38 protein-coding genes and 1 pseudogene are annotated in these 46,197 nt (G+C 39.8%); 18 read left to right on the top strand and 21 right to left on the bottom strand.

Features of this window, described 5'->3' with window-relative positions; genetic code table 11:
• Positions 1–478 precede the first annotated feature (478 nt).
• Positions 479–2,020, top strand: a complete 1,542-nt coding sequence (locus NCWK1_RS25710; protein ID WP_103126662.1) for a hypothetical protein — start codon at positions 479–481, stop codon at positions 2,018–2,020.
• Between the two features lie 127 nt (positions 2,021–2,147).
• On the opposite strand, the gene NCWK1_RS25715 is transcribed toward NCWK1_RS25710, so the two are convergent.
• On the bottom strand, positions 2,148–3,128 hold the full coding sequence (locus NCWK1_RS25715; RefSeq protein WP_103126663.1) for a PRC-barrel domain-containing protein: 981 nt from the start codon (positions 3,126–3,128) through the stop codon (positions 2,148–2,150).
• 58 nt (positions 3,129–3,186) lie between these two features.
• Positions 3,187–3,495: pseudogene (locus NCWK1_RS25720) on the bottom strand (hypothetical protein); the annotation flags it as partial.
• 188 nt (positions 3,496–3,683) lie between these two features.
• On the opposite strand from NCWK1_RS25720, the gene NCWK1_RS25725 reads away from it, so the two are divergent.
• Complete coding sequence (locus NCWK1_RS25725; protein WP_103126664.1) at positions 3,684–4,865, top strand: acyltransferase family protein; 1,182 nt, start codon at positions 3,684–3,686, stop codon at positions 4,863–4,865.
• Positions 4,866–4,912: 47 nt separating this feature from the next.
• Here NCWK1_RS25725 and smc read toward each other — a convergent pair whose 3' ends face one another.
• From smc to NCWK1_RS25740, 3 genes are all read right to left on the bottom strand, one after another.
• Complete coding sequence (gene smc, locus NCWK1_RS25730) at positions 4,913–8,551, bottom strand: chromosome segregation protein SMC (protein ID WP_103126665.1); 3,639 nt, start codon at positions 8,549–8,551, stop codon at positions 4,913–4,915.
• 190 nt (positions 8,552–8,741) lie between these two features.
• Entirely contained in the window at positions 8,742–9,569 is an 828-nt protein-coding gene (locus NCWK1_RS25735; RefSeq protein ID WP_103126666.1) for a HEAT repeat domain-containing protein, read from the bottom strand.
• 33 nt (positions 9,570–9,602) lie between these two features.
• On the bottom strand, positions 9,603–11,096 hold the full coding sequence (locus NCWK1_RS25740) for a protein kinase domain-containing protein (RefSeq protein WP_103126667.1): 1,494 nt from the start codon (positions 11,094–11,096) through the stop codon (positions 9,603–9,605).
• Between the two features lie 391 nt (positions 11,097–11,487).
• On the opposite strand from NCWK1_RS25740, the gene NCWK1_RS25745 reads away from it, so the two are divergent.
• On the top strand, positions 11,488–12,348 hold the full coding sequence (locus tag NCWK1_RS25745) for a hypothetical protein (RefSeq protein ID WP_103126668.1): 861 nt from the start codon (positions 11,488–11,490) through the stop codon (positions 12,346–12,348).
• A gap of 44 nt (positions 12,349–12,392) precedes the next feature.
• On the opposite strand, the gene NCWK1_RS25750 is transcribed toward NCWK1_RS25745, so the two are convergent.
• Positions 12,393–14,258, bottom strand: a complete 1,866-nt coding sequence (locus NCWK1_RS25750) for an aspartate kinase (protein WP_103126669.1) — start codon at positions 14,256–14,258, stop codon at positions 12,393–12,395.
• 190 nt (positions 14,259–14,448) lie between these two features.
• Positions 14,449–15,078, bottom strand: a complete 630-nt coding sequence (locus NCWK1_RS25755) for a DedA family protein (RefSeq protein WP_096582944.1) — start codon at positions 15,076–15,078, stop codon at positions 14,449–14,451.
• 580 nt (positions 15,079–15,658) lie between these two features.
• Here NCWK1_RS25755 and NCWK1_RS25760 point away from each other — a divergent pair.
• Positions 15,659–16,012, top strand: coding sequence for an STAS domain-containing protein (locus tag NCWK1_RS25760; protein ID WP_096582946.1), 354 nt, complete (start codon positions 15,659–15,661; stop codon positions 16,010–16,012).
• Between the two features lie 176 nt (positions 16,013–16,188).
• Here NCWK1_RS25760 and NCWK1_RS25765 read toward each other — a convergent pair whose 3' ends face one another.
• Entirely contained in the window at positions 16,189–16,749 is a 561-nt protein-coding gene (locus tag NCWK1_RS25765; protein ID WP_096582948.1) for an Npun_F5560 family protein, read from the bottom strand.
• Positions 16,750–16,957: 208 nt separating this feature from the next.
• Positions 16,958–17,290 carry a 30S ribosomal protein S6 gene (gene rpsF, locus NCWK1_RS25770; RefSeq protein WP_096582950.1) on the bottom strand — a complete coding sequence of 111 codons (333 nt, stop codon included), beginning with the start codon at positions 17,288–17,290 and terminating at the stop codon, positions 16,958–16,960.
• A gap of 359 nt (positions 17,291–17,649) precedes the next feature.
• Between rpsF and NCWK1_RS25775 the strand changes: the two genes are divergently transcribed.
• The gene (locus NCWK1_RS25775) at positions 17,650–18,423 is read left to right on the top strand and encodes a fumarylacetoacetate hydrolase family protein (protein WP_096585579.1); all 774 of its coding nucleotides are present in this window, start codon (positions 17,650–17,652) and stop codon (positions 18,421–18,423) included.
• A gap of 64 nt (positions 18,424–18,487) precedes the next feature.
• On the opposite strand, the gene NCWK1_RS25780 is transcribed toward NCWK1_RS25775, so the two are convergent.
• Both NCWK1_RS25780 and NCWK1_RS25785 read right to left on the bottom strand, forming a co-directional pair.
• The gene (locus NCWK1_RS25780) at positions 18,488–18,964 is read right to left on the bottom strand and encodes a Tic20 family protein (RefSeq protein WP_096582952.1); all 477 of its coding nucleotides are present in this window, start codon (positions 18,962–18,964) and stop codon (positions 18,488–18,490) included.
• A gap of 80 nt (positions 18,965–19,044) precedes the next feature.
• Positions 19,045–19,242 (bottom strand): hypothetical protein, encoded by a 198-nt coding sequence (locus NCWK1_RS25785; protein ID WP_096582954.1) that lies wholly within the window; start codon positions 19,240–19,242, stop codon positions 19,045–19,047.
• A 642-nt stretch (positions 19,243–19,884) separates the two neighbouring features.
• On the opposite strand from NCWK1_RS25785, the gene glyA reads away from it, so the two are divergent.
• The 4 genes from glyA to NCWK1_RS25805 all read left to right on the top strand — a co-directional run bounded on the left by glyA (position 19,885) and on the right by NCWK1_RS25805 (position 24,699).
• Positions 19,885–21,168, top strand: a complete 1,284-nt coding sequence (gene glyA, locus NCWK1_RS25790) for a serine hydroxymethyltransferase (RefSeq protein WP_103126687.1) — start codon at positions 19,885–19,887, stop codon at positions 21,166–21,168.
• Positions 21,169–21,335: 167 nt separating this feature from the next.
• Positions 21,336–22,382 (top strand): glycosyltransferase family 4 protein, encoded by a 1,047-nt coding sequence (locus NCWK1_RS25795; protein WP_096582956.1) that lies wholly within the window; start codon positions 21,336–21,338, stop codon positions 22,380–22,382.
• A 65-nt stretch (positions 22,383–22,447) separates the two neighbouring features.
• On the top strand, positions 22,448–23,698 hold the full coding sequence (locus tag NCWK1_RS25800) for a competence/damage-inducible protein A (RefSeq protein ID WP_103126670.1): 1,251 nt from the start codon (positions 22,448–22,450) through the stop codon (positions 23,696–23,698).
• Positions 23,699–23,898: 200 nt separating this feature from the next.
• Positions 23,899–24,699 carry an LmeA family phospholipid-binding protein gene (locus tag NCWK1_RS25805; RefSeq protein WP_187308251.1) on the top strand — a complete coding sequence of 267 codons (801 nt, stop codon included), beginning with the start codon at positions 23,899–23,901 and terminating at the stop codon, positions 24,697–24,699.
• A 296-nt stretch (positions 24,700–24,995) separates the two neighbouring features.
• On the opposite strand, the gene NCWK1_RS25810 is transcribed toward NCWK1_RS25805, so the two are convergent.
• The 5 genes from NCWK1_RS25810 to NCWK1_RS25830 all read right to left on the bottom strand — a co-directional run bounded on the left by NCWK1_RS25810 (position 24,996) and on the right by NCWK1_RS25830 (position 30,323).
• A complete protein-coding gene (locus NCWK1_RS25810; RefSeq protein WP_103126671.1) occupies positions 24,996–26,444 on the bottom strand; it encodes a sensor histidine kinase in 1,449 nt (482 codons plus the stop codon).
• A gap of 291 nt (positions 26,445–26,735) precedes the next feature.
• A complete protein-coding gene (gene hpsU, locus NCWK1_RS25815; RefSeq protein ID WP_096582964.1) occupies positions 26,736–27,332 on the bottom strand; it encodes a hormogonium polysaccharide biosynthesis acetyltransferase HpsU in 597 nt (198 codons plus the stop codon).
• Between the two features lie 172 nt (positions 27,333–27,504).
• A complete protein-coding gene (locus NCWK1_RS25820) occupies positions 27,505–28,446 on the bottom strand; it encodes a glycosyltransferase family 2 protein (RefSeq protein ID WP_103126672.1) in 942 nt (313 codons plus the stop codon).
• Between the two features lie 15 nt (positions 28,447–28,461).
• Positions 28,462–29,394 (bottom strand): glycosyltransferase family 2 protein, encoded by a 933-nt coding sequence (locus tag NCWK1_RS25825; protein WP_103126673.1) that lies wholly within the window; start codon positions 29,392–29,394, stop codon positions 28,462–28,464.
• A 134-nt stretch (positions 29,395–29,528) separates the two neighbouring features.
• Entirely contained in the window at positions 29,529–30,323 is a 795-nt protein-coding gene (locus NCWK1_RS25830) for a hypothetical protein (RefSeq protein WP_103126674.1), read from the bottom strand.
• Between the two features lie 178 nt (positions 30,324–30,501).
• Here NCWK1_RS25830 and cobU point away from each other — a divergent pair, with 178 nt between their 5' ends.
• The 3 genes from cobU (at position 30,502) to NCWK1_RS25845 (ending at position 32,783) form a co-directional block, all read left to right on the top strand.
• The gene (gene cobU / locus NCWK1_RS25835) at positions 30,502–31,059 is read left to right on the top strand and encodes a bifunctional adenosylcobinamide kinase/adenosylcobinamide-phosphate guanylyltransferase (protein ID WP_103126675.1); all 558 of its coding nucleotides are present in this window, start codon (positions 30,502–30,504) and stop codon (positions 31,057–31,059) included.
• Positions 31,060–31,188: 129 nt separating this feature from the next.
• Positions 31,189–31,620, top strand: coding sequence for a hypothetical protein (locus NCWK1_RS25840; RefSeq protein ID WP_103126676.1), 432 nt, complete (start codon positions 31,189–31,191; stop codon positions 31,618–31,620).
• A gap of 200 nt (positions 31,621–31,820) precedes the next feature.
• Entirely contained in the window at positions 31,821–32,783 is a 963-nt protein-coding gene (locus tag NCWK1_RS25845) for a ribonuclease Z (RefSeq protein ID WP_096582976.1), read from the top strand.
• A gap of 375 nt (positions 32,784–33,158) precedes the next feature.
• On the opposite strand, the gene NCWK1_RS25850 is transcribed toward NCWK1_RS25845, so the two are convergent.
• Positions 33,159–33,983: an RICIN domain-containing protein gene (locus NCWK1_RS25850; protein WP_096582978.1), complete on the bottom strand. Its 825-nt coding sequence runs from the start codon at positions 33,981–33,983 to the stop codon at positions 33,159–33,161.
• Positions 33,984–34,874: 891 nt separating this feature from the next.
• Entirely contained in the window at positions 34,875–35,585 is a 711-nt protein-coding gene (locus NCWK1_RS25855) for a P-loop NTPase family protein (protein WP_096582981.1), read from the bottom strand.
• An 846-nt stretch (positions 35,586–36,431) separates the two neighbouring features.
• On the opposite strand from NCWK1_RS25855, the gene NCWK1_RS25860 reads away from it, so the two are divergent.
• Together NCWK1_RS25860 and NCWK1_RS25865 are read left to right on the top strand one after the other, a co-directional pair.
• Positions 36,432–37,799, top strand: a complete 1,368-nt coding sequence (locus tag NCWK1_RS25860; protein ID WP_103126677.1) for an NAD-dependent succinate-semialdehyde dehydrogenase — start codon at positions 36,432–36,434, stop codon at positions 37,797–37,799.
• An 85-nt stretch (positions 37,800–37,884) separates the two neighbouring features.
• Positions 37,885–39,528, top strand: a complete 1,644-nt coding sequence (locus tag NCWK1_RS25865; protein WP_103126678.1) for an acetolactate synthase large subunit — start codon at positions 37,885–37,887, stop codon at positions 39,526–39,528.
• A gap of 216 nt (positions 39,529–39,744) precedes the next feature.
• On the opposite strand, the gene NCWK1_RS25870 is transcribed toward NCWK1_RS25865, so the two are convergent.
• Entirely contained in the window at positions 39,745–40,071 is a 327-nt protein-coding gene (locus tag NCWK1_RS25870) for a hypothetical protein (RefSeq protein WP_096582987.1), read from the bottom strand.
• Positions 40,072–40,399: 328 nt separating this feature from the next.
• Here NCWK1_RS25870 and NCWK1_RS25875 point away from each other — a divergent pair, with 328 nt between their 5' ends.
• Together NCWK1_RS25875 and NCWK1_RS25880 are read left to right on the top strand one after the other, a co-directional pair.
• Entirely contained in the window at positions 40,400–40,804 is a 405-nt protein-coding gene (locus NCWK1_RS25875) for a DUF4112 domain-containing protein (protein ID WP_096582989.1), read from the top strand.
• An 87-nt stretch (positions 40,805–40,891) separates the two neighbouring features.
• Positions 40,892–41,125, top strand: coding sequence for a Nif11-like leader peptide family natural product precursor (locus NCWK1_RS25880; RefSeq protein ID WP_096582991.1), 234 nt, complete (start codon positions 40,892–40,894; stop codon positions 41,123–41,125).
• Positions 41,126–41,192: 67 nt separating this feature from the next.
• On the opposite strand, the gene NCWK1_RS25885 is transcribed toward NCWK1_RS25880, so the two are convergent.
• Complete coding sequence (locus tag NCWK1_RS25885) at positions 41,193–41,420, bottom strand: hypothetical protein (protein WP_422730892.1); 228 nt, start codon at positions 41,418–41,420, stop codon at positions 41,193–41,195.
• Between the two features lie 352 nt (positions 41,421–41,772).
• Here NCWK1_RS25885 and NCWK1_RS25890 point away from each other — a divergent pair, with 352 nt between their 5' ends.
• Positions 41,773–42,915 (top strand): saccharopine dehydrogenase family protein, encoded by a 1,143-nt coding sequence (locus tag NCWK1_RS25890; RefSeq protein WP_103126689.1) that lies wholly within the window; start codon positions 41,773–41,775, stop codon positions 42,913–42,915.
• A gap of 385 nt (positions 42,916–43,300) precedes the next feature.
• Here the strand turns inward: NCWK1_RS25890 and NCWK1_RS25895 are convergent, their stop codons facing one another.
• Positions 43,301–44,599 carry a cation:proton antiporter gene (locus tag NCWK1_RS25895; RefSeq protein ID WP_103126680.1) on the bottom strand — a complete coding sequence of 433 codons (1,299 nt, stop codon included), beginning with the start codon at positions 44,597–44,599 and terminating at the stop codon, positions 43,301–43,303.
• 152 nt (positions 44,600–44,751) lie between these two features.
• Here NCWK1_RS25895 and NCWK1_RS25900 point away from each other — a divergent pair, with 152 nt between their 5' ends.
• A complete protein-coding gene (locus NCWK1_RS25900; protein ID WP_103126681.1) occupies positions 44,752–46,092 on the top strand; it encodes a cytochrome P450 in 1,341 nt (446 codons plus the stop codon).
• Positions 46,093–46,197 lie beyond the last annotated feature (105 nt).

Raw genomic sequence — 46,197 nt, forward strand, 5'->3', positions numbered from 1 at the left:
GTACCAAACCGTTAGACAAAGTGCTGTAACTAACAACAAATATTGCAATAATAAACAAAATGTCAACTTTAGTAAACTAGCGCTTACTGATTCCTAACTCAGTGTTAAATTAAATAGCAAGACATCAAACTAAGAAAAACCAAACCCAAAGGGCAAACGACTATGATGTCTCCCGTCAGTAGCCCAAGCAAATGTTCAGCATAACTCTAATTAAAAGTGGTCAAAGCCTAATAATATAAATAAAAGGCGAAGCCAAATCCCAAAGCGGAAAAACAAAGATTGCTGAAGTTGCTAGTTATTAAGTCCACCTTAGTTGTTTACTCCTTCAATTATTTAGCTAAGTTTAAAAAATTTGAAACCTGTGAATTCCCAAGAACCTGGTCATCGTTGACCAGGTTTTGATGTTTTTATCTATTGCTATAAATTAAATTTTTATACAAGGATTTGATTATAATTTAACAAATACCTTGCAATATAAATGTTAGCGAAAAAAGCAATTAATCGGATTTCAACCTTATTTTCCCATTATCCTTGGTTGATTGTAATTATCTTTTCAATTCTCGGTTTGATAGGTATTCTTAACCATTCAATGTGGCGAGATGAACTCAATCCTTGGTTGATTGTAAGAGATAGCCAATCTTTTACCGATTTAATTGCAAATATTAAATATGAAGGGCATCCGGTTTTGTGGTATTTTTCTCTAGCATGTTTGAGAAAAATTGCTGACAATCCCTTAATCATGCAAATTTTTCATTTATCTATTACCATTACTGCGATCGCAATTTTTTATTTATATAGTCCTTTTAAATCTCAACAAAAATTACTGTTTATATTTGGCTATTTTCCCTTATATGAATATTTTTTAATTTCTCGGAATTATGCCTTTAGTCTGCTGTTTATATTTGCTTTTTGTGCAGTATTTCCATCTAGAAAAAAAACTTATTTATATTTGGCTATTTTATTAGGTTTACTAGCCAATAGTAGCGCTTATGCTTTACTAGTATCATTTTCGTTATCATTGACTTTGCTAGTTGAATTTTGTTTTGATAAGGAACATAGACAGCAGTATTTTAATCAAAGCAAAAAATATGATTTATTTTTAAGTATTGCAATTATTATATTCTTTTTAATATTGTCAGCTTATATTATTACTCCTCCTGGAGATAGCTATCTTCATGGAGGTTTAAATAATGGCTGGTCGATTCAACTTGATATCCGCCAATTATTCAAAAGTATAAATAGATTATTTGCTAGTTACTTTTTAATCATCCCGCAAAAAAGATGGCTGGATTCAATTTTTTGTGCTTTCATCACTTTATTTATATTTTGTTTGACTTTAATTAAACTTTCTAAAAAACCAATACCTCTCTTTTTCTACATTATAGGTAATGGTGTAATACTCGCATTTACATATTTAAGATTTGCTGGAAACCCTCGCCATTTTGGGCATTTTTATTTAGTTTTTATAGCAGCATTATGGCTAGAGAGCCACTATCAAGACTCTAAATTTTTATTCAACAAATTTTCTCTGTCGCCAAAATTACTGAAATTATCTCAGCAATGGCATTATATTGCTTTTACATTAATTCTCTACGCTCAGTTATTTGGAGGTATTTATGGCTTTAGTAGAGATTTAATTATCCCCTTTTCCGCCAGCCGGGAAACAGCGCATTACATTCAGCAAAATCGCTTAGAGAATGAATTTATTGTAGCCAGCCGTGATGCTAATATGGCTGCATTAGCAGGTTATCTAAATCGGAAGTTATACTATCCTGAACTCCAAAGAATGGGAAGCTTTACCTTATTTAAACAAGGTCGTCAAGATGTTGACCAACCTGAGATATTAAGACAAGCTAGTTCTTTGTTGCAGAGTCAAGAAGCTAAAAACAAAATTTTATTGGTTTTAAATAAACAACTGGATTCCAATAGAAATGATTTAAAGATTATTCCTATCAAAAATTTTCAGAGGGCTTGGGTAGATAGTGAACGATATTATCTTTATTGGGTAGATAAAGTATGAGACAGAAATAAAATACTGTTGCTAATATTCACATTCTCCAAATGTCTCATGGTGTGTTGTACTGTACGACAACACATCCCATAAAATTAACCCCTCCTCGTAACTGAGGAGGGGTTAAAACTTAAGATTAATATCCGCCTTCTTCTTCGTATTCCGGCTGTCTCTCTTTAACTTTCTTAGGAATGTTCACTGGTTTTGGTGCATCTTCCCAAGCATCACTTTCTACATCATCGTCGTAATCGTCGTAATCGTCAGTGTAGGCTTTAGTCTCATACTTGGGTGGTTGTTGATATCTATCTCGCCCTGTGGCTTCACTCCAGTTATCTTCTTCGTCCTCTTCCTCGTAGCGAATAGATTCATACTGTTGCGCTCTCATAACTTCGCGCCGTGGTCTTTCTTCTTCTACGTAATCTTCATTCCATTCTTCTTCTCGCGCTATGGGTTCTGGGGCGCGAACTTTTGGCTTGGGTGGCTGTAATGGGACACCGCTAGGTAGCTGATTTGCTGGTGAAACTGTGCGCGGTGCAGAATAACCGTATTCTTCTTCTGCATCTCGTTCCCACGGTGGTTTCCCGATACCTAAACGTTCTAAAACGCCTACTGTTAATTGCGTTGTACGTTCTTCGGCTCCTTCAAATACAATTAATCTGCTGGGGCCAGTGCTAACAATTTCCTCTATTGAAATCTCGTAAGTACTAAGAAATTGGTCGGGAATTTGCGGCACTCCCAAAGAAGCAATAATTATAGAGTGCAGCTTACCTGATATACCATCAAACTTAAAGCCTCGGACTCTGCCTAAGACTTCACCTGTTTCTGTAATTACTTCCCAGTTAATCAGATTACTGAAAGCTTCAATTTCAATATCTTCTATGACATCTTCGTTATCAACCAAAATTGCATCACCAATTTGGTTGATACTGCTGAGGTACATATAGCGTGGGAGTCCAGAGATAGAGATCAGGCTGTCTCGTAAACCAAGAGCCACAACCTCCCTTTGATCAATATCAACCCAGATTTGATTCACAATCCCTAGCCGCTTGGCGTTGTCGCGGGTAATCACCTGAGTATTTAATAAGTCGGAACGCCTAATTATCTGTTCAGAGGTCATTCTATACCGAGTCCTGATCTCGAATCCGGTTTATCTATACACTATTATTAACAAAGATTCAAGCAGATGTATTCGAGGATGATAACTTAATTCCCAAAACTTGGGTATAAGCGCCTCGTGCTTGAGTAACGCCAATGGTGCGTTCGGCTGATTCTATCATCGGACGACGCAAACTCACAACTATAAACTGTGCTAGTTGTGCCTGTTGTTTGATCATTTTAGCTAATCGTTCTACGTTTGCCCCATCCAAAAACATATCTACTTCGTCAAAGGTATACAAATATGACGGACTGTAGCATTTCAGAGCGAAAATAAAGCTGATAGAAGCAAGACCTTGTAAAGGTTTTCTTTTGTGATTTACTACTAGTTTTCAACTACTTTTAAAAAAAGCGTTCAGGTTATTAAGTTGCAAACTAAGTGTTTTTACATAATTTTATAGGTTTGACTTCCCATAAAACAGATGTTCGTTTACAATGAATTACTTTCTTTAGTTATGAAAGTTTAAGTATATTATAGGGCTTTTTTTCATAACTATTCCTATTTATTTTTTTGACAATGAGCGAAAAGATTAAAGATCGATTTTTAGAACTTGATGTTCTACGGGGTATTGCAGCTTTTAGCGTCGTTTTATTTCACTACACTAGTCAATATTCTACCCTCTTTAAGCATTCACCTGATTTACACTTTCATTTTGGATACGGTCGACATGGAGTGGAATTATTTTTTATTATTAGTGGTTTCGTAATTTTGATGACGTTAGAAAACGCTAAAAGAGGCCGTGATTTTATTGTTGGACGTTTATCTCGTCTTTATCCTGCTTACTGGGTTGCTATTATTATTACTTTTTCAGTTATTCAAGTTAGTAAACTTCCAGTCAAAGATGTTAGTTTTTTTGAAGCTTTGTTTAATTTAACAATGCTACAGGGCTTTTTCAATATCCCGAATGTAGATGGTGTTTATTGGACATTAAAAGTTGAACTTTGCTTTTATCTATTGATGTTTATAATTTACAAATTAGGTCAATTAAAGAATATAAGTTTAATTACTTTTGGCTGGCTATCACTCACAAGCCTCTATGCTATTAAAATATATATAGCTCGTTGGTTTTCTTTTGCAGGGTTAAATGTTAATATAAACTCTTTGATTGATGAAAGCCATAATCTCAGCACATTATTTCCTAAACATCAATTAATGGTTATAAATTTAGTAGGAAATCTTTCACAGTTTGGAGTTAATATAAATACAATAAAGGATATCTGGCGTGATATCTTTATTCTCGGTTATGCTCATTTATTTATTTTAGGAATTACTTTATTTTTAATAAAACAAAAGGGATTGTCTTTTGGGCGATGTATGATGTTACTGGTTTGTATATTAACTCAAAGAGTGGCGTATCCTTGGGAAAATTCATGGAATACAACAATTTTTGTGGCTGCTTTTGTTGGAATCTTCTATTTAGCAATTCAAGGATATCTTAGATGTATAAGAATCAAACCTCTGATTTTTCTTGGCAATATATCTTATAGTCTCTATCTTATTCATCAATATATAGGTTACGCAATTATTAGAAATTTGTACAGTTATAAACTAAATCCTAATATAAGTATCATAATAACAATCATATGTTCTATAGCTTTGGCAACCCTAATTTCTAAATTTATTGAATATCCTGCTATGATTTTTATTAGGAACAAATATAAAAATAAAATTTTGCCGAAATTAGCTAATGGGAATTAAATTAAGGTTAATTCTCCTCCTAACTTTCTCTGGCAGCCACCTTTCACCTAACTAGATGATTTTAATTTAATGCCTAATACTTGGGTATAAGCGCCTCGTGCTTGAGTAACGCCAATGGTGCGTTCGGCTGACTCTATCATCGGACGACGCAAACTCACAACTATAAACTGTGCTAGTTGTGCCTGTTGTTTGATCATTCTAGATAATCGTTCTACGTTTGCTCCGTCTAAGAACATATCTACTTCATCAAAGGCGTAAAACGGTGATGGACGGTAGCGTTGTAGGGCAAAAATAAAGCTTAAGGCTGTGAGGGATTTTTCTCCCCCAGACATAGAAGCTAGTCTTTGTACAGGTTTACCTTTGGGGTGAGCAACTAAATTTAAGCCGCTGCTAAAGGGATCTTCAGGATCATCAAGTTGCAGGTAGCCGTCGCCTTCGGAGAGGGTAGCGAAAATCGATTGGAAGTTTTCGTTAACAGCATCAAAGGCTTCTTTAAAAGCGTGTTGGCGTAATGTGGTAAAGTTTTCAATTCTTAATAGTAATTCTGTGCGTTCTGCTTCTAATGTCTGCAACTTATCTGTGAGTTCTTGCAGGCGGTTTTGGGTACGTTCATATTCTTCCAACGCCAGCATATTAACCGGTTCCATTGCTTGCAAGCGTTTAGCAAGCGATCGCAATTCTTTCTGCAATTCTTCTAAATCTACTTGATCGGGTACTTCTGGTAAAGGACTGGGCAATTCTGGAAGTATTTCTCGTAATTGATTTTGCAACGTTTCTAGTTCTTCGCGCCGCTTCAACTGGGTTTCTTGGAGTTTTTCTAATTCCCACTCTAATTGTTGCTGACGTAGAAGATGCGATCGCACTTCTTGTTCTATCGCGTCACGTTTTTGCTTTTCTTCGCCTAAATTTTTCTCCATTTCGCCCAGTTTGGCGCGGGTTTCAGCGATTTGAGTGCTGAGTGCTGAGTGCTGAGTGCTGAGTGTTTGCAGCTTGTGGCGATAACTTTCTTGTTCTTGATGATATTGGGTAATGCGTTGTTCAGCTTCTTGGATGCGCTCTTGTAAACGCTGCTGCTGATTTTCGAGGTTTTTTAACCGTTGTTCGGCTTCTCGCAAGTTAGCTTCCCGTTGCTGTAATTGTTGCTCTTGCGTTTTAATTACCGCTTGAATTTGTTGCCATTCACTAGGCGTTTGGGATGCTTCTAACTCTGCTAAAACGTGACGCAGTTGTTGTAATTGCGCTTCTTGTCCTGGTAAATCTTTGTCTAAAATTTCTAGGCGCGATTGGGCGACGGAGAATTTTTCGGTATTTTGGGCAAGTTGCGATCGCGTTGCTTCTAATTGCGTCGTCAAAGCCTTAATATCTTTTTGCAACTGTTCTAATTGCAATTGCTGTTCGCGCCTTGCTTGACGTGCTTCGGTGAGTTCTTGGGATAGTTGTTTAGTTTTGCTGGATAAAGATGCGATCGCATCGATACAACGATCTAAAATCCGTTCTATATCTGTCAAGCGACTTTTTAAAGCAATCGCTTCATCTGATTCCGCTGCTTCCCCCGTACCAAATCGCAACGATGAACGTTGATTGACGCTTCCCCCAGTCATTGCGCCACTGGTTTCGAGCAATTCCCCATCTAGGGTGACGATGCGATATAAACCGAGGTTTTTCCGCGCCTGTTCTAAGCTGGCGAAGACGACAGTGTTACCAAAAACATAGTTAAACACATCTTTATAACGGCGATCGCATTCAACTAAGTTCACAGCATAACTGACAAAGCCGTTTGCTAACCGCAAAGTTGCATCCTGGGTAATTCTGGGAGCTTGAATTTTATTTAAAGGTAAAAATGTTGCTCTCCCGGCGCGTTTTTGTTTGAGTAATTCAATTCCGGCGGAGGCGATACCGTCATCATCTACCACAATATGTCCCAACCTAGCACCCGCAGCAATTTCCAACGCCAACTGATAACGAGGTTCTACCCGTCCCAAATGTACCACCAAACCACAAACCCCAGGCATTCCCGATTGGATAATTACCTTACTAGCTTGAGTTCCTTGGACTTCCTGTTGTGCTTGGGTTTGGGCCTCAATTTTATCTAACTGGCGTTGTTTTTCCCGTTGTTCATTAGAAAGCCGTTTTTGTGTATCTTGCTGAATTTGTAATTCTTGTTCTGTCGCCGCCAGATTTTGCGCTAAGTTTTGGATGGGTTCGCTGGAGGCGTTAAATTCCGTCTCAACTCGCACACACTCAGCTTGTTTTTCTGCCAATTGCGGTTCTAAAGTGGCAATTAACTGAGTTTGTTCGTGAATTAATTCTTGTAACTGACTATTGCGTTCTTTTAGCTGTGCTTGCTCTGTGCGTTGGGGTTCCAGAGTTTGCAGTACAGTTTCAATTTGGCGGTTCAGTGCAGTTTGTTGCTGTACCCAAGCTTCCGACGCAGAGGCGATTTCCGCAGCGGCTTCGCGGGATTTTTGCACTGCTTGTTGTGTCTCATCCCGTTGCTGTTGACAGTAGACAATCGATTGACGTTCGACATCTTGAGTTTGGGCGATTTCTGCCAAAGCTTGCTGCTGCTGTTGAATGTCTTGCTGAGTTTGTGCTAACCGCTTGGTTGTTTCTTGGGAAGTTGTTTCTAATTCTGTTTGCTGACGCTGGAGTTGCTTGCGTTCTGCTTCTTGAGTAGCAAGGCTAGATTGTACCGCTAATAATTCATCTTCACCCAAAGCTTTGACATGAGCATTGAGTTGTTCTAATTCAGCAGTTTTCTGAGTAATGCCGACATTCAGCGTTTCTAATTGTAGTGTTAAATCATGATGAGAGCGATCGCCATTTTGAATTTCCGTCGCTAACTTTTCTTGCTGTGCTTGCAGAGAACGCCACGATAACACCGCTTCCCAAGATTGCTTGTGCAGATACTCCGTCCGCAACTTTTGATATTTCTCCGCTTTCGCCCTATCTTGAGAAAGGCGATCGCGCTGTGCAGTTAACTCAGTTTCAATAATCCGACAGCTATCTTCCTTCTCTTTCACCTCATCTAACGTACCCTTGGCTTGGTTAATTTTGCGATCAAATGCCGCCACCCCTGCCAACTCATCAATAATTTCCCGTCTTTCCCTAGCATTCATCGAGATAATGCTAGTAACGTCCCCCTGCAATACGACGTTATAGCCTTCAGGATAAATCCGCAGACTCTCCAACTCCTCATGCAACTCCGTCAGCGTACAGGCAACACCATTGATATAGTAATTTGACGTGTACGTTCCCTGATGAGTTACCCGCAATCTTCTTGTGACACTCCATTCAGTGCTGAGTGCTGAGTGCTGAGTGCTGAGTGCTGAGTCTGTATTCTCATTTTCTCTATCTACTTCTTCAGCGCCTTCCTCACTTTGCGCCTTTGCGTCTTTGCGTGAGACAATTTCTTCCCCTGACAAATCAAACGTTACCGTGACACTAGCCTCCACAGATGCGCGTCCTTTAGCCGTTTGAGTATTATTTACCAAATCCGGCAGGCGATCGGCCCGCATTCCCTTAGAACTGGCGAGTCCCAAACAAAACAACAGCGCATCCAAAATATTCGACTTACCGGAACCATTCGGCCCAGATATGACAGTAAACCCCGGCAGCAAAGGGACTGAGGTAGTACCGCCGAAGGATTTGAAATTGGTAAGTTCCACGCGCTTGACGTACACCATAGTAGGCGCTGGTTCACTGGGCTAATGGCTAATGAAGAACAAGTGTATCAATTAATGAAAATTTAGCAATAGGTTGTATGAATAAGTTATCGAACCGCCAAGGCGCAGAGAACGCAGAGGAGGGGAAGCATGACTAAAATATCAAAAGTAATTTTAACGAACTTTCGGAAAAATAGTATTATTGTCGGAATTATAATTGTTTAGTTTTGTTATCGATAAATGTTTCTAACTCTTGCATAGTATATGTATAAAGATTATTAGTAACCATATAACGAGAGAATTGTAGCGATACTCTGAAAAATGTCAAACATGGTTCTAACTTTTTCAAATCTTTTCTCTGTTTTTTATAATCTGATTTAGACATATTTTCTTGCAGTTTCCGATGATTTAATGCTAATAATTGATATTCATACTCCGCCTCTACTTTTATAAGTGGATGTGAATCATTCCGCAATTTTTCAGAAAAATTGTATTTCATAGAAAAAGTTGCATCCTGTTCACTTGGTGAGTGGTAGATAAATTCTCCTAGTAAATTTATAACAGCCCAGCGAGTTGTGTAATATTGGCTGTTTACCATGCTTTCAAGTAAATCCCACGAATTTTCTACCCCCAGCCAGAATAATTCTCCTATAAGTCTTGGTAATAAAATTGGGTCACTTTCACGATATTCATAGAACGCTTGCAGTAAAATAGGGACACTATCATAGCTGCATATTTTTCCTAGTGTATAAATTACTTGTTTGCGGATGAAGTGATTATCTGTAAATATCAGACGTTCTAACTCAGGAATAATCACAGGTTTTAATTGTGTTTTCCAAGATATTTTACAAGTCTCATTACGAGAGCAACTTAAGACAAAATCTCTAATAAAAAGACACGCATAACTCATAATCTCATCATCATCATATTGAAGGATTTTTATAAGAGTCTCAGCCGCGCCAGGAGTTATTACCACCGCAGCCATATAGTCTGAGTCTTCTAAATGGGAGAGATAGTTAATAATTTTAGTTTCTAGCATTTTTAATGAGTATATTCTGTCAAGCAAAAATAACTATTTCTGCAAGGCTTTGATTTCTTGGCTTATCTTGTGATAACCTGATTTGTCACCTTGTTCTTGAAATAATTTTTCAGCTTTTTTAAAATCTCTCAGTGCTGCTTTTTTCTTACTTAGTTGGGCGTAGATTAAGCCCCGATGATAATAGGCTAAAGCATAGTTAGAATTAAATGCGATCGCTTGGCTAAAATCCTTCATCGCCCCTTGATCATCTTTAACTTTCACACGCGCTAAACCCCTGCCATAGTAAGCATAATGGTTTTGAGAGTTAAGTTTAATCGCTTGTGTGTAGTCGGCGATCGCTTCTTTGTATTTACCCAATCCAAACCAAGCAAATCCCCTATCATAGTAAGCATTAGCATTTTGAGGATTCAATGCAATTGCTCTACTAGAATTTGCTTGTACTTTTTCGTAGTTTCCTAAACGATAAAAAGTATTATCTTGATGGTTATAAGCCACAGAATTCTGCGGATTTATTTTAATAGGTTGCGTAAAATTATTTACAGATTCTTGATAGTTTCCTTGATCATATTCACTGATACCTTCTTGATAAAGTATTTGCTCATTATTTATAGGTTTTAACCATTGACTAAAACATCCTATAATCAGAGCGACAAGTAAACTAGTAATTCCTATAAATATCAGTCTAAATCTTGGAAACTGGAGTTTTTGTGGTTGGTATTGGTAATTTTTTAATTGCTGGAGGTCATTGATAACTTCAGTGACAGACTGGTAACGTTTATGGTAGTCAAATCGTACCATTTTATTAATAATTTTGGTTAATTCTCGGCTAACTTTAATTGTTCTATCACGCCAGATAATTTCACCGGTAAGTAAATTTTTTTGACTTTGTAATCTTGATATTTCATTTTGAGATAACCCCATAATTGCTGCGATCGCAATTATTCCTAACGCATAAATATCACTATTGTATTGGGGCTGCCCTTGCAATTGTTCTAGAGGTATATATTCTAAATTACCGACTATAGTTGTTACCATTTCTTGTACGGAACCAAAATCAACTAATACCAGTCGATTATCTGAATATCTGCGAATCACACTTGCTGGTTGAATATCTTGGTGAATGACATTACGATAATGTATAAATAATAAAATATCTAATATTTCTAATAATAAGTTAATTACTTGGTCTTCTCGTAAAGGGAATCCTACTAAAATCTCTTCAGCTAATTCATGACCATCAATTAATTCTTGAACCAGATAAAATTCTTCATCTGCTTCAAAATAAGCAACTATTTTCTGAATTCTATCGTTTTCTCGTCCAAGTTGTTGCAAAACCTTAGCTTCTTTAAAAAAGCTCTGTCGCACCCAAGCTAAATTTTGAGGATTGTTAGTTTCTGTCCGTAGTTGCTTAATTATAAATTGCTGCTCAGGAATTGTAATATCTTCGACTAGATAAGTTTTTACGGACTCCTCCGTATATAATAATTCTATGATGCGGTAACGTGTAACCAAAATTTGATCATCCATATAGATAAGCTTTTATACGAAGTTACCTGATTATATATTAGTATTCTTACGAGTATAATTTTTGTGGGGATCAACCTTAGTTACAAAAAATATACAAAGACTAAAGAAATTGTAATTCATCTGATTAATTTTTATAAATGGTACAAAGAATCAGAAACAAAACAGGAAACAATTCTGTAAGAAAATGCTGTTTTTACTGATGTGACTCTGCCATAGTTTACTTCTTATACAACAAGTGCTTAATTTCCATCTCTTGATTTTGAGGCGGAGTATTACTGAGTAATTACTCAATAATTGACTAATCCAATTATTGCCGTGGGATCACTCATGACATGTTATTGCTCGGTACGGTAAAAGAGTTGTAATCGAATTGCTATAAACGCTAAATAGCTTGAAAATCAACTTATTTAAACGCAACAAAAATCAAGTAACGGCGACCAAGCGTCAACTGATCGAGGCGCTGCGTCGGCGTGATACTGCGGCTATTCACAACTTGACGATGCGATCGCAAAATATTATCGGCGAAGAAAAATTAACTGAGATAGTCAACGAAGTATTATGTGAATGCGATGCTGAAAGCTACAGCTGGTTTTTTGCCAGTTTTGTAGGGCAATTTAGATATCAACAGATGCAGCAAGCAGCCCAAAATAATGTCTTTCATATATTAGTGAATGCAGGTTTAGAACCAGGAAAAGACTTTAGTTTAGGACTAGATGGTGAGATGATTGTGAGCGATCGCGCCAAGCAAATTTTACTTAATCATCTGCCCCAAGAGCAACGAAGATTTTTTGAAGCTCAATTGCAAGTTTCTCAAGTTGCAGATCCTATTGTGGCAATTGAAAAGCAGTTGGGTTGCCCATTTTATACAAATTTAACGGAAATAGCGGCTTTTCAAGTGCAGGAACTGAATAATCCGCAAGCTGCCGCTTATTTAGGCGTATTATTAGCTGGTTTAGTCAAAAGGCATCCAGCCCTCCAAGATGTGGACTTTCCAACAAAGTTTATTGTGAATACGCTGCAAGGCTTACCTCAACAGCGAGTCACAGCAATATTAAATGATCCAGAAACAGATCCTCAATTTGATGAAGTAATTATCTTTCAGGATTTATTAGCCGCAATGGCAGAACCTGAAATGAGTGAAACAGAGGATTGTAACAGCCTAGAACAACTCAAAAAGCTAGATACAGTTTGGTGTGGTGAATATCGGCTGGCAGAAATAGTCGCCAGCCTAGAAGAATTATCGAGGGAGTAAAAAACCCCTAGATGAAATTGCGTCAACCTTGGTGTTGATTTAGTTTATGCTGGCACTACAAATTTTTCGCTCCCAGCGAGATCAAAGGCAGCATGAATCACTTGTAAAGCTTTCACGCCTTGTTCTTGAGCGACGACACAACTAATTTTAATTTCTGAGGTGGCAATCATTTGAATATTGATTTGGTGTTGTGCCAACGCTTCAAACATTTTGGATGCAATACCTGGTTGTCCTACCATCCCTGCACCGACAATACTAACTTTTGCGATCGCACTATCTAATACAACTTCACCCCAGCCTAATTCGGCTGCAACTTGGGTAAGTAGTTTTTGGGCAGTTTCCCCATCCATACGTGGAACTGTAAAAGCAATATCCCGTTTAGGAACACCATTAATTAATCGGCAGCGTTGAGATTGAATAATCATATCAACACTGATGTTGTGCTGTGCCAATATGCCAAATAACTTCGCCGCCATCCCCGCTTTATCTGGAACCTGACGAATCGCCAGACGTGCTTGGTTCATATCTAAGGCGACACCGCAAACCGGGCGGGAGTGGGGAGTGCTGAGTGCTGAGTGCTGAGTATTAAATATTTGTTCTGCGCCTCTGCTCCTCTGCGCCTCTGCGCCTCTGCTCCCCTGCTCCCCTGCGGCAACTTCAAAAGCCTTACTCAGTGCAGTCACGGCGCGATCGCAGTCTGCGGCATCAACTACGCAGCTAACTTTGACTTCACTAGTAGAAATCATTTGAATGTTCACCCCTGCTGCGGCGAGGGTGGCAAACATTTTCGCCGCCACTCCCGGACGACCAATCATCCCTGCACCAGAAATACTGACTTTAGCAATGTCTTGTTCGATCATTACTTCGGCTTCGTCTGATTTGGGGTTAGATGGGTTTCGGAGTGCAGGTGCGATCGCTGATGCTACTGCTTCTGCCCGTTTTAATATCGGTGTGGTGACGGTAAAGGCAATATCGTTGCTATTACCTTCATGAATTGATTGAATAATTAAGTCTACATCAACATTTTGACGGGCAATTTCCCCAAATAATTTAGCCGCTACCCCTGGCTTATCGGGTACACGCAATAAAGCTACTTTTGCTTGATTGGTGTCAAATTCTACCGCATCCACAGGACGAGCAATTTCTAAATTTACTAGCGATCGCTCTTGGGGTTTGCGCGACGTTACCCAAGTCCCTGGGTCTTCTGTCCAGCTAGAACGTACTACCAAAGGGACACCATAGTTGCGGGCAATTTCCACTGAACGGGGATGCAATACTTTTGCTCCCAAGCTGGCCAGTTCTAGCATTTCATTACAGGTAATTGCATCCATTAACTGGGCTTCAGGAACTAAGCGCGGATCTGTAGTTAAAATTCCCGGCACATCTGTATAAATTTCACAAAAATCTGCTTGAATAGCTGCTGCTAAAGCGACCGCAGAAGTATCCGAACCACCACGCCCCAAGGTAGTAATTTCTAATTCTCCGGTGCTGGATATTCCCTGAAAACCAGCTACCACAACTACTTTGCCTTGATTAATATGACGCAGCAATCGGTCAGTTTCTATATGCAGAATCCTGGCGCGAGTGTGTTCTGCTTCAGTAACAATTCCTACTTGTGCGCCAGTCATAGAGATAGCTGGCTGGCCAAGTTCTTGCAATGCCATACTCAGGAGAGCGATCGTTACCTGCTCCCCAGTAGAAAGCAGCATATCCATTTCCCGGCGGTTAGGATTTTGAGAAATTTGGCTGGCTAGTTTGACAAGTCCATCTGTGGTTTTTCCCATTGCCGAAACTACTACAACCAAAGAGTTTCCTGCTTGCACCGTTTTACAGACACGCTGTGCAACAGCTTGGATACGTTCGACTGAACCGACAGATGTACCACCGAATTTCTGAACTATAAGCGCCATATCTTTGTCTTGAATGAAGTTTGCCTACTTTCATCAAGGCTCCTACCGGGTTAGGAAGCTTTGAAGGCATTAGCAGTAGTTATTTAGTTTACAGAAAATAGTGAGAAGTTTGAAATTTTCATTAAAGTAAAAAAAGGCAAAAGCCAAAATTATTTCTTTTGACTTTTGCCTTTTTATTTTTTACTTATATTTATTCGCCTGCTGCACGCTTAACTTGGCGGGACTCCAACCACAAGGGAATGGCAATTACAGCTACTAAAATGAGTAGGGCTGCGATCGCAAATTGACTTACCCAAGTAACCAATTGTTCTAAAGAAATTACTCTGCCAGCAAAAAAAGCTAATGTCACCATCACAGCAGCCCAGGTGGTCGCTCCTGCTAGGTTATATAAGAAGAATTTTAGGAACGGTATTTCTGCTATTCCCGCTAGTGGGGCTGCAAAAATTCGCAAAAGCGCGAAGAACCGTCCAAAAAATATGGCTTTGGCAGCATTTTGACTAAACTGATCTTTAATATTCAGTAATTTTTCTTCAGAAATCCTAAATATTTTACCTATTTGCAGCAGGAAAGGCCAGCCACCGAGTTTCCCAACCCAATAGCCGCAAGCACTACCAAGTACAGCACCTGCAACAGCATCACCTAGAACTAACCAGTAACTCAGTTCATCACTACCAGCTAGAAACCCACCTACAAGAGTTATGGTTTCACCGGGAAGAGGAATGCCCAAGTTTTCTAGTAAAATGCCCAAAAAAATTGCCCAGTAACCATACTGGTGGGCAAATTCCTGGATGTTTTCTAGTGAAATAAATTCAAGAGACATCCCGCACCGCCGCCTTTACAATTTTTTACCTTTACTCTATCTTGGCGCGTTTGTGGCTGGAGTGTCAATCAAAGTAATGTTTTGCCAAACTTAATTCATTCTCAAAGACGGACTCAGTGATGGAAAAAATCAAAGGGTGTAGGGTTATGGGAGTGTCTGGATGTATATGAGCAAAACTCTTAGCCAAACCTTTATACGTAATTTCTATCCCAGTTAATCGCTAACAATTGATAAAATCTATAAATTATTCAGTATTGACTATTATGCGTTTAGGCGGTATTAACACAGGTGCATAGTAGCTAAAACAAATCAATAAATTTTTTATAAAAAATTCATAAAAATCTCGTTAAATTATGAAAATCTCGTAAAAGCTATTATTGATACTGAATTTACTAAGCCTTTGTGCCTATATTTAGGAAAGTTAACATAAATTATACGGCATGAATACGTAAACGTATAGTATCGACTCACAACTGTGAGTTCACAATATCTGTGAATCAGCAGTTTTTAACCGTTGAAACCGTGCAGTATTGATGTCAATTTTCATCTTTTTCAGTAGTTCACCTACCCAGATAAATACATGACTATCGCACAAGAATTGCAAGTGGTTTTATTCAAACCCCAAGGTAGCATAGACTTGGAGGGCGGTATTGCTCTCAGCCAAACTATGGCAGAAGTAGTACCCCAACCTGATCAACTTTGGGTCATTGACCTGGCAGAAGTAGATTTCATGGATAGTTCTGGTTTGGTTCCGTTAGTCAAAGCACTGACAACTGCCCGTCAAAGTGGTTGCCGTTTAGTTATTTGTAATGTCAAAGCTCCTGTAAGGTTAATTTTAGAACTGACTCAGTTGGATTCAGTTTTTGAAATTTTTAACACTTACGAAGACATAACCAATATTGTCAGCACACAACCTTTGACACTAGCAAACTAATCTCTAATTATATTACTAAAAATTGTTAGTGTTGGCCAAAAGCAATTATCTTTTTTACCATTAATAATTGATTTTCGTGATGCTAAGACTCAGTACTTTTGCAACTTTGGTACATTACAAATCTGACTGAGAAAAAGCTAAAACATTGAGAGCCTGTAATTGCAGGCTTTATTTTTTTAAGCATTCTGCACAGCAGAAACATTGCCTTGTCCAGTGACGGGGCGAGGAAAGTTAGGTAAGTCAATACCGCTGTGACTGGAGGTGCGAGTTTTGAGGGCTAAACGGTAACTTACGCTTTGTAGTTCAGCTTGCAGTTTGCGATTTTCTCGTTGCAAGATTGCTACTTTCTCTCTAATTGGAGCCATCCGTTCCTCAAATTTACGACGATAAATTTGCGGTAATTCTTGTACTACCTGCTCCAACATCCGACTGCGATCAGTTAACTCTTGCACAGACTGACGCAGTTGATAAATTTCTGCATCACGAGTAGCAATTTGCTCTTGATAAAATGTTACCTGTTGCTCAACAGCTTGTAATTGTTCTCGTAACGCCTGCAACTGACTGAAGTCGCGTTCAGTTTCAGAACGTTGGGGCATAAAATTAGCATTGCCCTTAACCAGCCGAAAGAGTTCTTGAGATAACTGTTGTACTAATTGATCTCGCAGTTGCAACTCTTGGCGTAATTGCGCGGCTTCTGTAGAGAGAGCTTGGATGTTGGGTATGTCAGTTTGGCTCACAGTGGCTTGCAGCTCCCATTGACGAATCTTTTCTCATCTTAGGTATAACGGCGATCGTACTGCCTTTGGCAAGTACTTGTTAATTTAGCATTCCCAACCGAAGCAGAAAAAAGTCAAAGGTAAAAAAAAATTTTTGTTTTGCTGTAGTTAGTACTGAGTTTTGAAGTACAATTACTCATCACTCAGTACTATGTAATCAACAATGTCCCTAGGCAGTTACGGCAACTTTCTCTTCTGCTGCTTCTGCTCCTGAAACTTCTTGCTTAATGGTTAAGTAGCGAATCACCTCTTCACTTAATCGCATAGCACGTTCTAAGGGAGCAATAATATTTCCCGGCCCAGTGTAGTTCATTTGGATGTAGATTCCATCCCGTTGCTTTTTAATTTCATAAGCAAGACGACGCTTACCCCGATTTTGAATTTCAATATTCTCGGCACCTTGGTCTTGAATCAAGGTTTGGTATTTAGCTACCGCTTGATCTACCTGTTCGTCAGTAAGGTCAGGACGCAGGATATACATTGTTTCGTAAACTGTGGACATGAGTTGAAAATCTCCTTTTGGACAAGGTGGCTGCCAGAGTGAAATTATACAAAGATTCCTAGAGAAGATCCGTACATTTAAACATCTGAAGCAACAAGGAACTATAATCTTACCAGTTTTTTATATGAATCATCAGCAAAATCTGCCAAAATGCGGACTTTAACTAAAAGTTACTTTATAGGTAAATATTGTGCGATCGGGAATTCAGCCTTTGGTAAACAACAGCAAATTAATTGAACTATTGGCTGAACCAACAGGTATGCTTCCCAAAGGGAGTTGATAAACTCCTGATTCTCATTGCTGAAGATTCTCCGCACTCACGGCTCTTAATTGCAGACAATAAGGATATTATCAAGGTTATGGCACAGCGCTATGTGCGAGTTCAAAATCCAGAAGGCAAAGTTTATTATGGTTTGCTACAGCTATCTCTAAATGTGCAGGTGCTGGATGCGCCACCTTGGTTACAAGGACAACCGACAGATTTAGTTTTAGCACCAGATAGTTACCAAATTCTTTCCCCTTGCGCTCCCTCAAAAATTGTGGCAGTAGGTAAGAATTATGCAGACCACGCAGCGGAGATGGGAACACCCGTACCAAGTGAGCCATTAATTTTTCTCAAGCCGCCAACATCAATTATTGCCACTGAGACCGAAATCAAGTATCCACATCAGTCTCATAGAGTTGATTATGAAGGTGAATTAGCTCTAGTGATTGGCGATCGCGCTTGTGACTGTACTCCAGAAGAAGCCCAAACCAAAATTTGGGGTTATACAATTGCTAATGATGTCACAGCGCGAGACTTACAACAAAAAGATGGTCAATGGACTAGAGCTAAGGGGTTTGATACCTTCTGCCCCTTAGGCCCTTGGATCGTCCGGGAATTGAATCCAGGTGCAAGATTGCAGACTTTTATCAATGATGAGGCAAATCCTGTACAATCTGCTGGGATTGATCAAATGGTCTTTTCTCCTGATGTTTTGGTATCTTACATCAGTAAAGTTATGACTCTGATCCCAGGAGATGTGGTACTCACGGGTACACCCTTGGGGATTGGCCCCTTGCACATAGGCGATCGCATTCGGGTGGAAATTGAAGGCATTGGTCGTCTAGAAAATAGCATAGTAGGCCGTTAAGCAGTGCTGAGTGCTGAGTCACAAAACTAGTCTCTAGCCTCTGTCCCCTAGTTCATGCGTCCAGTTACCGAACCTGCATATAAACAGCATCGGAAATTGCGGGAATTTCTGCATAACGTCCCAAAAGAGACTGGACGACTGAATATGCTACTGCTGCTACGATACCGATAAAAATAGTGCTATACAGAGTTTCGATCGCAAAGCCACTACTAGGAATTTGCCCCAAAATCCCAGTCAAGATACTACACAAAAAGATAACAATGTCTAAAAGAATTGCTTGCATGGTGTTAAAACGAATAAAATGGGAAATTTTTTCGTTTCTGACGACTAGTAACCATAAAGCAAAGAAAATAATCAGTCCGGCAAAACTAATACTGTAATAAAGACTGATTAACGGCATCAAAGGTAAAAACAGTAGTTGCAACACAGGAAATTGTGTTAGCAAAAATTTACTAAATATAAAAACCTCAATCAGAGGTAGCAAATAAGGTAAACAAGCAAAAATGCGATCAGAAACGTTTGTAGAACCACGCCAAGCCATTTTCCGTTCTCCTGTGGCAGAATTTTCAGAGTTACTTGAGCCTAGGATAACGCAGTTGTTTAGTTTCCCAGAAGCAGCAATTATCGGATATCAGCAATCCGAAAGCCCATAATACACTCATACTGCTCTGGCTGTTGTTCGGTAAGTTTGCGAATAGCTTGACCACAATGCAGTTGACCGCCACGCCAACGAGGTTGACCACTCCTGTCAGCAAGTAAACAAGACTGGCAAACCTGCTCAGGAGCAAGGATTTGATCATCCATTAAAATGACTAACATCCAAAGACCTCCTGTAAATCCTCAAAACAATTCGGATGTGTTCAGGGGAGAAATTCATTTTTGGTATCTAAGAGCAGCTAGTGGCAGAATTAACATCTGCTATACATCACAGCAATTTTGCTCTTTATTAGCTACGAAATGAGCTTGTGCATCTGCTCTAACGTACTTTTTGACCAAAATGGCACTAGTAAGCAAAAATTTCCCAGTGAACTTTAAATTTATTGTATGTTGAGTCTCTTGGAGATAGAGTTATGGAGTAATAACTCATACATAAATTTTTACACCTAGTCGAAAAAGTCTGAAGTGTAAAGTCTCAAGTATGAAATGAAAAAAACAGTTTCATCAGCTTTTTGGCGATTTTGGATTGTCACTCTCTTTACACTGTGGCTTACTAGATTGATTCGGGTTGGCGTTCTCTTGACAAGTATTAAGTTCAGGTTCCCGAAAGAGCTTTATAATAATTAACACATTAATGGGACTTAATCGGGCTGGGATCTAAAGTAATACATTTGAGTTACTACCAATATTGAATAGTCAGCAGTCAAAAAATCTGGCAATGTAAACATTTGACTGCAAATTATTACTTTGAAACTAGGTTCCAAAAAAACACCATTGTGCAAATTTCCACTAAGGATAGTGAAAGTGACTAGGACTAATTCAGATTTTCTTGCTGCTGCTGATCCCGCGATCGCTGGATTAATTAACGAAGAACTCCAGCGTCAACGCGACCACTTAGAGTTAATTGCGAGTGAAAACTTTACATCTGCGGCTGTACTCGCAGCTCAAGGTTCAGTTTTAACTAATAAATACGCCGAAGGTTTGCCTGGTAAACGTTACTATGGCGGTTGTGAATTTGTCGATAAAGTCGAGCAAATCGCCATTGACCGAGCTAAACAAATGTTTGGTGCGGCTCATGCTAACGTCCAACCCCATTCCGGCGCGCAAGCTAACTTTGCAGTTTTCCTGACTCTACTAGAACCAGGGGACAAAATCATGGGGATGGATTTGTCTCATGGTGGACACCTGACTCACGGTTCGCCTGTCAACGTTTCAGGTAAATGGTTCCAAGTTAGTCACTACGGTGTAAGTAAAGAAACAGAACAACTCGACTACGACCAAATTCGAGAGCTGGCGTTAAGGGAGCGTCCCAAGCTTTTGATTTGTGGTTACTCTGCTTATCCTCGCATCATTGACTTTGCCAAATTCCGCAGCATTGCTGATGAAGTTGGTGCTTACTTACTAGCTGATATTGCTCACATCGCTGGTTTAGTGGCTTCTGGCTTACATCCCGACCCCATTCCTTACTGTGACGTTGTAACTACAACCACTCACAAAACTCTTCGCGGCCCTAGAGGTGGATTAATTTTAACTAAAGATGCAGAACTGGGTAAAAAGCTGGATAAATCAGTTTTTCCAGGAACCCAAGGTGGGCCTTTAGAACACGTAATTGCAGCTAAAGCCGTGGCTTTTGGTGAAGTTTTAAAGCCGGAGTTTAAAACATATTCTGCACAGGTAATTGAAAATGCCCGTGCTTTAGCAACTCAACTGCAAAACCGAGGCTTAAAGTTAGTCTCAGATGGTACTGATAACCATTTGATGCTTGTAGATTTACGTTCAATTGGTTTGACAGGTAAACAAGCAGATCAACTGGTTAGCGGTGTCAATATTACGGCTAACAAAAATACTGTACCTTTTGATCCCCAATCGCCATTTGTTACAAGTGGTTTGAGATTAGGTTCTCCAGCAATGACAACTAGAGGGTTAGGAGTTGCGGAGTTTACCGAAATTGGTAATATTATTGCCGATCGCCTCACAAATCCCGAATCAGAAACAGTCGCAGCTGATTGTAAACGCCGAGTAGCTGCACTGTGCGATCGCTTCCCCTTATACTCACATTTGCAAATTCCTGTACCAGCACTAGCATAAAGTCAAAAGAAAAGTTAAAAGGCAAAAGAATGATTGGTTTTTACTTTTGCCTTTTACCTTTTGACTTAAAAATCTTCTGCTGATAAAAGCCGAAAATGTAGTAGATATTAGGTAGAACCCTCCCTCGGCAGAGTTTTGTCTTAACCACTACTTAATTTAAAATACAGATGCCTGCTCAGATTTATCATCTGATCGCCTTTCTTGTGGCCGCCGTAGTCGTTCTCTGGACTACACCTGATGTTAAAAATATTGGTATAAAAAGTGGAACTGTAGATAAACCTGGTGGTCGAAAAGTCCATGAACGCCCAATGGTACGTCTGGGAGGAGTGTCTATCTTCGCAGGTACTTTCGCTTCTTTGCTAATTGTCTGGTGGTTAGGTGGATTTGGCAATTTGCCCCCTGACAAAGAATGGCAAATTTGGGGTGTCGCCATCGGGGGTCTGGGCTTTTTTCTCATTGGTTTAGCAGATGATTTATTAAATCTTTCTCCCTTGGGACGGCTGCTATTACAAATTATCGTTGCCGCTGGTGCTTGGAAAGTCGGTGTAAGTATAGACTTCATTACGATTCCCACAATTGGCATAGTTGACCTGAACTGGTTCAGTTTGCCGATTACAGTGATTTGGCTGGTGGGTATGGTCAATGCTATCAACTGGATTGATGGTTTAGATGGTTTAGCGGCTGGTGTGTCGGGAATTGCTGCTGTAGTTATGCTGTTGGTGTCTTTGTTTATGAATCAACCAGCCGCAGCCCTAATAGCCGCAGCCTTAGCTGGTGCAGCACTGGGATTTCTCCGATATAACTTCAACCCCGCACAAATCTTTATGGGAGATGGCGGGTCTTATTTTATGGGATTCACCTTAGCCGCTGTAGGTGTAATTGGACTGGTGAAAATTCCCGCTTTCACAGCTGTAATTTTGCCTTATTTAATTTTGGCAGTTCCTATTTTGGATATGTCAGCAGTCATTTTGACACGGATTCGCCGTGGTAAATTGCCTTGGGTGGCAGATAGATGTCACTTGCACCATCGATTGTTACAAGCTGGTTTGTCCCATCGCTGGACGGTTTTATTTATTTATACACTCACACTCTGGGTTGGCAGTTTGGCGTTAGCTATAGCGGGTATCCCCAGTGGTATTGCTTACGCTTTTGGTACAACTTCGCTGTTAACTTACACTAGCTGGCGAGTTTGGAAACACTCTCAGCAAAAGTAAAAACTAGCAAGGTAAAAGAAATACAGTAGTATTAGTATTTTTCTTTTACCTTTTGCTTTAATTACATGAGTGCAGAAATTATTTGTGTTGGTACTGAATTGCTGCTAGGAGATATCCTTAACAGTAATTCTCAATTTCTTGCCCAACAATTAGCGAAACTAGGGATTCCTCATTATTATCAAACAGTGGTCGGAGATAATCCCGAAAGATTAAAGCAAGTTATAGAAATTGCTATTTCCAGAGCAAATATTTTAATTTTTACTGGTGGTCTAGGCCCCACACCAGATGATCTGACTTGTGAAACTATTGCTGATTTTTTTGGCGCACCGTTAATAGAACGTTCAGAAATTATTGAAGATATTACTCAGAAATTTGCCCAACGCGGCCGGGTCATGAGTCCCACCAACCGCAAGCAAGCTTTAATTCCCCAAGGCGCTGAAGTGTTACCTAATCCTACAGGTACAGCACCAGGAATTATTTGGCAACCCCGTCCTGATATTACTATTTTTACATTTCCCGGTATTCCCAGCGAAATGTACCGGATGTGGCAAGAAACAGCAGTACCATTTCTGCAAAGCCAAGGCTGGGGTAAAGAAATTATTTATAGCCGGAGTTTAAGGTTTTGGGGGATTGGTGAATCTGCTTTAGCAGAAAAAGTCTCTTCTTATTTCAACTTACCCAACCCGACAGTTGCACCTTACGCGGGTAAAGGAGAGGTAAGACTACGAATTTCTGCCAAAGCAAATTCCGCAGCCGCCGCCGAGGAATTGATTGCACCAGTTGAGAAGCAACTCAAAGAAATTGCTGGGTTGGATTGTTATGGTGCTGATAATGATACTTTAGCTTCGGTAGTTGGTGAATTGTTGCGATCGCAAGAGGAAACAGTATCAGTGGCAGAATCTTGCACTGGCGGTGGATTGGGGCAAATGTTCACTGAGATTGCTGGTAGTTCTGATTATTTTTGGGGCGGAGTAATTTCTTATGACAACTCAGCAAAGATTCGACTATTAGGGGTGAACCCGAAAGATTTAGATAAATTTGGGGCTGTTAGCGCTACGGTTGCTGAACAAATGGCGCTTGGGGTGAAAAGCCGCCTGGAAACTACTTGGGGACTCAGTATCACTGGAATTGCTGGCCCTGGTGGGGGAACAGAGATAAAGCCTGTAGGTTTAGTTTATATCGGTGTCGCCGGGCCGAATGACGAAGTGAAAAGTTTTGAGTATCGCTTTGGCACAATTCGAGAACGCTGGTTTATTCGACATTTAAGCGCTTGTACAGCGCTGGATTTGCTGCGGCGGCGGTTGTTGACGAGGTAGAGAAAGATGTGAAGCGATGGCTGTTCCTGTAATTGATTAAGTATTCCCATAAGGAAATTGTATGTAACATATATGACATCTGTCTATTAAACATCAGTCATTCCAAGTCAGCTTATCAGTACAATCAATCTGTAGAGACTTGCTGTATCCTTCACATTTTGTTACAAAAGTACAAAGAACTTCTAGAGACCAATAACCAAATGTTCGGCGGACTAACTGGTTTACAAGATCCTAAAGGCACTGACTGGGGTGAGCGAATGCTCAACACAGTTGCCAGCCAAACGATTCGCCATATGTTTACCCAAAGCGAGTCAGTAGAAGTCTTGGTACGCTGCTATCCCTCCAGCAAGTTGTTGCAAGGCAGCATTGATAGCTTCAAAATGAATGGTCGTGGCTTAGTCATCCGTAGAGATTTTGCGGTAGAGGAGATGTCTTTTGAGACGGATGCGGTTGCAATTGATTTTGGTGCGGTATTAAGTGGCAAATTGAATCTCAAGCAACCTACCCAAGCGATCGCTCAAGTAGTATTATCCGAAGCAGGGATTAACCAAGCCTTCAAGGCAGAACTGGTCAAAAAGCGGCTAATGAACCTCGATCTACCTGCCTTAGTAGAATTATCTGGTGGTAAGCCAGTTTCTTTTCCTGAAATTCAAGTAAAACTATTGCCAGAAAATCGCCTACAGATTTTCGCAAAAGCTGATTTAGATACATCCGAACTCGTACCCGTCAATATGACAGTCTCCATCGCTGTAGAACGGCGGCGACGGATTTCTTTTAAGAACCCCCAAATAGACCTTGAGCAAGTACCAGAAGCGCAAAAAGAGACTTCCCGAACCCTCAGCATGGTACTAGCAGAGATTTTAGATAATATGGTCGATTTAGACCGCTTCGACCTTGATGGAGTAAAAATGCGACTCAACCGTTTAGAAACTGAAGGGCAAAAATTAATTTTCAGTGGATATGCGGAAATCGAACGTATTCCCCGTAGTGGCGGGAGTTAAGTATGAGATTTTCTAACTGAATATTTTAAATTTTGCACCAGCTAGTTTATTGTGATTAAAGTCAGTTGGACAATGCTACAAAGTCTTGCAAATCCTGATTTTTGCCGTATAGATATTAAACTGTTTGTAAAAGTCTCTATTTGCGCCTACCCCGCGGTATACCCCCTTGGCGTTAGCCTCTCCCTTTGGGAGAAGACCGCGCTGTTTTACCGCTACCGCGTCTGTGCGCGAGAGCAAAAAAAGAGGTCTATTATCCCACCTACTGGACTAACTGCGATCGCCTGACTAATTTAGAACTAATTTTTCCTAAGTTCTAAATTTTGCTGATGGCTAACTTCTAAAGGCAAGAAAATTGTTAATACCTCACCATATTGAGGGCGTTGGCGGACAATTAGCTTACCGCCAATTGCTTGGAACAAGTGTTTAGTTGCATTTAAATTCAAACTAATCGTTCCTGTTTCTGGTTGAAACATTAACAATTGACCCAGAGCTTTACGAATGGGCGGTGTGACAAATGTATCTGCTGCATCTGTGTCTTGACACTGAAGTTGCGGCGATAACTGTAGCTTGAGTTGATCTCCAGCCGGGATTACCTGCACTTGAATATGGCTACCAGCAGGTAAGCTGCGGGTAAAATTCTCCATCAAACCTGTGAGAACCCGATCCAACATTGTCGGATTACTGACAACTGTGGGAAGTTGTTGCGGTACTACGACTTCTAAGGTGAGGTTACGCCGAGTAGCTGCTTGTTGCCAACGAGGAATGCTCTGTTGCAGAACTTGATTGAGAGACATTGGTGTGAGATGAGTATTAGCAGCTTTCGTTGCAGCACAAGTTTCTAGTTCCGCCGCTTTGAATAGCAACTCCATACGGTCAATTTGCTCAGTACACTCATGATCGATAATTTTTAAGCGATCGCTCACACCAGCAGGTAAGTCCCGTCGCTTGAGTAGTAAGCGAGTCATGGTGCGAATAGTCGTTAAAGGTGTGCGAACCTCATGAGCAAAGGCTTGAAGCAATTCTACATCGGGGACTGGATGTGGAGAAGTAGGGATTGGGGGTTGGGGATGAGGTATATTTGTTGCCGTTTCCCAGTCTTTACTGACTTCTGGTTCTGGAAATTCCTGAAGTAACAACTGGCTAAACTGCATAGCAATCCGATAATCTGGCGTTACTGGGGAATACTGCTGAACTAAAGCATCGAGTTCCGCACAAAAATCAGGATTAGTCAGCATTACCCGCGCTCCTATAGCTCGCCATGCTTGCTGAACTATCTCTGGTTCAAAGGAAAATGAAAATATTTTGTTGCCATTCTTCCGTTCTGCTAAAACCAGGACTAATCTGAACTTATCTGTAAATACCAAGCAAAATTGCTCTGCTACTAGAGGATCAGCAGGTAGCAAGGGCAGGACTGCTTCTTGGAAAGAATTTTCTTCAACTACCGTCGCTGTTGTGGGCATTTGAAACGGCATTAAAGCCAAGGGGTTAAATGGCTTGGCTGTAAAAGTAACTGTCTGCAAGTTTTGAGTTAGTGCTGGTTGACTAAATAAAGGTGCTGGTGCAGCTAATACTAATGCTGGTGCAGCAGCAGGAGAGTTGATTGCTAATGTGTCGATTAATAAATGTTCGGTTGCTGCTAAACTCATACGCCACTGTCGCTCTGCCTTGGCTGGTGAACATTCAGCCATAGTTGATTGACTTTCGGCTAAAACTTCACTCAGACTTGGCAAGATCCATTCGTACACAGGTTTTCACCCCTTGGTTGCAGAGCGACTAATAAAGTGGAAAAGTAATATTGCACTACTACTTTAGAGGTTATAGTTATTTGTGTACGAGCAACAGTAGTATAACCGAACAATATGGGGGAAATTTCCCCGTCATCTGGGAAAATTTCACAGTTGGGAATTAAAGGCGATCGCACATTATAGAAATTAGAAATTACTCAATCAAATGACCAAGGACAACCTTTACGCGTGATTCTGTAATTTAGACGTGTTTTAGCTGATTCAAAAAACCCTGATTCCCACTATCAAAAATTAACTTTTTTGCGTAAGTTCTGACTGATTAACTGAATTTTTCAATCTCGCATACTTGGGTTTACAAGGGCTTCCCCAACAAACCTGTCCAGGAGGCATATTGGCAAACACCGTACTCCGAGCGCCAATGACAGCATTTGCACCAATTTCAACGCCGGGGCCAACAAAGCAATCGGTTGTTACCCATACCCCATCATGAATAGTAATTGGCGCTGTTTTTAATCTAAAAGTTGGGTCTTGAATGTCGTGGCTACCAGTACACAAGTAAGTTTTTTGGGAAATCACGCAATGTTCACCAATGCTAATTTCATCCAAACTGTATAGAACTACGTCATCACCAATCCAACTGTAGTCACCAATGGTAATTTTCCAAGGATAAGTGAAGCGAGCAGTGGGTCGAATTAACACACCTTGACCAATACGCGCACCGAAAAGTCTGAGTAAGGAACAACGCAGACTATTAAAAGGATGGGGCGTTAAGGGAAAAGCGATCGCCTGGACAAACCACCATAACAAAACATACCAGCCTGGACGACCACGGGCAAACCAGGATTGGTCGTATTTGCGTAAGTCTACGAAAGATTGGTTATTTGTCATTTGTCATTTGTCATTTGTCATTTGTCAATAAATAAAAGAGACTGGGTAGGAACATTTCACAATACCCAATCCCTAGTATTTAATATCTGTAAATAAAGTACCTATGATAAATTGCCCTCAAGCTCACTATACAGGTTTATTTATTTCAGATCTCTACTTCATACTTTTTGTACTAAACTGCTGTTTGTTCAATTTTTTGGGGTAGAGAAGGTGGTACGGGTTTAGCGGTATTTGCAGTATTTAATTTACCGCCACAGTTGCGTAACTCATAAAGTTTCACGCCAATTTGATATTCATATTGACTCAATAGCCGCCCATAAATATACCCAGCTTTGCCATCCAAGAAACCACGCTGAATAATGTAGAACAAAATAAAGCGTAAAATTGGCTTAAAAGGTAAATGTACCCAGACTCTTTTCAAAAAGCGCTTACGTTGAACTGCATCACCAAATAAGTCAGCGCCAATTGTGCCTTGTTCATCTTGACCGCTAAGAAGATTGTAATAAACACGAGCTTCCCAATTAGAATAGCGATTGTGTCTTTCTAACCAGTGGAACAAATCGCGGAAGTCTTCATGCAGCATATCATTTTGCAGATAGCCCACTTTACCTTGTAAGATAACGTGTTCGTGAACTTCATTATCTCCTGTATTGGGAATATCTTCAGTATTGAGGTTTTCGTAACGACCAATTTTGTGCTTAAACAGGCGCAGATTCCAATCGGGATATTTACCCCCGTGACGAATCCATTTACCTAAGAAAAATACCCGACGGTTGAGATAGTAACCATTAAATTCTGCATTTTGAATTGCTTGAGCAATTTCATCCCATAATTCAGGAGTAATTCGTTCGTCACAATCGACTATTAGTACCCATTCATTACGAAAAGGTAAGTTATCTAAAGACCAATTTTTCTTTTTCGGCCAGCGTCCATTAAAGTGAAACTGCACAACATTTGCGCCATAGTTGTTAGCAATTTCGATGCTTTTATCAGTACTTTGAGAATCTACAATAAAGATTTCATCTGCTCTTTGTAGGCTAGTCAGACAAGCTGGCAAATTAGCTTCTTCATTTTTGGCAGGAATTAATACCGAGACGGGAATTTTAGACAACATATATTTTGTTATTTGTTATTTTTTATGGGATGTAGAAAGCAGACCCTGAATAGCAGCATTTAAATAACCTATTTGACAATATGTATACACAAGTCTGTCGAAGCGTTCTGCTGGGTCATAAAAATACTGTAATGACTTATATAAACCTCGGATCAAGCGCTCACCACCGCGCACTAACTGACCGATACCCGTTTTGCCTGCAAGTTGTTCTCGGTAGCACTCACTAATTCCTTGCCACCAGCCACGATTTAAAAACCAAGTGCGATTTAGCCGTTCGGGTGCAACGTTATGAGCAACTAAAGCTTCAGGAAGATAGGCAACTTGCCAGCCATGTTGAAGTGCAAATTCAGTCATTTGCAGTTCTTCATTAGATAACAAGTTTTTTCCGACTCGACCGAGTTGGGGATCAAAACCACCAATTTCTGCAAGGAAGCTACGACGGATCGAATAATTCAAGCCTCTGGGAGTTAAACCAGGCTGCTCAATATAAACTATTTTTTCCCCTAGGTCGTAAGCTCCCAAATTGCCTGCTAACCCAGAAGATAGCCATTTGGGTGGTTGGATAGTTGGCGGCCATAAAAGCGTCACTTTGCCACCAGCGATCGCTAGTTTTGGGTTGCTTTGATATGCAGAGTACAATACTTGCAACCAGCAGTTGCTGGCTACGGCATCATCATCTAAATAAGCGAGAATTTCTGCACTAGCAGCTTTAGCACCAGTGTTACGGGCAACAGATAACCCCGTGGTGGGTTCAAAGATATACTTTAAACGGGGATTGCAGGCTCTTTGTTCGACAACTTCGCGGGTACGATCGCTGGAGTTATTATCTACCACTATCACCTCAAAGTCAGCGGCAAAATCCTGTGCCAATAGGCTATCAATCGCCGCACCTAAATAGGTATCTCGATTGTGAGTACAGATAATGGCAGAGAGTTGGATGTCTGGCATAGGATTTAATTTAAGTTTTTACCCTTGGATTTTAGATTACAGTCTTCCATCCAAAGGTCGCCTGCTCTGTGCTAATCTATAACAAAAAATTCCCACCCACCAACCGCGTTTATTCGGAAATCGTCTTTAATTCTTCAAGCTTGTTGAATATGGCTGTGTAAAACTACGAGAGTTTCTGCTAACTGACTCAGGCGTGTTTCTAGATGTTGTTTGCGTCCTAACAGCTGGCGTAACTTTTGATGACGCGCGATCGCCATACTAACTGTAGGTACTTGATCTGGTGGACATGGACGTGACCAAACTTTACCAGACCCATCCAAGCCACAAAGACGATAGCCTGTCCGTGAAAATTGATAAGCGTCTTTACCGCCAGTTGTACAAAGTTCTTCTACATAATTCATCAGCTGGTCAACTTCTGCATGGCGCAGTGTAGCAGTTCCTGGCTGTTCTGGTTCTTTAGGGTTGGATTCTAACCAACCGTTGACGATTGGCCCTTCTAAATAAAGGTCTTGGATTTGTTGCAAAATAGTTTGGAGTTCTTTTTGCCAACCAGCCACATGAACTTGAATTTCTTGCAACAAATTCATTGCTAAGGCTGGATTTGCTCCGTGACGATGGTTGCTAAAGCTAGGAGTTTTAAACTTGGGTAGGCTAGGCGTTTTACCACCAGTTTCTTGTGCGGAAAATGTTTCTACAGAATGATGTTCAAAATAGCTCTCATTTTGAGAGTGTATCTCTACGTTGTCTGTTGGTTCTGGTGTGATGTTCTCATCATCTGATGTATCTATATCTGGGGTAGCGGCTTTGGCAGAAACACTAATTCTAAAAGATACTGGATGCTTTGGGGAATCAGGCGCTTCGACTGTTGCATTGTCTCGATTACCTAGATCATGTAGAGTTGCCTCGATACGTTTTAGCCCTGTTTTCATAAAAATATCCTCTATGTTTGCTGCCCTTTGTGGTGTTTTATGATCCACAAAGGTGTGTTGGGGGTTTTTACTTTTGCCAATTTTGGCACAAAATAATGCTGGTGCTAATTTTATCTTTTAAAAGATATTTGCCACAAACAAACTCAAAATAATCGTTCAAAGGTATTAGGAAATATCAGTGGGTAAAGTTATTTTAATTACTGGTGCTGCTCGGTCGGGAAAAAGTGAATGGGCAGAATCCTTAGCAAAGCAGTCAGGTAAACAAGTTATTTATGTCGCTACCGCCACTGAAAATCCTGCTGATATGGAGTGGCAAAAACGCATTTTGGCACATCAAAAACGCCGTCCCCAAAATTGGACAACTTTGGCAGTACCGATAGAACTATCAGCTACTTTGGCTGATGCTAAACCTTATAGTTGTTTGTTAGTTGATTCTTTGGGAACTTGGGTGACAAATCTTTTAGAACAGGATGAAATTAGTTGGCAAAATACAAGCACAGAGTTTTTAGAGACCGTACAATTAGTAGCTGCCGATATGCTGTTTGTAGCGGAAGAAGTCGGTTGGGGTGTGGTTCCTGCTTATCCCATTGGGAGGCTATTCCGCGATCGCTTGGGTTCTTTGGTATGCCAATTAGGTGCTATTTGTGACACAGTTTATCTTGTGGCTGGTGGTCATGTATTAAATCTAAGTGTCCTGGGTACACCACTACCAAAAGCAATAGATGAGGAATTGTAACGGATAAATTTAAGAAAAATTACGAGAACTTGATTATTATTTTATCTGCCTATAGATAGTCAAATTTTTAATAGAAAATTAATAACATACACAAAGCAAGTCTCCTCATACCGAATGTACAATCATGGTATGGCAAACACAGAAGATGTAAGAAAGTATCTCGCCTACTGGTTTCAGTTGGGTAAGAGAGTAGTAATCGGTAATGGGGTAACAAGCTTGTTGCCTCAGCCCGTATATAAAGGCGATCGCTATAGCCAGGAATTTGAAAAGTGTTGGCAGCAAATTATATCGTCAGAATCGGGCGATTGTCATTTAGAAGGCACTCACGAAACCATCGCAGAATTGCTGACTTCTGCATGGGAAATGTCGCCTTGTAGCCGTTGCAATATGCCGATTCCGATGAGAAATGTGGGAATGCCGGCAGAAACTTGTCCATGTAATGATTTACCCGGCTGGCCGAATACTGATTTACCAGCACCACGTTCTGCTATTGATAACCAACAAAAACTAACAGGAATTCGCGATCGCCTTTTAGAAAATCTTTCCGCAAAAATTAAATAAACTATGTTACACAATTAATTTCTCAAAGCTTGTAACCGTGGTTTATCATCAAAACTGCGGTATTTTTATACTTGCTTTCATGAAAAATTAAAACCCTTGTACTTTAAATGTGCAGTCTTGAAAGCAAAATTTTTTTGAGAAACCATGTCACCATATAGAATAAAGCACCAAAATCAGCAATAGGGAAACGAAAAAACGCTGTGCAGATAACATTTTTAGGGACAAGTTCCGGTGTACCTACGCGATCGCGTAATGTTTCTAGTGTCGCCCTAAGATTACCCCAAAGGGCAGAACTCTGGTTATTCGATTGTGGTGAAGGTACTCAGCATCAAATTTTGCGGAGTGACCTAAAAATCAGCCAACTTTCCCGAATTTTTATTACCCATCTGCATGGCGACCATATTTTTGGCTTGATGGGTCTATTGGCTAGTTGTGGTTTAGCTGGCAATGTTGACAGGATTGATCTCTACGGACCACCTGGATTAAATGAATATATCCAATCGGCATCACGCTACTCTCATACGCACTTTTCCTATCCGATTAAAGTTCATGCTATCCGTCCGGGAGTAATTTACGAAGATCAAGAGTTCACAGTCACCTGTGGTCAATTACATCATCGAATTACTGCATTTGGTTATCGAGTTGCAGAAAAAGACCGTTCAGGACGTTTTGATATTGAAAAAGCTAAAGCACTACAAATTCCTCCTGGTCGGATTTACGGTCAACTCAAACGTGGTGAAACTGTCACCTTGAATGATGGAAGAGTAATTAAAGGTACTGAACTTTGCGGCCCTACAGAAATTGGCCGCAAAATAGCTTATTGTACAGATACAGTTTATACAGAAGGCGCAGTAGAACTAGCCAAAGATGCGGATGTATTAATTCACGAAGCTACCTTTGCCCATCAAGACGCAGATATGGCTTTTCAAAGATTGCATTCCACAACCACGATGGCAGCACAAACAGCTTTAGTGGCTGGTTCCCATCGATTAATTATGACTCATTTTAGTCCTCGCTACGCTCCTGGCAACCCCATAGAATTGAAGGATTTGCTTCAGGAAGCGCGGGCGATTTTTCCTAAGACAGATATGGCTTATGACTTTATGACTTATGATGTTCCACGACGGCGGGAAGTTGAGTTAAAAGAAGTGTCTGTCAGTTAAGGCTGCATTGTGATTTTAAGCAGATAGTAATGCGATCACCCCAAGTCAAGCAATAATTACAATGCACTCAAAGTAAGCAAATTCAGCCCTGCATTTCTTACTAATACTTGTCATCGCCCAGATAAATCGATGGTTTTGAGAGCCAGTATTGTGCATCTCTATTGCGAAGCATAGGCGATCGCAATTGGGCAAAATTAAATATACAGATATAGACAAGACTCTGAAAGCGGAATTAAGGAATTCGTTGATTTAGGAAAAAGCTAGACTGAGTTGGATTCAATCTGGACAATCATTGTAAAACCGACCCCCAATTTTGAAGGAGTCGGTAGAAGAGAAGGTCAGTTGTTATTTACAACAAGGAGATGAAGGGCTTAACTATACAGCCTCAAATTTCCATTTTTGAGCATTGGTGGAATTTTTACTGTATTGTTGGACATTAGCTCCATCAGCAGTGCCAGCGCTTGCTACATCTAAAGCCTTACCGCTATGTTTGGCAATGAGGTAGAAATAGCCATCTCCAGCATCTTCCAACTTCCATTTAGAGTTATCGTCATTTGTTTTTTGATACTGAATGACATTGGTTCCATCAGCTTGACTACTACCTGATACATTTAAAACTTTGCCACTCTTGTTGACAAGGTAGTAATAGCCATTTCCAGCGTCTTCTAACAGCCATTGTTGGGCTTGAGTTGTATTGCTAGTGTACTGTTGGACGTTAGCTCCATCAGCAGTGCTACCACCTGCCACATCTAAATATTTACCGCTATTTTTGTTGGCAAGTTTGTAGTATTTTCCTGCCGCAGGAAGTGGTGTTTTCGCAGACGCAGGCTCAATAGCAATCCAATTGATATGCCATTCATATTGATTTGCTACTGCTGGGGTAACGGCTGTTCCACTCTGGCTGTAGCCTTCTTCCCACCTTATTTCTACTTCAAAACCTTTCGCAGTGGGATTGTAGATAGAACTAGACCCAGAGATTCCCCAATGATGGCTCTTACCCCCAACAGTTATTACGTAAGTTGGTACTGAGGTGAAACCAGCAGCACTAGTGTCAATATTGACATAAACACCACTGCTACCAACGTTGCCACCGGTCTGCCAATCAGTTGCACCTGGTGTTGTCTTGCCCGATACAATTTTTGTACCATCCGTTCCATAGGTTACTGTTAAATTCTGAGTTTTAATCGGTGTTGCTACCATGATTTGACCTCTGAAAATTACTCGATGTTGAAAGTAAATAAGTCTGCGTTTTTGTCAACGCAAAAGACAACTCAGCACAACAGCATTCGCCACAAGACATTAGTCCAGTGCGGAGTACTATTGCCGCAGCGTAAATAGTTGCTTACTTAAAGCATCTAGTTTGACCAATGCTTTGGTGGAAGCCGTTTGAAGTGCGGTATCGATACACTTCATGCTTTTAATATTTCAAATTTCTTATGAGAATGCAAGGACAGTTAAGACAGTTAAAGAACTCATTAAGACATTTTAGACAGTTAAGTAAATATTTAATAATTACTTAGTAATTTTTTAATTGCTTTATATCAATTTGATAATGTATTTCTTAATACAATATTTGACCGCAGAAATTGGCACAGTGAATTAGCTCAGAAACATTAACTCCTATTTTGATTAAATTTTAGGAATTTAATATCAAAACAATTACTGCATCTTTATGTCAATTAAATAACAGAAAAGCCAGTTGACAAATGGGCTTTAGATAAACTAAGCCACGACCGAGCAAGGAAGTTATGCTGTAATGGCAGATGAAAGCTTGACTATTAAAACATTCGAGTAAGTAAACAGATTTTTTTTGAATTAATTTTCTTACTTGCACCCTATTTGATAAGTAAATACCTAATTTTATTTATTAAATATAGAATTTAATCTATGTAGTATGCGAATAGTCTTGTGGCGATGTAGTAGACGGTGAAGTTATGACGCGACTGTCAGAGAAAATTAATGCCTAACACACCATAATATTATGCTGCGGTGCATCAGGCTATGGTCATAACACTAAAACTACTTGTGTTGTGCATAAATGGAGAGTCAGAATGATCATGACAAGAAGTGACAAATGACCATCGACTCATTTTAAGCCTGTTTTACTTCTTCATACCAAATGCCAACTTTTTCAAAAGCAGCATAAGCCAGCTTGAGAAAATGTACGACTCGCTGTTTGCTCAAAATACCAAATTCTTTATATTCTCGTGCTTCTGAAAAGGTCATACGAGTTTGGTCAATGATATTTCTTTCTTTGTATGCCAACTTCGGAAAATCCACAACTTGAACATTATGCTTCTGTACTAACTGTTGCATGTTAGGGTCAGAATCAACGTGTTCCCAGTCGTCACACAGTCCACAATTTCTGACGAGGACATGGGGAACTTTATCACCGTAGCTATTTATAGACTGGACAAATAAATTAAGGCTGTCATATCCGCCTGTAGTTACAAACCACTTACAAAAACTGACTCCTTCGGCGCTTCCTAGTTCGAGTAACTGGTTTTTATCAATCCAGTTTTTGACGGCGCGATGGCTTTGGGCGGCGAGATTGACAATTACGGGCTTAGACATTGCCATCTCAAAGATTCTATCGGCTTTGTCGGCTTGGCGTTCATCTTCGGTAAACACCGCATACTGACACATCCCTTTATAAACACCGGCTACATCAGGATTTGATCTATCTGTCTCTATCGGTACAAAGGGAATTTTCTTATCCAGACAATATTGAATCATTGTCCGAGTGACTAAAGACTTTCCTACCCCACCTTTTTCACCATCTATTAAATGAATTGTTGGCATAATAGCTACCCCTAATACTGTTTGAAGTTATTTAAAATATCTGCTTGTGCCTTGGACGCTTTTGCTGTCTTCCGCTGCAACTTTTATACCATCTGTTGAGAAATACTGCTGGTTTTTCGGGAAATTAGCATTTATCTATAGGGATTTTTTTCTAGAGTTTGTGCGTGTTATGTCACTGATTAGGCTCAAAATTTAAATAATCCTAGCATCAAAGGCTGACAACCTTTCGATACAAACTTTTACATTAGCATTAGGGAGAAATTGAAGAAAAGAACCTAGAAAAAGCTGAAAAAGGGTGAATTGCTGTATTATTTAAATTTCCAGCTTTTCCTTGCTCTAGTTAAATTTACTTTTGCAAGACTAAGCTCCTAGATTTTTGCGATGAGAATCCTATTTAATTAAAAAAAAATGCAGTAGGCTTTAAGTCCTGCTTTCTTGTTCTTGATTTTCTATCTCTACCAATAATTAAGAAGTCTAATCGGAATAACATAGTAGCGCTTTAGGTTTTTCGGTGCTATCGTAAAAACCTGGCTTTGTATGAGGTTGTTTGCTCGATTATTTGCCGATCGCTCACGCAAAAATTATCGATTAATGGCACAATGGCTAGTAATTTTTGCCTAGTAATTGGATTAAAAAAATCTGACTACTCACTGAATTTACTTTTGAGAATATTTACCTAAAAACACATTCAATTATTGTATATATTGTTATATGTTTAATTGCGAAATTGTAATATTAAGCGACCAATAATAAGGGATAAGTCTACAATTTTGATGGTAGCTTCTATAACTAATTTGTGTAAAAATAGGCAGCTACCTCAAGCTATTTTTTAATGGGGGTCAGGCAATGGCTATCGCCACCATCAATCCCGCCACTGGGGAGACACTCAAAACTTTTGAGCCACTCAACGATGCTGAAATTGCCGCTAAACTGGATTTGGCAAATCAAGCTTTTGAGCAATATCGTAAGACGAGTTTCTCACAGCGATCGCTCTGGTTGCAAAAGGCTGCGGAAATTTTAGACCAAGAAAAAACAGACTTTGCTAAAGTTATGACGCTGGAAATGGGTAAACCATATAAAGCCGCAATTTCTGAAGTCGAAAAATGTGCCGCTGTTTGTCGCTACTATGCCGAAAACGCCGCTGATTTTTTGGCTGATGTTGCTGTGAAAACTGATGCTAGTCATAGTTTTGTCAGCTATCAGCCATTGGGGGTAATTTTGGCAGTGATGCCGTGGAATTTCCCTTTTTGGCAAGTGTTTCGCTTTGCTGCGCCTGCACTGATGGCTGGTAATGTGGGTTTATTAAAACATGCGTCTAATGTGCCGCAATCTGCTTTAGCAATTGCAGAGATTATCCAACGGGCTGGTTTTCCTGAAGGTGTATTTCAAACTTTATTAATCGGTGCGGCAAAAGTTGCCGATATCATCGCTGATGATCGTGTGAAAGCTGCAACTTTAACCGGAAGTGAACCAGCGGGAGCATCTTTAGCCGCCACTGCTGGTAAACATATTAAAAAAACCGTTCTGGAATTGGGGGGAAGTGATCCGTTTATTGTATTAGCCAGTGCTGATGTAGAAACAGCCGTGGCTACAGCTACCGCCGCGCGGATGTTAAATAATGGGCAATCTTGTATTGCAGCGAAACGCTTTATTGTGGAAGAAGCGATCGCTGATCAATTTGAGAAGTTGCTATTAGATAAATTTCAGGCGCTGAAAGTCGGCGACCCTATGCAACCAGATACCGATTTAGGGCCACTAGCTACACCAGATATTCTCCAAGATTTAGATCAGCAAGTCCAAGTTGCTAAAAACAGTGGTGGAAAAGTCTTGACTGGTGGGTATCATATTTCAGACCGTCCAGGAAACTTTTATCCACCGACTATCATCACAGATATTCCCCTTGACGCACCAATAGCTCAGGAAGAATTTTTTGGCCCGGTAGCTTTGTTATTCCGGGTTCCAGACATTGATGCTGCAATTAAACTGGCAAATGCTACACCTTTTGGTTTAGGCGCAAGTGCTTGGACAAATAACGACCAAGAACGCGATCGCTTGATTACCGAAATTGAAGCTGGTGCAGTCTTTATCAACGGTTTGGTCAAATCTGACCCCAGGTTGCCTTTTGGTGGTATCAAACGTTCTGGGTATGGCCGAGAATTAAGCATTCAAGGTATACAAGAGTTTGTCAATGTTAAAACTGTTTGGGTGAAGTAAATATTAGTCAATAGTTAATAGTCCACAGTCAATGGTTTTACTCTGGACTATTGACTAGTCTCGTGCATCTTATGAGGAAATTAAAATGAATACAGCAGAATTATTAGTCAAGTGTTTAGAAAATGAAGGGGTCGAATATGTTTTTGGACTCCCTGGGGAAGAAAATTTACACGTTTTAGAAGCATTAAAACATTCTTCCATTAAATTTATTACGACTCGTCATGAACAAGGTGCGGCTTTTATGGCCGATGTCTACGGACGTTTAACCGGAAAAGCTGGGGTTTGTCTTTCCACTCTTGGCCCTGGCGCAACAAATCTGATGACTGGTGTAGCTGATGCCAATCTTGATGGTGCGCCTTTGGTGGCAATTACTGGGCAAGTGGGAACCGATAGAATGCACATTGAATCTCACCAATATTTAGATTTAGTGGCAATGTTTGCCCCGGTAACTAAGTGGAATAAGCAGATTGTTCGCCCAAGTATTACACCAGAAGTAGTGCGGAAAGCCTTCAAGCGATCGCAAACCGAAAAACCGGGCGCAGTTCATATAGATTTACCAGAAAATATTGCTGCTATGCCCGTTGAAGGTAAACCTTTACAGCGGGATAAAATTGAAAAAACCTACGCCTCTTTTGCCAGCATCCGCGCCGCCGCCGCGATGATATCCCAAGCGGTGAATCCCCTAATTTTAGTTGGTAATGGTGCAATTCGCGGCCAAGCTAGTGATGCCGTGACGCAATTTGCCACGCAAATGAATATACCTGTGGCGAATACATTTATGGGTAAAGGTGTCATTCCTTACACTCATCCTTTAGCTTTATGGTCTGTGGGATTACAGCAACGGGACTTTATCACCTGCGGCTTTGATAATACAGATTTAGTCATTGCGATCGGCTACGATTTAATTGAATTTTCCCCGAAAAAATGGAATCCTGAAGGTAAGATTCCCATTGTGCATATTAGTACAGCTGCGGCGGAAATTGATAGTAGCTATGTTTCTAATGTAGAAGTCATCGGCGATATTTCTGACTCTCTCTCAGAAATTTTAAAAGTAGCCGATCGCCAAGGTAAATCTAATCCTTATGCTATTAGTTTACGTGGGGAAATTAAAGCCGATTATGAACAATACGCTAACGATGAAGGTTATCCTATTAAGCCGCAAAAATTAATTTATGACTTGCGGCAAGTTATGGGGCCAGATGATATCGTTATCTCTGACGTTGGCGCACACAAAATGTGGATGGCGCGTCATTATCATTGTCATAGTCCCAATACTTGCATTATTTCTAACGGTTTTGCAGCAATGGGTATTGCTATTCCTGGTGCTTTAGCGGCTAAACTCGTTTATCCCAACCGCAAAATTGTTGCCGTAACTGGTGACGGTGGCTTTATGATGAATTGCCAAGAATTAGAAACAGCTTTGCGTGTGGGTACTCCCTTCGTCACCTTGATATTTAATGATGGTGGCTATGGCTTAATTGAATGGAAACAAGAAAACCATTTTGGCAAAGGTAATTCATCCTTTGTACATTTTGGTAATCCTGATTTTGTCAAATTTGCTGAAAGTATGGGTTTAAAAGGTTATCGAGTGGAATCTAGTCTCGATTTAATACCTATACTCAAAGAAGCCTTAGCCCAGGATGTACCAGCTGTCATCGATTGTCCGGTAGACTACAGAGAAAATCGTCGCTTTACTCAAAAAGCTGGTGAGTTGAGTTGTGGTGTGTAGTTAATGCTGAGTTAGAAAATGTATCGGCATCAAAAAGCATTTGACTTAACACCCTAACATGCTCTTGACTTGATACAGCATTGCAGCCTCATACACCCTGTTTTCTGACTAATAAATGAGGCTGCTATTAAGTGTTTTCCCGGCAAATGCTCAACATTGCATTTTTGCAACAATTAATTTAACAGTGTATTTTTAGCAAATAAATAAATACCTAATCTATCTTGTTTTATTTTGTAAACTACGTAATTGATCTACTATATAATCTTCTAGTTCTTGTTTTTCTCTACCACTAGCTCTACGTTGATAAGTTCTGCCTGTTTCTTGAATAAACTTGCGCTTCTCTAATTGAGAACCTTTAGATTTACTGCCTGATTTTTGCAAATTTTTTTGTAATTCTTCCCAAGTTTGTTCCCCAATACTTTCACCTAGTTTTTGTAATGCTTGAGGCAATAGTGTTTTTGCTTCTCTGTGAAAATCTTCGTCTGTTTCTAGGGCATTTAACTCTACATTACTATAGTCAATGTCAATTTGAAATTTACTCATTAATTTTTTCAAAAAAACAACTTATTAATTATTGCATACAGTCACCGATTTGAAATGATTTAACAATCTAGCAGTAGCCAAGTTGGTTAGAATATCGGTAAATAATGAAACTTAGACAGCAAAAGGCTTTTAACTTTGTTACTGCAATAAATTCAGTCTAGCAGGGCGATCGCCTACTCAAAACTCTGCAAAATTTTTGTCAATTTCAGCAGGGAATAAGCCAGAAGCAGCACCAAGAAACATAGATATGTCTAGTTGTTCTTTCTCAGGATACAAGACATATCAATGAAAATAATGCACCTTAAAAATAGTGCGGAGATCATCAATTATGGATGCTGTTAAACGCCTGGCTACTCTTGAACGTATCCGCAGACTTAGCCGTCTGATGGATACATCTATACGCATACCTCTACTTGGTTTTCGCATTGGATTAGACCCCATTATTGGTCTGGTTCCAGGTGCTGGAGATTTCATTAGTACAGGATTTTCGGCTTACATTATATTTTTAGCTACCCGCTTCGGTATTCCTCGCCAAGACTTAGCCAAAATGATTTTTAATGTTGGTTTAGAAGCTGTAGTTGGTAGTGTACCTTTAGTGGGTGATTTGTTTGATGCGTTCTACAAATCCAACATTCGGAATTTGGCAATTCTAGAGCAACATCTGACAAAAGTTCCACCAGAATCTCAAGTAGTATCTGGTGAAATTGTGCAAAATGAATTGAGCCGAGTTTAAGATTGAGATTTTCAATATTCTGGAAAACTAGAACAGTCCTAATTAACACATTCAAGCTTGACTATTTAATATAGGAGATCAGCTATCATGGCAATGCAAAATGCTGCAAAATTTTTTCAAGCAGTCAAAGAAGACCAAGCATTTCAGCAAAAACTCAAAGCTACAGCTAACCCAGAAGCGTTTATTAAAATTGCTAAAGAAGGTGGCTATGATTTCACTGTTGAAGAACTAGAGGCTGAAATTGATAAATTGTCGGCAGAAGATTTAGCTGCTATTGTTAATCCAGGGTGGGGGCCTAGACGGCACATTAATCCTAGATAATTCTGGAAATGACAAGCTAACAGTCTATACAAAAAGACTAAATATTTGCATAGGCTTTTACCTGGAACTATAATGCTGAACGTGCTTGGGCTAAATCACGAATCAGCAAAGTCCTAGAGTAAATGTAATCAGTTAGGCTCAGAGTTTCTTCAGAATCCAGGACTTTATTGCTCTCAATCTGTCCTAATAGCAGCTTAACCAAATCTTTATCACTAAGTCCCAGGAGTGTACTGCTTTGGGTTTGTTCCACTACAGCCCAAAGCTGACGTAATATTTTTGAGTTCACAAGGCACATCTTCATTACTCTCGCTCCTGGCTTGAATGAACGCGGATCACTACTGATGACAATCTAAAGAAAATATTAAATTATTTAGTTTCGCCAGAATCTGCAATATTACAAAAACTTATTAAATATATGTATACTTACATATTTGACAAAATTTGTTTATCAAAACAACCCTGATTGCCTGAGACGGTTTGATGGCGGTCTCTTATATTGATAATTTTATACCGAGTAGTTACAAATAACCGAACTGCGTAAATGCTGGACATATCTTCCTATATTGGTAGGCAAGTCATCCTTGTAACCGATGACAAAGACAATGATCAACTGGTCAAATACAAGTAATGTTGCCCATACCGGAGTAATGACAGACCGCGTTTTAATTCTTGGAGGAAGGGGGCGAATTGGTAGCAGTGTCGCTCAGGATATTGCTAACCATACGCAAGCCAAAATTACCATCACTGGGCGTACTCCAGAGACGGGAAGTTTGCCCTTAGCAGAACGAGAGCAGTATTTAAGTTTAGACTTGGTAGAAGTTGATAAACTAAGGGAAGCGATCGCTAACTCTGATTTAGTAGTTCACTGTGCAGGCCCGTTTCACTACCGTGATGCCAATGTTCTCAAATTTTGTATTGAACAAGGCGTTAACTACATAGATGTGAGTGACCACCGTTCTTTTACTAGCAAAGCTTTAACTTATCATGAACAAGCTGTTGCATCTGGGGTAACAGCCGTAATTAATACAGGCATTTTCCCTGGTATATCTAACAGTATGGTGCGTCAGGGTGTAGAACAATTTGATGAAGCTGAAAAAATCAAGTTGTTCTATTTAGTGGCTGGTTCCGGTGGTGCTGGTATCACCGTTATGCGGACAACTTTTCTCGGCTTACAACATCCTTTTGAAGCTTGGATAGATGGCAAATGGCAGGAAGTCAAGCCTTATAGTGAAAGAGAACTTGTTGATTTTCCCCATTATCAACGTAATGGAGTTTACTGGTTTGATATGCCAGAAACCTTTACATTGCCTTATGCCTTTCCTTCAGTTAAAAATGTAGTTACTAAGTTTGGTTCATTTCCCGATTACTATAATCATCTAACCTGGATTGCAGCACATATTTTTCCCAAGTGGTTAATGCAGCGTAATGGCATGATTGAATTTTTATCTCATGTCAGCCATACGATGACAGATTTTACTAATCGTTTCAGCGGTATTGGTGTAGCAGTCAGGTCAGAAGTGACAGGCAAAAAAAATGGCTCAACAGGCGTTTATGCTTCTACTGTATTGCATGATAATGCTGCTGTAGCCACTGGTTGTGGTACTGGTACTGTTGCTCAATTAATTCTTGAAGGTAAACTTCATAAACCAGGAGTTTTACCTGTAGAAAATGCCCTACCAACAGATTTATTTACTCAGGTGATGGATTGTCGCGGAATTAAAATTGAACATACCTTTTTAAAGTACCCTGAACAAGTGATGAGTCCTCACGGCAAAGACTCAGCGACATAACAGGATAAAAGCGGCGATCGCTGCACAAATATTCGCGCGATCGACTTAAAATAATATTCTCAAAGCAAACGTCCTGATACAGTTTCCACTTGCCGCTTGTCAAATGTATCACCTTAAAAGTGAAACGGTCTCTGCAAATCATCTTCAATAGAAAACCCCACGGGTGCTGTGGGGTTGTTTTATTAGGGTCTATTATTATAGTACTATAGTACTACACTTAAGTAAAATTTGCAAGTACTTTTTTTCTTATACCATCTCGCTAAAAATCTCTCCAACTCTCATGCCCTTATGTACTCTGCATCTCTGTAGTATCCTCTACCATACGGGTTCTCCTGTAGAGTACAGGAGTCTAAATTTTTCCGTTAACTGTTGATTATGTCTGCGTTTACTCAAATTCATCAATAGTAGAAGCCGGTAGAGGTTTTTTCTGTTTGGCAATATGAGCCTCATACCAAGTCATTAAGGGAGTTGCACTAATTCCATGTACAATTACTGACACAACAATAGTCGTGTAAGTTATCCAGGCAATTTGTTCAGCAGCTTCTCCCTTGAGACCGTTACCAAAAGCATAGGCAAGATAATAAAGGGAACCAACACCACGAATTCCAAACCAACCAAATAACCAGCGAGTTCCAGGGTGTAAATTGCGGCGATGGGAACTAAATGGATGTTTACTGATTGTGCTGACCCATGCACCTAAAGGTCGTATAAACACGAATAATAAAATAATTACTACTAAAGATTGGAAAGCATAATCAAGCATAGGCTTGAATAGTAAGATTGAGCCTAACAATAGAATTGTGCCAACTTCTAACAGCTTTTCTAGTTGTTCAATAAATTCTAATTGAGCCAATGGTTTTTCTGGATTGCGATAACTTCGTTGCACAACTAAACCCGCTACAAATACTGCCAAAAAACCATAACCATTCACAAATTCTGTTAAAGAATAAGTCAGTAAAATGATACTAATACCAACAAAATCTTCCATTAATTTATCAGCAGAACGGCGCTTTTGGAGATTTTGATCAATCCAGACGATTACTTTAGGAACTAAAATACCCATCAAGATTCCTGCTGCGATCGCCCAAAGTAAATCTATCACGATCCATTCTTTAAACCAGTTGTGCCAATTATCATCTTTTAAAGCATAAATCCCAAAATAAACAAAGGGAAAAGCTAAGGCATCATTTAATCCACCTTCTGATGTTAAACCAAAACGTAACTCATCTCTATCATTAGTATCAGTCAGTTGTACTTCTGAAGCTAACACCGGGTCAGTAGGTGCTAAAATCGCTCCTAATAATATAGCTTCTCCCCAATTCATCCCTAAGAATAACTTGCCCACAACAGCCAAGCCAAAAATTGAAATTGGCATTAATAACCCAATCAGGCGAGATGTAATCCCCCAAACTTGAAAATTTAGTGGACGAATAATTTTTAAGCCACACCCAAAAACCGAAACAATAACTACTAATTCGGAAATTTTTTCTAATAATTCGGCGTTAAATACATCATCCCGACGTAATTGAATTAAACCTAAGCCATAAGGCCCAAGAAAAATCCCAACCAATAGATAGATAAGTGAAAACGATAAAGGTAGACGGGTAATCCAACCAGATCCCAATGTAACTACTAGTAAGAGTAATCCAATTACAAACAAGTCAATAATATAAATATCAAACATGGAAATTAGTATAAAAAATGTATACCAATTTGCCAGTTTAATTGTAATATGTCTAGCAATAAATTACCTATAGGTAGATTTAATGAAGAAACAATCCGGTAATTAATACTTTTGTTCGGTTAGTAAAAATAGCAATACTAGGAGCCTGAGTTATGCAACTCCCCGATAGTCCAAAAATTCCTAAATTTATGCAGCTAGTTCAATGGATTTATCAGCCATTGCAACTAATGGAAAATTCTGCCAAAGCACATGGTGATTGTTTCACGTTATGGCTAACTAACAAGCAGCCAATGGTGTTTTTGAGTCACCCGCAAGCAATTCAACAGTTGTTTACAGACAACCTCAGTAATTTAGATTCTAGAGGTTCTGCCCAAATTTTACAGCCTTTGTTAGGCGAAAATTCTTTAATATTGCTGTCTGGTACATCTCACCAACGCCAACGTAAATTATTAACACCGCCTTTTCATGGCGATCGCATGAAAGCCTACGGCAGTATAATCGCCAACATAACCAAAGAAGTTGTCAATCAATGGAAAATTGGTCAACCTTTTTCTGTCCGCAACTCCATGCAAGAAATCTCTCTAAAGGTGATTTTACAAGCTGTATTTGGTTTGCATGAGGGAGAACGCTACGTTCAATTGCAAAAACTATTGCGTTCCATACTAGATTTAAGTGGTTCTGCTTTGCGTTCTTCTATATCATTTTTTCCAGGGTTGCAAATAGATTTAGGCCGCTGGAGTCCTTGGGGAAATTTTCTGCGTCAAAGGCAGCAAATTGACCAACTTCTATATGCTGAGATTCAAGAATGCAGAGATAATCCTGATCCATCTCGGAGTGATATTCTTTCATTAATGATGTCAGCGCGCGACGAAAATGGCGAACCAATGACTGATATAGAATTACGTGATGAATTGATGACTCTATTAGTTGCTGGCCATGAAACTACAGCCTCCGCCTTAACATGGGCTTTATATTGGATTCATCGCATACCACAAGTGCGTGAAAAGCTGTTAGCTGAGTTAGATAGTTGTAGTAGCAATGCAGATTTAGACGAAATTACTCGTTTGCCGTATCTCACTGCCGTATGCCAAGAGACATTACGTATTTACCCCATAGCTATGATTACTATCCCAAGAATTGTCAAGTCACCCATAAAAATTATGGATCATCAATTTGAACCGGGAACATTGCTATTAGGATGTATTTATCTAACCCATCGCCGCCCAGATTTATATTCCGAACCACGACAATTCAAACCAGAAAGATTTTTAGAAAACCAATATTCGCTATATGAATATTTACCTTTTGGCGGCAGCAACCGTCGCTGTTTAGGTATGGCATTTGCCCTATTTGAAATGAAACTTGTATTGGCAACACTTTTATCCCACATAGATTTAACATTAGTTAATAACTACCCAGTTAAACCTATACGTCGTGGCGTAACCTTAGCCCCTTCAGGCGGTAAATGGTTAATTGCAAAGGGAACAAGATAATCAAAGCTAAAAGCTGATCATCAAAATAACAAAAACCTCTTCTATTTAACTAAAAGAGGCTTTTGTGTAATAAATAAACCTGGCACCGAGCAATTGTGGCAGGAG

Source organism: Nostoc cycadae WK-1 (assembly GCF_002897135.1).
In the GTDB taxonomy this organism is placed as follows: domain Bacteria; phylum Cyanobacteriota; class Cyanobacteriia; order Cyanobacteriales; family Nostocaceae; genus Nostoc_B.

Bases quoted from the DNA above. Each gene is read 5' to 3' on its own strand.
- NCWK1_RS25710 (WP_103126662.1), top strand. From the start codon at position 479: ATGTTAGCGAAAAAAGCAATTAATCGGATTTCAACCTTATTTTCCCAT.
- NCWK1_RS25715 (WP_103126663.1), bottom strand. From the start codon at position 3,128: ATGACCTCTGAACAGATAATTAGGCGTTCCGACTTATTAAATACTCAG.
- NCWK1_RS25725 (WP_103126664.1), top strand. From the start codon at position 3,684: ATGAGCGAAAAGATTAAAGATCGATTTTTAGAACTTGATGTTCTACGG.
- smc (WP_103126665.1), bottom strand. From the start codon at position 8,551: ATGGTGTACGTCAAGCGCGTGGAACTTACCAATTTCAAATCCTTCGGC.
- NCWK1_RS25735 (WP_103126666.1), bottom strand. From the start codon at position 9,569: ATGCTAGAAACTAAAATTATTAACTATCTCTCCCATTTAGAAGACTCA.
- NCWK1_RS25740 (WP_103126667.1), bottom strand. From the start codon at position 11,096: ATGGATGATCAAATTTTGGTTACACGTTACCGCATCATAGAATTATTA.
- NCWK1_RS25750 (WP_103126669.1), bottom strand. From the start codon at position 14,258: ATGGCGCTTATAGTTCAGAAATTCGGTGGTACATCTGTCGGTTCAGTC.
- NCWK1_RS25755 (WP_096582944.1), bottom strand. From the start codon at position 15,078: ATGTCTCTTGAATTTATTTCACTAGAAAACATCCAGGAATTTGCCCAC.
- NCWK1_RS25760 (WP_096582946.1), top strand. From the start codon at position 15,659: ATGACTATCGCACAAGAATTGCAAGTGGTTTTATTCAAACCCCAAGGT.
- rpsF (WP_096582950.1), bottom strand. From the start codon at position 17,290: ATGTCCACAGTTTACGAAACAATGTATATCCTGCGTCCTGACCTTACT.
- NCWK1_RS25775 (WP_096585579.1), top strand. From the start codon at position 17,650: ATGGCACAGCGCTATGTGCGAGTTCAAAATCCAGAAGGCAAAGTTTAT.
- NCWK1_RS25780 (WP_096582952.1), bottom strand. From the start codon at position 18,964: ATGGCTTGGCGTGGTTCTACAAACGTTTCTGATCGCATTTTTGCTTGT.
- NCWK1_RS25785 (WP_096582954.1), bottom strand. From the start codon at position 19,242: ATGTTAGTCATTTTAATGGATGATCAAATCCTTGCTCCTGAGCAGGTT.
- NCWK1_RS25795 (WP_096582956.1), top strand. From the start codon at position 21,336: ATGCCTGCTCAGATTTATCATCTGATCGCCTTTCTTGTGGCCGCCGTA.
- NCWK1_RS25800 (WP_103126670.1), top strand. From the start codon at position 22,448: ATGAGTGCAGAAATTATTTGTGTTGGTACTGAATTGCTGCTAGGAGAT.
- NCWK1_RS25805 (WP_187308251.1), top strand. From the start codon at position 23,899: ATGTTCGGCGGACTAACTGGTTTACAAGATCCTAAAGGCACTGACTGG.
- hpsU (WP_096582964.1), bottom strand. From the start codon at position 27,332: ATGACAAATAACCAATCTTTCGTAGACTTACGCAAATACGACCAATCC.
- NCWK1_RS25820 (WP_103126672.1), bottom strand. From the start codon at position 28,446: ATGTTGTCTAAAATTCCCGTCTCGGTATTAATTCCTGCCAAAAATGAA.
- NCWK1_RS25825 (WP_103126673.1), bottom strand. From the start codon at position 29,394: ATGCCAGACATCCAACTCTCTGCCATTATCTGTACTCACAATCGAGAT.
- NCWK1_RS25830 (WP_103126674.1), bottom strand. From the start codon at position 30,323: ATGAAAACAGGGCTAAAACGTATCGAGGCAACTCTACATGATCTAGGT.
- NCWK1_RS25840 (WP_103126676.1), top strand. From the start codon at position 31,189: ATGGCAAACACAGAAGATGTAAGAAAGTATCTCGCCTACTGGTTTCAG.
- NCWK1_RS25850 (WP_096582978.1), bottom strand. From the start codon at position 33,983: ATGGTAGCAACACCGATTAAAACTCAGAATTTAACAGTAACCTATGGA.
- NCWK1_RS25855 (WP_096582981.1), bottom strand. From the start codon at position 35,585: ATGCCAACAATTCATTTAATAGATGGTGAAAAAGGTGGGGTAGGAAAG.
- NCWK1_RS25860 (WP_103126677.1), top strand. From the start codon at position 36,432: ATGGCTATCGCCACCATCAATCCCGCCACTGGGGAGACACTCAAAACT.
- NCWK1_RS25865 (WP_103126678.1), top strand. From the start codon at position 37,885: ATGAATACAGCAGAATTATTAGTCAAGTGTTTAGAAAATGAAGGGGTC.
- NCWK1_RS25870 (WP_096582987.1), bottom strand. From the start codon at position 40,071: ATGAGTAAATTTCAAATTGACATTGACTATAGTAATGTAGAGTTAAAT.
- NCWK1_RS25875 (WP_096582989.1), top strand. From the start codon at position 40,400: ATGGATGCTGTTAAACGCCTGGCTACTCTTGAACGTATCCGCAGACTT.
- NCWK1_RS25880 (WP_096582991.1), top strand. From the start codon at position 40,892: ATGGCAATGCAAAATGCTGCAAAATTTTTTCAAGCAGTCAAAGAAGAC.
- NCWK1_RS25885 (WP_422730892.1), bottom strand. From the start codon at position 41,420: ATGTGCCTTGTGAACTCAAAAATATTACGTCAGCTTTGGGCTGTAGTG.
- NCWK1_RS25890 (WP_103126689.1), top strand. From the start codon at position 41,773: ATGACAGACCGCGTTTTAATTCTTGGAGGAAGGGGGCGAATTGGTAGC.
- NCWK1_RS25895 (WP_103126680.1), bottom strand. From the start codon at position 44,599: ATGTTTGATATTTATATTATTGACTTGTTTGTAATTGGATTACTCTTA.
- NCWK1_RS25900 (WP_103126681.1), top strand. From the start codon at position 44,752: ATGCAACTCCCCGATAGTCCAAAAATTCCTAAATTTATGCAGCTAGTT.